Raw genomic sequence first — 56,737 nt, forward strand, 5'->3', positions numbered from 1 at the left:
GTCACCCACCACGTCGATGCGCACCACGTGTTCGTGCACGGCGTCGGCCTCCACGTGCTCGGCGTAAAACTTGACGCAGGCCGCCGGGGCCTGCAGCCGCTGCAGCGCCCGAACCATGCGTCGCGACCCCGGCGGCGAGGTGATCTCCGTGGACGCGAAGTGCCCGATGGCGGCGCCGCGCAGCGAACGGTGCAGGCCGAACAGGGACATCAGGTTCACCGCCGCCAGCGCCTCGGCGGGCACCGCGTCGAGGTAGGCCAGGTAGGTCGGGTCCAGCCCCGCCGCGCTGAGCAGGTCGGCGAACAGCTGCTGGTGCAGCCGCGACCCCTGCCCGGCGCCGTACTCGTCGAACTCGATCGCCACGAACGCGGCCTTGGCCATGCCCATCATCCGCGGGATCGCCCAGGCGTGCGGATCGCCCTCTTTGAGGTGGTAGACGGAGCGGTGCACGAAGTATTCGCACATCTGCTCCCAGGTGCCGGCGTCGCGCAGGTAATACGACGGGCCCGCGCCGTCGGCGGGTTCGATGGTGAGCGACTCCATTTCGGCGGCGGCGCTGTGGTCGGCGTCGATGGGCCCGACGTCGCGCCGCACGCCCGCCAAAAACACCCGCTCGAGCTCGCCGCGCAGCGCCAGCAACGCGGGATTCCACTCCCACGCCGGATCGACACCGGCGAAGCCGCGGTAGTGCAGCTCGTAGCACATCGACAGCGCCAGTTGCAGGTCCAGGCCGTAGGGGTCGGAGTCGCGTACGGACGCGCCGATGCGCGTGAGGTGGTCGTGCGCGGGCGGGCCCGACAGCGCGTGACGAACTGCTGTCGACAGCGGGCCATGCGCCGCGGGCAGTAAGGGTTCGGTAGTTATCGATGCGCTGGTCACGCCGATGACTACCCGGCTGGCGGGCCCGGCAAACGGCGTGGCCGTCCGCTAACCGGCCGCCGGCGGCAGGCGAAACGTGAGGTCGGCGGTGGTGCCGGTGGGCGTGCTGTCCAGCCGCATGGTGTCGCTGAGCGCCCTCATCAGCAGCAGGCCGCGCCCGCCGTTGCCCGGGTGGGAGCCGGGGGCCTGCCACGACCCGCGATCGGCGATGCGCGCGCGGACCTCGTCGCCGACCAACTCGACGTCGAGCAGCATCGTGTCGGCGGCCTGCCCGCGGTAGGCGTGCTCGACGCAGTTGGTGCACGCCTCGTTGACCACCAGCACGATGTCGCCGGCGAGCTCGTCGGGAACACCGGCGGCCTGCAGCCAGCCGGCCAGCCGATGCCTGATGGAAACCAATTGGTCTGCGGTGGCCTCGGTTTCGATGCGGATCGGCGTCTGCCGATGCCGATAGACCACCATCGCCACGTCGTCATCGTAGCCCGCGGCGGGGGCCAGCTCGCGAAGTACCACGTCGGCGACGCTGTCCACGGGAAGGTCCGTGGTCCGCGTCAAAACGGCTGCAGCGCGGGCGATTCCGTCATCGATCGACTCGCGCTTGCGCTCCACCAGCCCGTCGGTGTACAGCAGCAGGGTGGAGCCGGGCGGCAGCACCCGGGTGCCCTGCGGTCGCGGCGTGTGGTGACGCACGGCCAGGGGCACCGACGCGGCATCGTCGAGCAGGCGGGTCATCCCCGGTCGCGGGCCGACCAGCACGGCGGGCATGTGCCCGGCATTGCTGTACTGCAGCACGCCGGACTCGGTGTCCAGGATTCCCAGGAAGACGGTGGTGCAGTAGGCATTCGGAATCAGTGACGCCGCCGAATCCAGCTGTTCGAGCAGCAGCGCGGGCTCCGCCCCGTTGATCAGCAGCGCCCGCGCCGAGCTGCGCAGTTGCCCCATGACCGCCGCGGCCGGCAGGCCGCGGCCCACACAGTCGCCGACGACGATCGCGATGCGGTGATCGCCGACCGGCAACACGTCATACCAGTCGCCGCCGATCTGCAGGGGCAGCACCGCGGGCTCGTAGCGCACCGCGAATCCCGGCGGCGGCTGCACCGGCGGCAACATGGCGCGCTGCAGCGTCAGCGACGTCTCGCGGGCGCTCTCGAATTGGCGGACGTGCTGCATCGCCAGGCTCAGATGGCCGATCAGCACCGTGACCAGCAGGCGGTCCTCGGCGCTGATGTAGCGCGGCGCGGACAGCTCCAGCCACAAGGCGAGGTCCCCGGCGCCCGACAGGACCGCGACCAAACCGTGTGCCTTGCCAGAGTTTTCGGGCCGCTCGATCGGCTTGGCGGTCAGCGGCAACTGCTGGCGCGCGTCCTGGAACGTCTGGCGCAACCACGGATCGAGCTCCCGCCACGACGTCTGCACCGGCTCGCCGGCGGCCTGGACGGTCGGCACCCCCTCGCCGGTCGGCCAGGTCACGGCCACCACGCGCTTGACGTCGATGGCCGCGCTGCACTCGTCCAGCGTCATCGACAGCAGCTCGTCCACGCTGCGGGCCACCGACACCGCGGTGGCCAGCCGCAGCACGGCGCTTTCCCTTGCGGCAAACGCCCGTTCGGCGGTGACGTCGCGGATCGTGCCGACGAACATGTCCTCGTCACTGCCCGATTCCTTGACCGCGTTGATGCTCACCATCACCCACACCAGATGGCCGTCACGATGCCGGACTGGGGTCTCGTATCCGGTGCTGCCGATGCTTCGGACCAGCGCCTGCTGTTCGCGGGCGCCCTGGGTGTCGACGAGCCACGGGTGCGGCCACCGGTAGGGCAGATCCGCCGCCGGGTACCCGACGATCTCGATGAAGGCGTCGTTCATCTCGACGATCGAGCCCTCGTGGTCGGCGACGAAAAAGCCCTCCTGCAGCGAATTGACCATGGCGGTGCGGAACTTGTCCCGATCCGCCAGCCGCTCGGCGCGCGCCCGCTCCTGCGCGTAGCGCCGGGTGTGGTCGAGGAAGCCGCGAGTCGCGATGTCGAGCGGCACCAGCGTCTGCAACAGGAACTCGAGGGCGATCGGCGCCTCGATCCGCACGTCCTGCGATACCGCGAACACCAGCTCCACGTGCCGCTCGACGATCGCCAGCAGGCTGACCTCCTGCTGCAGCGCCCGTCGACCGAGCTCGTAGGCGGCGGCCAGGGTCTTGTCGTCGCGCGCCGCCAGGTAGGCCAGCAGCGCGGCGGAGTACTCGGCGTGGAAGTCGTCGGCGGCGGTCACGTCGGGGCTCCCCGACGCCGCGCGGCGGGCACCCGCGCGTCGAGAAAAATCGACGGCGAATCCGACATCTGGCCTCCCGGGTGGCACGGCCGCGCCGCATCGATGCACGGCTGTACGCGGAGACTAGCTGGGCTTGTCGCGGGGCACCCTTCAAGGGCATATTCTTCTCGCAGTTCGCGCGCGCAGGCTAGGCTTGCACCACGCTCAGTGCCCTGGACGAAGGATTGCCGTTGTCAGCTCCGGATTCGATCACCACGTTGGTTGAAGACCACGGTGGTGTCTCCGTGGTCAGTGTCAGCGGCGAAATCGATTTGGTCACCGCTCCCGCGCTGGAGCAGGCGATCGGGGCGGTGGTCGAGGAGAGTCCCACGGCGCTGGTCATCGACCTGTCCGCGGTGGAATTCCTGGGCTCGGTGGGCCTGAAGATCCTGGCGGCGACCTACGAGCGGCTGGGCAAGGCCACCGGGTTCGGAGTGGTAGCGCGCGGTCCGGCCACCCGCCGCCCGATCCACCTGACGGGGCTGGACAAGACGTTTCCGACGTACCCGACGCTGGACGACGCGTTGAGCGGCGTCCGGGACAGCTGACGCGCTTGCCGCGGCCACCTCGGGTCCGTCGACACCGCTGGAACAAGGGCGGATATGGACGTCGACCATCCGCAGGATGACCAGCGGTGGGACCGCCGGGAACGCGGCGAGACCGAAATCCAACGGCTGGACCGCAATTGGAACAGCCTGCTGCAGGAACTGCGGGTGGTGCAGACCGGTGTGCAACTGCTGACCGGGTTCCTGCTCACCCTGCCGTTCCAGCAGCGGTTCGAGGTCCTGGGTCCGGACCTGCGCGTCGTCTACCTGGCGACGGTCGGCTGTTCGGTGTGCGCGACGGTGCTGCTGATCGCCCCCGTCGGCATGCACCGGCTGCTGTTCCGGCGCCACCGCCTGCAAGCGCTGGTCTCGGCCGCGCACCGGTGCGCCTTCGCGGGTCTGGCGCTGCTGGGCCTGGCCTTGACCGGGATGACGCTCATCATCTTCGCGGCGGTCGCGGGCGGTCACGCCGGGCTGATCGCCGGCGCGTGCGCCCTTGCGCTGTTCACCTTCTTCTGGTGGGCGCTGCCGCTGCTGCTGCGCACGCGGGGGATGTGAGCCGGTCTTAGGTTCAGGGCGCCAGCGCCGCGATCCGGGTGGAGTCCAGGTGATCGAGAAGGTCCTGGGCGTCGGCGAACACCGGCGTGGCTCCGGAGTCCTGCAGTTCCTGCCGGGAAATGCCGCCGCTGAGCACGCCGATGCACGGCAGGCCCGCCCCCGCCGCGGCGTGCGCGTCCCACACCGCGTCCCCGACGAAGACGGCCTGGTCGGCGTCGACCCCCGCCCGGTCCAGCGCGACCTGCACGATTCCGGGCGCGGGCTTGGCGGTGTCGACGTCCTGCGACGACGTGGTCTCGGAGACGAGGTCGTCGCTGTCGAGGACCTTGCGCAGGATCTTCAGTTCGTCGTCGGGCGCCGACGTGGCCAGCACGACCTGCAATCCGAGGTCGGCCACGCGGCGCAGCAGGTCGCGCGCCCCCGGCAAAGGCTTCAACAGCGGCGTCGACTCGCGGTAGAACCGGCTGTGCGCGTCACTCAGCCGCTCCTGCACCTCCTCCGGCGCGTCGTTGGACAGCGTCCGCACCAGCGTCGAACCGTCCATCCCGATGCAGCGGTGCACCTGCCACGCCGACACGGCAAGCCCTTCGGCGTCGAAGGCGCGTTGCCAGGCGTGGACGTGCAAGTAGTTGGAGTCCACCAACGTTCCGTCCACGTCGAACAGGACGGCGGGGGGGCGGGCGGCCGAAGTCATGGGGGGCGGCATACCCGCGGGGGCGGCCGCTGACACCGTTTGGCCCAAGTCGTAACGGGTAACCGCCTGAGGCAGTCACCGGCGCGCTCCCCCGGCCGTGCTCGGCGAGATGTGAGTCCGCAAGAACGGCACTAGAGAACAGGTTCTACAAGGGGTGAAGTTGAATACCGAGAATCGGGACCCGGTCGACCACTCACGCACTTTCCGCCGCCACGCCGGCGAAACGTTCAAGTACGGCCCGCACGCGCCCGGCGTCTACGGCCTCATCGTCGCCGCGGCTGCGCTGGTGATGGGCCTGGCGGCGTTCGCGACTCGGCACGTCGCGGCGGGGTCGACGGCGGTGGCGGTGGCCGCGGTGGTGGCCGCGGCGAGCGCGGCGTGGCTGGCCCGCAACCACCGCAAGGTTCGCCAGGCCGAGCTGCGCTGGCACGCCGAGCATTCCGACGAGCCCGCGCCGCCGCCCGCCAGCTGACGGCGCCTGAGCTAACCGGCGCCGGCCGTGACCCAACCGCAACCGCAACGTTTACTTGCGGTAATGGCAGGGTAAAAATCTGCCATGTTGCAGCAGCCCAGCCTGACTCCCGGAGCAAACGGGAGTGACGACATTCTCTCGTTGCCCCGGGCGTTTGGTGGGCACACCGACGAGGACTTCCGGTTGCCCGGCCTCGCGGCGGCCGCAACGTGGATCGTCGGCCTGGCGACCGGCGTCTTCGCCCTGCTGGCCGCGCAGGCCGGCATGGCCATCGTGGCGCTGGTTGTCGCCGTCGTCGCGCCCTGGGTGGCCATGGCGTGGGTGTCGCGCGCGCAACGCCACGCCTACAACGGCACCCATCACGCGGCGGCGTTCAGCCCCGGCCAGTCCTAGGCTCGCTCGGCGCGGGTGCACACCGCCACCTGCGACATTTTTTATTTCGTGACGGGTGTGGTAAGCGCCCGAACGGGGTACTGCCTGCGCCACGGGTGACTACAGCAGCGTGTGTTGACCCGCCCAGCGCCAGGAAGGACCCCCCATGACGACCGCAAGCGACTACGACGCACGCCGTGTCTCCGAGCTCGACCCCCAGGACAAGACCTCGCTTCGCGAGCTGGCCCCGACCCTGCAAGGGCCCGCCACCGCGGTGGTCGACGAGGATCTCAACGACGTGCCCTTCTTCGAGCTGCCCGACGCGGACCTCTCCGGGGAAGACCTCTCCGTCACGGTGATTCCGCAGCGCTCCGACGAGTTCGTCTGCTCCAGCTGCTTCCTGGTGCAACACCGGAGCCGGCTGCACAGCGAGAGCGCCGGGCACCCCGTCTGCTCCGACTGCGCCTGACGCCGCGCCGCCACCGGGCTGTCGGTGGCGTCGGCTAGCTTCTCCCTGACGAGCCCAGCTCCGGGCCCGTCCGCCATCGGCGCGAAGGCCACGTGGGGAAGCGATGGACAAGACGCTGGGTTTGCTCCTGCCGATCGGCTTGGCGGTGCCGTGGTATCTCACCCAGAACGCCACGGGCAGTGTGCCGGCCGGCCTGTGCGCCGGTCTCGTCGGGCTCGCCGTGGCGCTGACCGCGCTGTGGTGGCTCTGCGTCCAGCGCGACCGCTATCGCGTCGACGCCGCGCGGCGCCGCGACCTCAAGTGCGCGAACTCGAGCATCCGGGCGATCGATCGGATGTCCGGTACCGAATTCGAGGAGTACGTCGCGGCGCAGCTGCGCGTCGCGGGATGGAGCGTGACCCCGACCGGCGGCACCGGAGACTACGGCGTGGACCTCGTCGCCAAACGCGATGGCGCCCGCCTCGCGGTGCAGTGCAAACGGCTCGCCAAGGCCGTCGGCGTGGCGGCGGTGCAGCAGGTGGTCTCCGGCGCCCGGCGGCACGGCTGCACACACACCGTCGTCGTCACCAATCAGGACTTCACCAAGGCGGCCCGCCAGCTGGCCGCCACCCACCGGTGCCGTCTGGTGGGCCGGGCTCAGCTGCCGCGCTGGACCCGCACCGCCCCCATCGCCCCGCGCGAGCGCGCCGAACCGGCGCCGCGGCAACGCGTTACGGAGGCGGAGCGAGCCTAGGGTGAGCGCCGCGTGGTGTCGTCGATGATGCGCCGCGCCACTTCGCGCAGTGGGGTGTTCATGCTCTGCGACAGCTCGATCAGCGTCTTGAAGGCGGTCTCCTCGTCGAGTTCGTAACGCTCCATGAGGATGCCTTTGGCCTGCCCGATGGTGTCGCGGGTGCTCAAGGCCTCCTTGAACTGTTGCGTGCGAACGACATTGCTCCACGCCAGGGCCCCCAGGGTGGCGAACGCCGCCGCCACCCGGCGTGACTCGTCGGTGAACGCGTGCGGGCGGGTGGCGTAGAAATTCAGCGCCCCCATGCTCAGCTCGTCGGCGAACATCGGCAACGACACGATGCTGCGCACCGGCGTCTGCGCCAGGGCGTCCGCCTGGTATTTCGGCCAGCGCGTGTCGGTGCTCAGGTCGTCGACGATGACCGCCTTGCGCGTCCAAGCGGCCTGCACGCAGGGCCCCTCGAGGTGGCGCTGCTGGAATTCGTCGAGCAACCGGGCGGTGTCGTCGGTGACCGACGGGCTGCTGACCTGGTTCTTGCGGCTGGTGACGGTGATGCCCGCCTGCTCGGCCCCCGGCACCCAGCGGGTCGAGGCGGTGGTCAGTTGGTCGAGCACCGCGGGGAAGTCCGCGAGGTCCGCGGAATAGATCGCCCGAAGGACGTCGGTGAGCAGATCGAAGTCGTCAAGATTGGTCACTAAAAGTTGCCCTCATGCGTCGAGACCGGTTGCAGGCTTACCCGTGCCGTAACAGCAGCCTGCGGTCTCGCGAGGCGATTCACTTGTGGCCAGGACGGCGACGAATGTCAGTGCTGTGTGCTCAGCACCACGGTGCCGATGAGTATATCGGCCCGGATCGCGCCGTCGGAATCCCACCGGCGGCCGCGAAACATTCAGCGAGCGGGCGGATATGGGGCACGGCGCACAGCACGCCACCACGTGCAGATCCCGGCGACGAGGGTGGGTACGGGGCACAACTTCTCGGCAGCACGCGCGGCGATCGCCGACGGTTAATGGGTCGGGGTGGCGGGATTCGAACCCACGGCCTCTTCGTCCCGAACGAAGCGCGCTACCAAGCTGCGCCACACCCCGCTTGAAGCTCCGACAGCCTATCGCACCGGCCCGCCGGCTGACCAAATCGCGCCCCCCACGTCACCGCCAGCGGCACGAGCGCTCGAACTCGGCCAGCGCCTCCGCCGGGCCCGCCGGGTCCAGGCCCTGCGCTCGCACCCACTCGTCGTCGAAGTAGGTGTCGCTGTAGCGGTCGCCGCTGTCGGCGAGCAGCGTGACCACCGAGCCGCTGCGGCCGTCGGCGACCATCTCCGCGAGCAGCCCGAACGCGCCCCACACGTTGGTACCCGTCGACGGCCCCACCCGACGCCCCAGCACGGCGCTGACGTGGCGCGCGGCGGCGACCGACGCCGCGTCCGGGACGGCGACCATGCGGTCGACCACGGTGGGCAGGAACGACGGCTCCACCCGCGGCCGGCCGATGCCCTCGATGCGCGACGAGCGGCCCGTCACCACGTCGCCGCGACCCTCGGCGTAGGCGGGGAAGAACGCGGAGTTCTCCGGGTCTACCACGCACAGCCGCGTCGCGTGGCGTTGATAACGGATGTAGCGGCCGATCGTCGCGCTGGTTCCACCGGTGCCCGCCCCCACCACGATCCAGTCCGGCACCGGATGCTTCTCGTCGCGCATCTGGGAGAAGATCGACTCGGCGATGTTGTTGTTGCCCCGCCAGTCGGTGGCCCGCTCGGCATTGGTGAACTGGTCGAGGTAGTGGCCGCCGGTCTCCCGCGCGACCCGCTCGGCCTCGGCGTAGACCTCGCCGGCGTTCTGCACGAAATGGCAACGGCCACCCTGGGCTTCGATGAGCGCCAGCTTGGTTGGGCTGGTCGTCGCGGGCACCACGGCGACGAACGGCAGGCCGAGCAGGGCCGCGAAGTACGCCTCCGACACCGCCGTCGACCCCGACGACGCCTCGACCACCGTGGTGCCCTCGCCGATCCAGCCGTTGCACAGCGCGTACAGGAACAGCGACCGCGCCAACCGGTGCTTGAGGCTGCCGGTGATGTGCGTCGTCTCGTCCTTGAGGTACAGCGCGACGTCGGCCCCGCTGCCGTCCGCGCCCCACGCCGACGGCAGCGGGTAACGCAGCAGGTGCGTGTCGGCGCTGCGGCGCGCGTCGGCCTGGATCAGCCGGACGGCCTCGTCGGCCCAACGTCGCGAAGCGCTGCGGCTCGCGATGCGGGTCTGATCGGTCACCGCACCGATACGGTCGGCTGCGAACGCGTCAGGTCGCTGGCCGTGTCGCGGTCGCCCATCGGGGCGGCGATCAGCGTCAGCAGCGTCGCCTCGGGCCGGCAGCAGAACCGCACCGGCGCGAACGGCGACGTCCCGATGCCGGCCGACACGTGCAGCTGCGTGTGAGCGCCCCAGCGGGACGGGCCCTTCGCCCGCGACCGGTCCAGCCCGCAGTTGGTGACCAGGGCGCCGTAGAAGGGCAGGCACAGCTGCCCGCCGTGGGTGTGGCCGGCCATCACCAGCTGATAGCCGTCCGCGGCGAAGCGGTCCAGCACCCGCGGCTCGGGGGAGTGGGTCAAACCCAGGCGCAGGTTCGCCGCCGGGCTGGCGGGCCCGGCGATGGCGTCGTAGCGGTCCCGGTCGATGTGCGGGTCGTCGACGCCGGCGGCCGCGACGTGCAGCCCGGCCACCTCGAACTCGCGGCGGGTGTGCGTGAGGTCGAGCCAGCCGCGCTCGGTGAAGGCGGCCCGCAGGTCCTGCCAGGGCAGCGGCTCGCCCCGCACCCGATGCGACGGGTTGGTGACGTAATGCAGGGGGTTCTTCAGCCGCGGCCCGAAGTAGTCGTTGCTGCCGAACACGAAAACGCCCGGGCGGGACAGCAGGTCGCCCAGCGCCTGGATGACCGCGGGCACCGCCTTGGGGTGCGCGAGGTTGTCGCCGGTGTTGACCACCAGGTCGGGCTCCCAATTCGACAGCTCACGCAGCCAGGCCTGCTTGCGGCGCTGGCCGGGCAGCATGTGCAGGTCGCTGAGGTGCAGCACCCGCAACGGGGTGGAACCCGGGGTCAACACGGGCATCGTGATCTCGCGCAGGACGAAGGCGTTGCGCTCGATGATCGCCGCATACCCGATGCCGGCGACGGCCGAGCCGAGCGCCGCCGCGCCGGTCCGGATCAGAACGGGCAAAACGTCAGCCATGCTGGCAGCCTACTGCGGCGGGGGGACGCGCAGTGTATCCCGGCGCGCGAATCTCGGTGTCGCCGAACTACGGCGGCGGCTGGCCGGGCGGCGGCGGTGGGGGCGCCAGCAGCGGGATGGTGATCGGCGGCAGGCCCGGGATCTCGACGACCTGCGAGCCGACCGGCACCGGCGCCCCGTCCGGCGGCGGTGGCGGGGCGGGCGGGATGCCGTTGCTCACCTGGATGGTGATGATCGACCCCGGGATGGTGTTGCCGGCGGGCGTGGTCCCCACCACCTCGCCCTGTTTGGCGCTGCTGTTGACGGCGTTGGGCTGGTCGGCGACCCGGAAGCCGGCGTCCTTCAGGCGTAGCCGGGCCGCGTCCACGTCCAGGCCCGCCACACTGGGCACCCGCGACCCGGGCGAACCGTCGACGTAGCGGGGGTCGGTCGGCGGCAATTGCACCGGCCCGAAGTTGGTGGCGATGGGCTTCATCGCGGTGAACCAGGTTCGCGCCGGCTCGTTACCGCCGTACAGGTCGCCCTCGGCGCAGTGACGCAGCGGCGACGAGCACAGGTCCGTCGGGTTGGTCGAGTCGTCGTAGATGTAGTTGGCGGCCGCGTAGTGGCTGGTGAACCCGACGAACCCGGACGAGCGGTGCGCCTCGGTGGTCCCCGTCTTCCCGGACACCGGCAGGTCCCAGCCCGCCGCACCGGCCGAGCCGGCCGCCGTGCCGCCGCCCACCGCGTCCTTGCTCATCGCGTTGGCGAGCGTGTTCGCCAGGCCCTCGGGCACCACCTGATCGCAGGTCTCGGTGGTGACGGCGACCTCGTTGCCGTGCCGGTCGACCAGCTTGTCGATGGGATTGGGCGGACACCAGACCCCCCCGGAGCCCAAGGTGGCCGCGACGTTGGAGAGCTCCAGCGCGTTCACCTCGATGGGCCCCAGCGTGAAGGAGCCGATGTTCTGCCGCTTGACGAAGTCGGCCAGGCTCTCGTTGCTGTCGGGGTTGTAGTCGCGGGCGGTGCCGGGATCGGCGTAGGAGCGCAGGCCCAGCTTGATGGCCATGTCGACGGTGCGGGTGACCCCGACCTGCTGAATCAGCTTGGCGAACGCGGTGTTCGGCGAGGTGGCCAGCGCGTCGGTGACGTTCATCGACCCGCGGTAGTTGCCGGCGTTGACGACGCACCAGTTGTCCTTGGGGCAGCCCTTGGCGCCACCGCTACCCATGCCCTTGGCCTGGAAGCGCCCGGGCACCTCGAGGGTGGCGTTGATGCCCATGCCCATGTCCAGCGCGGCCGCCGTGGTGAAGATCTTGAACACCGAGCCGGCCCCGTCCCCGACCAGGGAGAACGGTTGCGGGCGCATCGTCTGGCCGGCGTCCACGTCGAGGCCGTAGGTGCGGTTGCTGGCCATCGCCATCACCTTGTGCGACGTCTTGCCGGGCTGGATGACGCTCATCACGCTCGAGATGCCCGGCAGCGTCGGGCTGGCGAACTTGTCGATGGCGGACTTGACGGGGATCTGCACGTCCGGGTCCAGCGTGGTCTTGATCAGGTAGCCGCCCCGCGCCACCTGCTCCTTGCTGATCCCGGCGCGGGACAGGTACTCCTGCACGTAGTCGCAGAAGAAGGCGCGGTCGCCGGCCGCGATGCAGCCCCGCGGCAGCTCGTTGGGCTGCGGCAGGATGCCCAGCGGGGTGGCCTTGGCGGCGCGCAGGGCGTCGGCCTCCTGCGGGATGTTCTGGATCATGGTGTCGAGCACCAGGTTTCGCCGCGCCAACGCGCCGTCGGGGTTGACGTAGGGGTTCAGCGCGCTGGTCGACTGCACCATGCCGGCCAGCAGCGCCGCCTGCTGCCAGTTCAGGTCCGAGGCGTTGATGCCGAAGTAGGTCTGCGCCGCGTCCTGCACCCCGAACGAGCCGTTGCCGAAGGACACCAGGTTGAGGTAGCGGGTCAGGATCTCGGGCTTGGTGAAGGTCTTGTCCAGGGTGAGCGCCATGCGGATCTCGCGCAGCTTGCGGGCCGGGGTGGTCTCGACGGCCGCACGCTTCTCGGCGTCCGTCTTCGCCGTCACCAGCAGCTGGTAGTTCTTGATGTACTGCTGCTCGATGGTCGAACCGCCGCGGGTGTCGACGTCGCCGCGGGCGTAGCCGGCCAGCCCGGTCAGGGTGCCCTTCCAGTCGACCCCGTTGTGTTCGGCGAACCGCTTGTCCTCGATCGACACGATCGCGAGCTTCATCGTGTTGGCGATCTTGTCGCCGGGCACCTCGAAACGGCGCTGGGAATACAGCCACGCGATGGTGTTGCCCTTCGCGTCGACCATCGTCGACACCGCGGGAATCTCCCCCTCGAGCAGCTGCGCCGATCCGTTCGCCACGACCTCGGAGGCGCGGTTCGACACCAGCCCGAATCCACCGGCGAACGGGAACATGAGGGCCGTGGCGACGACGCTGGCCAATAAACAGAACCCCGCAAGCTTCAGGATCGTGAGAGCGGCCGGGGGGCGGTCTGACATGGCTACTACAGTAGCGGCCCCTAGTCACGCCGCCACGCTGCGCGTTCACCAGGTTTTTTCGCATCCATTGACCTGCGGCTTACCGCCCGGCGGACCCATAAATTTGCGCTGGCGTCACTAAAGCGCTACGAAACGTAGTGTGCAAGATCACTATGTGATCTATCGTCTGGGACGAGACGGGACGGCCGTCCCAAAAAAAGAGTTATCGGACTGTTGCGCAATTGGCACCTGACCACCTAACTTAGACACACGGTGAGATTCAGGTAACACCGAAGTTCACAGTGTGGCGTAGATCGCAGACGCGAATCTGCACCCGAGGAGGGCGGTCGCGAGCAGCGACCGGTAGGGAAAGGGAACACTTTCGTGTCAGCAATACGGCCGGCGGCGCGTAAGACCAACAATGCAGCCGCACAGGGGATACTTCGCAGCGTCGACTCCGAGGAACGGATCGCTTGGGTCTCCAAGGCGCTCTGCCGGACCACCGATCCCGACGAGCTCTTCGTGCGGGGGGCCGCGCAGCGCAAAGCCGCGGTGATCTGCCGGCACTGCCCGGTGATGCAGGAGTGCGGGGCCGACGCCCTGGACAACAAGGTCGAGTTCGGCGTGTGGGGTGGCATGACCGAGCGCCAGCGCCGGGCCCTGCTCAAGCAGCACCCCGAGGTCGTCTCCTGGGGAGACTTCTTCGACAAGAGGCGCAACCGCAGCGTCGGCTGACCGCCGACCGCCCCTTCCCTGTCACCGACGGGCCCGCGTTGTGCGGGCCCGTCGCTCACGCTCAGGGGGCGGCGACGGTGCCCGCGATCTGGTCGGCCAGGGCCCGCAACGCGTCGAGGTCCGAGACGTCGAACGGCAGCGACGGCACACCGACCACCGGCACGTGCGGGTTCGCCCCGGTGAATCGCGACAGCAGCCGCAGCTCGCGCTTGGCGGTCTGCGCCCGCTCGGCGTGGATCTTGAGCACCGCCGCGGCCAGGGCGGCCGCCTCCGATTCCGCCTCGCCCTCCAGCACTTCGCTGCCGTCGATCGCGCGTTCGGCCGGCAGCGCGCACAGCGTCGGGTGCGTGCGGTTGAGCACCAGCCCGGCCAGTGGCATCCCTTCCTGCGACAGCCGGTCGACGAAAAAGGATGCCTCGCGCAGCGCGTCGGGCTCAGCCGCCGACACCACGACGAACTGGGTGCCCCGCCGTTTGAGCAGCGCGTAGGTGCGGTCGGCCTTCTCCCGGAAGCCGCCGAAGGTGGCGTCCAGCGACTGCACGAAGGCCGCCGCGTCGCCCAACATCTGTGAACCGAGAATCGTCGACATCGCCTTCATTGCCAATCCCATTGCGCCGGTGACCAATCGGCCGATACCGCGGCCGGGCGCGAGCAGCAGGCGCCACAACCGGCTGTCCATGAAGCTGCCCAGTCGTTTGGGTGCGTCCAGGAAATCCAGGGCGTTGCGCGACGGCGGCGTGTCGACCACCACCAGGTCCCAGCGATCCTCGGCCAGCAGCTGGCCGAGCTTCTCCATCGCCATGTACTCCTGCGTGCCCGCCAGGGAACTCGCGACGGTCTGATAGAACTGGTTGTCCAGAATCGCTTGTGCGCGACCGGGTCCCGAATACTGGACCACCATCTCGTCGAACGTGCGCCGCATGTCGAGCATCATCGCGTGCAGCTCGCCGGGCACCTCGGGCGCCAGCGGCACCCGCTGCGGCGTGTTGCCGAGGTCGTTGACACCCAGCGCTTGCGCCAGCCGCTTGGCCGGGTCGATGGTCAGCACGCAGACGTTGCGGCCGAGTTCGGCCGCCCGCAAGGCCATCGCCGCGGCGGTGGTGGTCTTGCCCACCCCGCCGGCGCCGCAGCACACCACCACCCGGTTGGCCGTGTCGGCCAGGATGGCGCCCATCTCGAGTCGGCGCGCCGTCGTGCTCATCGAACTCCCTGCTGCGCAAGCGATTCGGACAATTCGTAGAGACTGCCGAGGTCCACGCCGTCGGAGATCGCCGGCAGCTCCAGGCGGGGCACCTGCAACGCGTCGAGCTGCTGCGCCGTCGCGGCGCGCGCCGCGATCACCGTTGCGTGTTCGATGGTTTCGGTCAGCAGGCCCGCGAAGTCGTTGTCGCCCAACGTGATTCCAACCTTCTGCAACTCGGTGCGCAGCGAGTCCGCGTCCACGTGCCCCTCGGCGGCCTTGGCGAGGTCCGCGGGTTGCAGGTAGGAGGCGATATTGCGGTTGACGATCACGCTGCCGATTGGCAGCTGCATCTCGGCCAACTCCTCGATGGCCTCCAGCGTCTCCTGCACCGGCAACGCCTCGAGCAGCGTGACCAGGTGGATGGCCGTCTGCTCGGAGTGCAGCAACCTGACCACGCCCTCGGCCTGCGAGTGCACGGGCCCGCCCTTGGCCAGGTCCGAGACGGCCTTGGTGACGTCGAGGAAGCGGGCGATCCGCCCCGTGGGCGGGGCGTCGACCACCACCGCGTCGTAGACCGGGGTCTTGGCCCCCTTGTTCACCCGCACCACCGACTCCTTGATCTTGCCGGTGAGCAGCACGTCGCGCAGGCCCGGCGCGATGGTCGTGGCGAACTCGATGGCGCCGATGCGGCGCATCGCCCGGCCCGCGATGCCGAGGTTGTAGAACATGTCGAGGTACTCCAGGAAGGCGGCCTCGATGTCGATCGCCAGGGCGTTGACCTGCCCGCCGCGTTCGGCGGTCGCGATCTTCACCTCTTCGTACGGCAGCGGCGGAACGTCGAACAACTGCGCAATGCCTTGGCGCCCTTCGACTTCCACGAGAAGGACTTTGCGGCCCCCGGCCGCGAGGGTCAGTGCCAGCGCGGCCGCGATCGTCGACTTGCCCGTGCCGCCCTTGCCGGTCACGAAGTGCAGGCGGGCTTTCGCCAAGCGCGCCGGCCAGCCGACGGAGCTACCGCCGCTCGATGAGGTTGCCACTATCGCATGCTAGCTCCACCATGCCGGGCCGCTTGGCCTGACCAGAGCCGATGGCAGGCGACCGATAAGCTCGCGACATGAGCCAACCGATCGCATGGGAGTACGCCACGGTTCCGTTGCTGACGCACGCGACCAAGCAGATTCTCGACCAGTGGGGCGCCGACGGGTGGGAGCTGGTGGCGGTGCTGCCCGGTCCGACCGGCGAGCAGCACGTCGCCTACCTCAAGCGCCCCAAGTAGATGAGCGTCTCCGCCCGGCTCGAGGAGCTCGGGATCACGCTGCCCGACGTGGTGGCACCGCTCGCCTCCTACGTGCCGGCCGTGCGGACCGGCAACCTCGTCTACACCGCGGGGCAGCTGCCGATGCAAGCCGGCGTGCTGGCGGCGACCGGCAAGGTCGGGGCCGAGGTGAACCCGGAGCAGGCCCGGGCGCTGGCGCGGATCTGCGCGCTCAACGCTTTGGCGGCCGTGCACTCGCTGGTGGGCATCGACGCGGTGACCCGGGTGGTCAAGGTGGTCGGGTTCGTCGCCTCCGCCCCCGGCTTCAACGGCCAGCCGGGGGTCGTCAACGGGGCCTCCGAGCTGCTCGGTGAGGTGTTCGGCGAGCGGGGCGCGCATGCGCGGTCGGCGGTCGGCGTGTCCGAGCTGCCGCTGGACGCCCCGGTCGAAGTCGAACTGATCGTGGAGGTCGGCTGACGGCCGTGACCGAGGCAGTCGAGTCGCCGACCCACCCCGCATACGGAAGGTTGCGGGCGGTCACCGAGACTGCGTCGGTCCTGCTGGCCGACAACCCCGGCCTGATGACGCTCGAGGGCACCAACACCTGGGTGCTGCGCGGGCCGGGCAGCGCCGAGCTCGTCGTCGTCGACCCGGGCCCCGACGACGACGAGCACATCACGCGGGTCGCCGCGCTGGGCCGCATCGCGCTGGTGTTGATCAGCCACCGGCACGGCGATCACACCGACGGCATCGACAAGCTCGTCGACGCGACCGGGGCGACGGTGCGGTCCGCGGGCAGCGGGTTCCTGCGGGGGCTCGGCGGTGAGCTGGTCGACGGCGAGGTGATCGACGCCGCCGGGTTGCGGATCAAGGTCATGTCGACGCCCGGCCACACCGCCGACTCGCTGTCGTTCCTGCTCGACGACGCGGTGCTGACCGCCGACACGATCCTCGGCCGCGGCACCACCGTGATCGACAAGGAGGACGGCGGCCTGGCCGACTACCTCGAGTCGCTGCGGCGGCTGCGCGGCCTGGGCGCGCGCACGGTGCTGCCCGGCCACGGCCCCGACCTGCCGGACCTGGCCGCCGTCGCGGCGGGCTACTTGGCGCACCGGCAGGAGCGCCTGGAGCAGGTGCGCTCGGCGTTGCGGGACATCGGCGACGACGCCACGGTCCGCCAGGTCGTCGAGCACGTCTATGCCGACGTCGACGAGAAGCTGTGGGACGCGGCCGAATGGTCCGTGCAGGCGCAGCTGGACTACCTGCGCCGCTAGCGCGGTCCAAGCCCCCGGCGTGTCCGCGAGCGTAAGCGCACCGCGGGATACGGGGCCAACTGCCGCAGCGTGCTTACGCTCGCGCCAACGGCCTCGCGGAGCGGGCCCTCAGCGCCCGGCGCTCACCTGGCTCGGCGGGCCAGGCGCTCGGAGTCCGAGATCAGCACGCTCTTGCCCTCCAGGCGGATCCACCCGCGGTGGGCGAAGTCGGCCAGGGCCTTGTTCACCGTCTCCCGGGACGCACCCACGAGCTGGGCGATCTCCTCCTGGGTCAGGTCGTGCGTCACGCGCATCGCCCCGCCCTCCTGGGTCCCGAACCGCTGGGCCAGCTGCAGCAGCTGCTTGGCCACGCGCCCCGGCACGTCGGTGAAGATGAGGTCGGCGAGGTTGTTGTTGGTCCGGCGCAGGCGGCGGGCCAACACCCGCAGCAACTGCTCGGCGATCTCGGGGCGGTCGGCGATCCACGCCCGCAGCGCGTCGCGGTCCATCGACACCGCCCGCACCTCGGTGATGGTGGTGGCGCTGGAGGTCCGCGGGCCCGGGTCGAAGATCGACAGCTCGCCGAACATGTCCGACGGGCCCATGATGGTCAGCAGGTTCTCCCGCCCGTCGGGCGAGCGGCGACCGATCTTGACCTTCCCCGAGACGATGATGTACAGCCGATCGCCCGGTTCCCCTTCGGCGAACACGGTGTGCCCGCGGGGGAAATCGACGGGTTGCAGCTGCTTGGTCAGTGCGGCGACCGCGCCCGGCTCAACCCCTTGGAAGATTCCTGCCCTTGCCAGGATCTCGTCCACGTTGCCTCTTCAGCTATGTCGAAAAATCAGTGTGATAGGGGCAGGTTAACCCCTTGCTCGCCTGACGAGTCTAGAGGAATGCCCGTCGTGCCCGACGAGCCAACGCTACACACGATTGACGTGTCGAGTTGCCCTAAATTGCGGATTGCCGTGCGAGTGTCCGTGAATTCGCGTCGGCAAAGTCCACTCGTCGCGGTCGGCCAATCCCACAGCAAACGCGGGCACGGCGTGCCGAGGCGCGGTCTGGCGGCCCGTCGGGACCGGCTCGGGACGACGCTCCGCGGGGTGCCGGTGCAGGCGCACCAGCGGGTCCGGGGCGCCCGGGGAGGCCAGTGCGCGCATGTTGGCGGCGTCAGGCCGCCCGGTCAGCTCCCTGGCCGGCGGCGTCGCGACCGGCTGCCGCGCGAGCTCCCTCTCCAGCCGGCCCAGCCAGAGCGCGGCGAGCATCAGCAGCCAAGGGACGCACGCCACCAGCAACCACGACACAAGGAGAGTAAACAGGGTCTTGAATCAACACCGGGTCTCGGCGAGATCACGAAATCAGTACTCTGTCGAGAGTGACAGCGGCAAAATCCTCCGGGCGCTCGAAGTCGAAGCCGGCCACGCCCGACGGGACCGTCGCGCGCCGCCAGTCCGAGGAAACGCGGGTGGGCTTGGTGCGCCGGGCGCGCCGCATGAATCGCGCATTGGCGCAGGCATTTCCGGACGCGCACTGCGAACTCGATTTCACCACTCCGCTGGAGCTCACCGTCGCCACAATTCTTTCCGCGCAGAGCACCGACAAGCGGGTGAATTTGACGACGCCCGCATTGTTCAAGCGGTACCGGACGGCGCTTGATTACGCGCAGGCCGACCGCGCCGAACTCGAGGAACTGATTCGGCCCACCGGGTTCTTCCGCGCCAAGACGACGTCGTTGATCGGGCTGGGCCAGGCGCTCGTCGAGAGGTTCGGCGGCGAGGTGCCGGCCACCATCGAGGAGCTGGTGACGCTGCCCGGTGTGGGCCGCAAAACGGCCAACGTGGTGCTGGGCAACGCTTTTGACATTCCCGGCATCACCGTCGACACCCACTTCTCCCGGCTGGTGTCGCGGTGGCACTGGACCGCCGAGACGGACCCGGTGAAGATCGAGCACGCGGTGGGCGAGCTCATCGAGCGCAGCGAGTGGACGCTGCTGAGCCACCGCGTGATCTTCCACGGCCGCCGCGTGTGCCACTCGCGCAAGCCCGCGTGCGGAGTCTGCCTGATCAAGAAGGACTGCCCGTCCTTCGGCCTCGGCCCCACCGATCCGCTGCTGGCCGCGCCGCTGGTCCGGGGGCCGGAGACCGAGCATCTGCTCGCCCTGGCCGGGCTCTGAGCCGGTCCGGCGAGCACGAGAGCGCACGGGGATCGCGATGCCGACGCTGACGCGCCGGGCGCGCTGGCACATCGCGGTCGTCGCCGTGGTGGTGGCGCTGATCGCGGCGCTGACGGCGCAACTGCGCGACGACGCACCCGGCACGGCCGGCAGCGGCGGCCCGGCGATGTCGGACCGGGAGCACCGCGACGCCGACACGCCCGCCGCCCTCGCCGGCCCGCGAGCGCGGGCCCAGCTGCCGCCCTGCCCGCTCGGCCAGGGCCCCGGGCCGGGCGCGCTGCGCGGCGTGACGGCCGAGTGCGCCGCCGACGGCGCGGACTTAGACATCGCCCGGGCGCTGGCGGGGCGCACGGTGCTGCTCAACTTCTGGGTCTACTGGTGCGCGCCGTGCGCCGCCGAATTGCCCGCGATGGCCGAGTATCAACGGCGGGCGGGCCCGGACGTGCTGGTGGTGACTGTGCACCAGGACGAGAACGAGACGGCCGCGCTGCTGCGGCTGGCCGAGCTCGGCGTCCGGCTGCCCACTGTGCAGGACGGCCGGCGCCGCATCGCGGCCGCGCTGCGGGTGGTCAACGTGATGCCCGCGACGGTGGTTCTGCGGTCGGACGGTAGCGTTGCGCAGACGCTGCCGCGGGCTTTCGACAGCGCCGACGAGATCGCGGCCGCGGTCGGAAACGACAGGGGATAAGCGGAGAAGTTGAACCGACTGGAGCGGCCGGTGAGTGCTGGGGGTTCGTCCCTGCGGAACGGTGACCCCGCGAGCGGGACCGTTCCGCTGACGCCTGACGCCAGCCCCGCGTGGCTGCGCCCGCTCGTCGACAACGTCGCCGCCATCCCCGACGCGTACCGCCGGCGGCTGCCTGCGGATGTCCTGGCCATGATCACCTCGACGGCCACGGCGGCGCTCTCCGCGGTCCGCGGAACCCGCCAGGCGGCCGTGTTGGTGCTGTTTTCGGGCCGGGAGTCCGGCCCTGCCGACGGCGGGCTTCCCGACGACGCCGACCTGCTGGTCACGGTGCGGGCGGCCACGTTGCGCCACCACGCCGGGCAGGCGGCGTTTCCCGGCGGCGCCGCCGACCCCACCGACGACGGCCCGGTGGCGACGGCGCTGCGCGAGGCCCGGGAGGAGACCGGGATCGACGTCGGCCGGCTGCATCCCCTGGCGGTGCTGGACCCGATGTTCATCGCGCCGTCGCAGTTTCACGTCGTCCCGGTGCTGGCGTATTCGCCGGATCCCGGCCCGGTGGCCGTCGTCAACACCGCCGAGACGGCGCTCGTCGCACGGGTTCCGGTGCGGGCGTTCGTCAATCCGGCCAACCGGCTGATGGTGTACCGCGGCGACCTGGGCCGCCGCTGGGCCGGTCCCGCGTTCCTGCTGAACGAGATGCTGGTGTGGGGGTTCACCGGGCAGGTGATCTCCGCGCTCCTCGACGTCGCCGGGTGGGCGCAGCCGTGGGACACCTCCGACATGCGCGAGTTGGACACGGCCATGGCGCTTCTCGACCCGCCGGGGGACTCGCGATGAACTCGATGACCCCGTCGCAGTGGCTGGACATCGCCGTCCTGTCGGTCGCCTTCATCGCGGCGGTCTCGGGGTGGCGATCGGGCGCGCTGGGTTCGCTGTTCTCGTTCATCGGCGTGCTGCTGGGCGCCATCGCGGGCGTGCTGCTGGCGCCCCACATCGTCAGCCACATCGCCGCGCCGCGCGCGAAGCTGTTCGCGGCGCTGTTCTTGATCCTGGCGCTGGTCGTCATCGGGGAGGTCGCCGGCGTGGTGCTGGGCCGCGCCGTGCGCGGCGCGATCCACAGCCGCGCCATCCGCTCGGTCGACTCGGTGATCGGGGTGGGGGTGCAGCTCGTCGTGGTGTTGACGGCCGCGTGGCTGCTGGCGACGCCGCTGACCCAGTCGAAGGACCAACCCGAGCTGGCGGCGGCGGTCCGCGGCTCGCGCGTGCTGGCCCGCGTCAACGAGGCGGCGCCGCCCTGGCTGAAGACAGTGCCCAAGCGGCTGTCCGCGCTGCTCAACACCTCGGGTCTGCCGGCGGTGCTGGAGCCGTTCAGCCGCACCCCGGTGATCCCGGTGGCGTCCCCGGATCCCGCGCTGGCCAACAATCCCGTGGTGGTGTCCACCGCGCCCAGCGTCGTCAAGGTGCGCAGCCTGGCGCCCAGCTGCCAGAAAGTGTTGGAAGGCACCGGATTCGTGATCGCGCCGGACCGGGTGATGACCAACGCGCACGTGGTCGCGGGCTCCAACAGCGTCCAGATCTACGCCAGCGGCAACCCGCTGGACGCCACCGTGGTGTCCTACGACCCGGCGGTCGACATCGCCATCCTGGCGGTGCCCAACCTGCCGCCGCCGCCGTTGGCGTTCGCGCAGGCCGAGGCGAAAACCGGCGCCAGCGTAGTGGTGCTCGGCTATCCCGGTGGCGGCAACTTCACCGCGACGCCCGCGCGGATCCGCGAGCTGATCAAGCTCAGCGGGCCGGACATCTACCGGGACCCGGCGCCGGTCACCCGCGACGTCTACACGATCAGAGCCAATGTGGAGCAAGGCAATTCGGGGGGACCGCTGATCGACCTGAATGGCCACGTGCTGGGCGTGGTGTTCGGCGCGGCGGTCGACGACCCCGACACCGGGTTCGTGCTGACCGCCGACGAAGTGGCCAGTCAGATGGCCAAGATCGGCGACACGCAGCAGGTGGGCACCGGATCCTGCGTCGGCTGAGGCCGCCTCACGTGCCGTGCACGTGCCGCAGGAACCTCGTCAGCTGCCGGTTGATCTCATCGGGAGCCTCTTCGTGGCTGTAATGCCCTGCGCCGGCGACGGATACGTAACGCCCGTGGGGTGCGAACCGCTGGGTGCGGTCGACCGGGTCGGCCAGCACGTACGGGTCGGTGTCGCCGCGCAGGTGTAGCAGGGGCACGCTGAGCTGCTGCTGCATCGACCGGATGAAGCGGTGGCCTTCGCCGCGCAGCTGGCTGCGCACGGCCCAGCGCTGGTATTCCAGCGCGCAGTGCGCCGCGCCGGGGATCTGGATCGCCGTCCGCAAGTGACCGATGGTCTCGGAAAAGTCCTCGGAGGCAACCCATTTGGCGCAGCTGCGGCTGCGGACGAGGCGCTCGATCTCGGCGGCGTCGTCGCGGGTCAGCGCGCGTTCGGGCCACAACGGCACCTGGTAGCGCAGCAAGGTGGGCAGCAGCGCGTAGCCCTGGTCGCGCCGGGTCAGCGTGGAGCGCCGCAACGCCGCCGGGTGCGGGGAGCTGATCAGCGCGATGGCCGACACCAGCCGGGCGTGCAGCAGGGCGGTCGCCCAGCAGGCCAGCCCGCCGTCGGCGTGGCCCACCAGGGTCGCCGAGGAATGGCCGAGCGCGCGGATGAGCCCGGCGGCGTCACCGGCCAGCGTCCAGCCGTCGTAGCCCCGGGGCGGTTTGTCGCTGCCGCCGTACCCGCGCAGGTCGACCGCGACCACCCGCGCGCCGGTGAGGCCGCGCAGCTGGTGGCGCCACGACCACCAGAACGACCCGAAGCCGTGCAGCAGCATCACCAGCGGTCGCGCGGTCGGCGGCGCCGCGGCGTCACCGACGCTGGGCAACCCCTCCACGACGTGGAAGCGGATGCCGTTGGCGTGCACGTCCAGATGCCGCCACGGCCCGTCGATGCGGGTGACCGACGGATCCGGCGGCGCCATCTACCACCCCGACGGGTCGCCGGCGGGCTGGTCCTGCCCCGGCCGGTGCTCGGTGAGCTGGCGGCCGGGGGCCTTGTCGTGCCCCGGCGTCAGGGCGCTACGGGTCTCCTTCACCGACTCGATGGTCTCGCGGGGCCCCCGGATGCGGCGCACCTTGAGGAAGCCCAACAGGCCCAGCAGCGCGCCGACGACCACCATGATCCCGAACACGATGAGGTACGACGCCCACCGCCACAGCCAGGTGTCGAGCAGCTCGGCGAGGAAGAAGAAGAAAAAGAAGGTGGAGTAGAACAGCACCACCAGAGCCGCGATGAAGAAGACGCTGCCCGTGAGGCCTTTTTTGACGTCGCGGGTGATTTCGGCGCGGGCCAGCTCCACCTCGGCGCGCACCAGGGTCGACACCTGGGCCGACGCGTCCTTGATCAGGGCACCGATCGACGGTTCGGCGGCCGTGGCGTGCGGATCGGTCAACGGAATGGTGGTCAGGGTGTTGGGCACACCGTTCTTGCCATCACCTTTGCTCACAGACGGTCCTCTTTCGTCATTCCCCCGGCGCGCTGCCGTCGCGGTTCATGTTGCCATGTGCCGCGACGGCAGACGAGGCCAGCCGACGAAGCCCGGCGGGTGCGCGCGGCCGTCGTTTTCGACCCGGCGAGCGCGACACTCGCGCGGACTAGACTGGCCGGGCCGGTCAGATGTCCGGCCTACCTAAGGGGAGGTGCTGTGCGGGCTGCGCACCGGTGTTTTGCGGCTGCAATGGTGGCCGCGCTGGTGGCGCTCGCGGGATCGCATCCCCGCGCCGCCGCCGCCGACGTCCGCGTTCCGATGGGCGGCGGTGCCGGCATCGTCATCAACGGTGACACCATGTGCACCCTCACCACCATCGGCCACGACACCGCCGGCGACCTCATCGGCTTCACGTCCGCGCACTGCGGCGCGCCGGGGGCTCAGGTCGCCGCCGAGGGGGCCGAGAACGCCGGGACCCTGGGCACCATGGTGGCCGGCAACGACAATCTCGACTACGCCGTCATCAAGTTCGACCCGGCCAAGGTCACGCCGGTCTCCAACTACAACGGCTTCCTGATCGCCGGCGTCGGCCCCGATCCGGCCTTCGGCCAGATCGCCTGCAAGCAGGGCCGCACCACCGGCAACTCCTGCGGCGTCACCTGGGGGCCCGGCCAGGACCCGGGGACCATCGTGATGCAGGTCTGCGGCCAGCCGGGTGACTCGGGCGCGCCCGTCACGGTCAACAACCTGCTGGTGGGCATGATTCACGGCGCGTTCAGCGACAACCTGCCGACATGCGTCATCAAATACATTCCGCTGCACACGCCGGCCGTGGTGATGTCGTTCAGCGCCGCCGTGGCCGACATCAACGCCAAACACCGTCCTGGCACCGGCTTTTCGCCGCTGCCGGTCTGACCTACTTCGCGGACCGGATCGCGTCGAACACGCCGGGGTCCAGCAGCGTCGACGTGTCGCCCAGCTCCCGGTTCTCGGCGATGTCGCGCAGCAGCCGGCGCATGATCTTGCCGCTGCGGGTCTTCGGCAGCTCGGGCACCACGTGCACCTCGCGGGGCCGGGCGATCGGTGAGATCTCCCGCGCCACCTCGACGCGCAGCTCGTCGACGATGCCGTCGTGCACCTGGTACTCGGCGCGCAGCACCACGAACGCGCAGATCGCCTGCCCGGTCGTTTCGTCGGTCGCGCCCACCACGGCGGCCTCGGCCACGGCGGCGTGCCCCACCAGGGCGGACTCCACCTCCGCGGTGGAGAGCCGGTGGCCCGACACGTTCATCACGTCGTCGATGCGGCCGACCACCCAGATGGCACCGTCGGCGTCGTAATAGGCGCTGTCCCCGGCGAAATACCAGCCTTGCTCGGCGAACCGCGACCAGTAGGTCTCGACGTAGCGGTCCGGGTCGCCCCAGATGCCGCGCAGCATCGACGGCCACGGCTGGTCGAGCACCAGGTAGCCGGTGGCGTGCTCACCCTTGCTGTTGCCCGGGGGTAGCTGCTCGCCGTGGTCGTCGACGATCTTGGCCGAGACACCCGGCAGGGGCGTCATCGCCGAACCCGGTTTGGCCGCGGCGACTCCCGGCAGCGGCGAGATCATGGTGCCGCCCGTCTCGGTCTGCCACCAGGTGTCGACGATCGGCAGCGTGTCCGCGCCGATCACCCTGCGGTACCAGCGCCACGCCTCGGGGTTGATCGGTTCGCCGACGGAGCCCAGCAGCCGCAGGCTGGACAGGTCGTGGGCGTCGGGTATCTCCCGTCCCCACTTCATGAACGTGCGGATCAGCGTCGGCGCGGTGTAATAGATTGTGACGCCGTACTTTTCGATGATCTCGAAGTGGCGGTGCTGGCTCGGGGAGTCGGGCGTGCCCTCGTAGAGCACCTCGGTGACGCCGTTGGACAGCGGGCCGTAGACGCCGTAGGTGTGACCGGTGACCCAGCCGATGTCGGCGGTGCACCAGAAGACGTCGGTCTCGGCCTTGATGTCGAAGACGTAGTAGTGCGTGTAGGAGGCGTGGGTCAGGTAGCCGCCGCTGGTGTGCACGATGCCCTTGGGCTTGCCGGTGGTGCCCGAGGTGTAAAGCAGGAACAGCGGCTGCTCGGCGTCGAACGGCTCGGGCGTGTGGTCGGGGGAGGCGTTGCCTACCACGTCGTGCCACCACAGGTCGCGGTCGTCGTTCCACGACACGTCGGTTCCGGTGCGGCGCACCACAAGCACGTGCTCGACGGGGCTGTCACCGTCCGGGCCGGGCTGGACGGCCTCGTCGGCCGCGTTCTTCAACGGTGCCGGCTTGCCGCGGCGGAACTGGCCGTCGCTGGTGATCAGCAATTTGGCCTGGGCGTCGGCGATGCGGGCCTGCAGCGCCTTGGCGGTGAAGCCGGCGAACACCACGCTGTGCATGACGCCCAGCCGCGCGCAGGCCAGCATCGCGATTACCGCTTCGGGGATCAACGGCAGGTAGATGGCGACCCGGTCGCCGGCGACCAGGCCGAGCCCGGCCAGCGCGTTGGCCGCCTTCGACACCTCGGCCTGCAGCTCGGCGTAGGTGAGGTTGCGGCTGTCGCCCGCGGGTTCACCCTCCCAATGGATGGCCACGCGGTCGCCGAGCCCCGCCTCTACGTGGCGGTCCACGCAGTTGTAGGCGACGTTGAGCTTGCCGTCGGCGAACCACTTGGCAAAGGGCGCCTGCGACCAATCGAGCACCTCGGTGAACGGCGTCGCCCACGACAGTCGGTTGGCCTGCTCGGCCCAGAAGGCGAGCCGGTCCTTCTCGGCCGCGCGGTAGAGATCCTCCGTGGCGTTGGCCTGTGCGACGAACTCCGGGGCGGGGGGATACGACGACGAACCTGCGTGGTCGGTGGCGGTCACGGGCTTCTCTCCTGGGTCGAGACTGGGCCGGTCGGGGGCCGACGGGGGGACCGCCTAGAGAGCCTAGTCCCGTGACGATGCGGCAGGAATCGGACGGTTGGGCTAGGCCGATAAGCCTCCTACAAACGGACGTGACAGCCGCCCGGATGGCGCATAATCACCGGTGTGGCGGGACCTTGCGGGCGCCGCGCCCGCCGATGCACCCTCAGCTTCGCCGCGGCCGCAACGGTTTCGGCGGCCGGCTGCGCGTGGGCGTCGCCCGCCTGGGCCCTGCCGTTCGAGAGCGGCGACCAGGCCGTGCCGTGCCGCTCGGAGCAGATCGCGGTGGCCGCCTCACCCACCCAGGCCGCGGTCGGCCACCGCTCGCTGACTCTGTTGTTCACCCTGGCCGGCGGCGCCGAACCGTGCACGCTCACCGGCTACCCGTCGGTGGAGTCCGGCGCCGGCGGCCCGCTGATCGAGGCCAAGCCCACGCCGCGCGGCTACCTCGGTGGCTTGCCGAACGGCGTCGACGTGCCCCCCACCGTCCTGCTGTCCCTCTCCACGCAGGGGCAGGCCGTCGTGGAGGGGATGGCGGTGGACGCGGCCGGCAACCCGTGCCCGAGCTACACGAGCCTGCAGGTGAATCCGCCCGACACCATGGTCGTGCTGACCGTGGCCGCCACCATCGACGCGTGCGAATTGCAGGTGCACCCGCTCACTGTCGGCTGATAAGGCGCCGTCAGGAGTCCGAACGCGCCAGGCAGTAGACGCGCGGGGGCACCGGGTAGGCGATGTCGTGGGTTTCCGGCGGGCATTGCGTGGTGTCCGTGCTGCCGTCGACGCGGCGTTCGACGGTGAACTTTCGGTACTGGGCTTGGCCGCAATCGGCCGGTGTCCACGTCGTCGTCTTGCTTGCCTCGGTCTGCAGGTAGCACCGGCCCTGGATGAAGTTCGCCGCGAAACACAGTGTGGCGGAATCGTTGCGCAGGCGCGCATAGACCGAGCCGTCCCGCTTGCCGTCAGGGCAGCTCGCCGACGGCCCGACCTTGGCGGCCAGCTCGTAGGTGGCCACGGGATCCGCGCAACTGGTGGGCGAGTCGAGCTTGCCCGCGCCGACCTCGAATTCGCTGAAGCACTGACCGATCTGGGGGCCGGCGGTCGTCGCTGCCGCGCCGGTCGCGGGCGCGGTCCGGTGCTTGGACAGGGCGGTGGCCGCGCGGCTGAGGATATCCAAACCGCCCAGCCCCAGCAGGACGATGCCGACGGTGATCAGCGCGCCGGCCGTCTTGCTCGCCGGTGGCCGCGGCGGCGGATAACCGGGATAGGAATATGCGCCCGGATATCCGGGGGGCGGCGCCGGCGGGTACGGGTAACCGGCCTGGTACGGCGGCGGCAGCGCAGCGGAACGTCGACGGCTACGGGAACGCTCCACCAAGCCGATGATCAGGCACACCAGGCCGATGGCGGGCAGGCCGATCGTGAACATCAACCGGCCGGCGAGTTCGGCGGTGGAATCGGTCGAGGCCAGGTATGCGACGTGCACGGCCGGATCCTAAAACGACGAAGGCGCGCCGGGCACTTCACCGCGCACGATGTCGCAGGCCCTAGGGTCGGGTGTCATGCGTCGGATGCGGGCCCCGCTGGTCGCCGGGCTGATGGTGCTCGCGACGCTGACCGGCTGCGGGGGCGGCACGCTGAGCCCGGACCTGGTGGTGGTCAACGGTGGCGAACCGCCGAACCCGTTGGTGCCGACCGGCACCAACGACGCCAACGGCGGCCGCATCCTCGATCGACTCTTCGCGGGCCTGATGTCCTACGACGCCGCGGGCCACCCGGCGCCGGAAGTGGCCCAGTCCGTCGAAAGCTCCGACAACATCCACTACCGCGTCGTGCTCAAGCCCGGCTGGACGTTCACCGACGGCACGCCGGTGACGGCGCACTCGTTCGTCGACGCCTGGAACTACGGGGCGCTGAGCGCCAACGCCCAACTGCAACAGAGCTTTTTCAGTCCTATCGACGGTTACGACACCGTCGCCGCCGCGGGGACGCCGTCGGCCACCACGATGTCCGGGCTGCACGTGGTCAACGACCGGGAGTTCACCATCCGGCTCAAGGCACCCACCGTCGATTTCCTGCTTCGGCTGGGTCACAGCGCGTTCTATCCCTTGCCGGACAGCGCCTTTCGGGACATGGCGGGGTTCGGGCGGCACCCGGTCGGCGACGGTCCCTACCAGCTCGCCGACACCGCGGACGGTCCGGCGTGGGAACACAACGTCCGCATCGACCTGCGGCCCAACCCCGGCTATCACGGCAATCGCAAGCCCCGCAACAAGGGCTTGCGGTTCGAGTTCTACGCCAACCTCGACACCGCCTACGCCGACCTGCTCTCGGGCAACCTCGACGTGCTGGACACGATGCCGTCCAGCGCGCTGCCCGTCTACCGCCGCGACCTCGGCGACAAGGTCACCGCCGGGCCCGCGGCGATGAACCAGAGCCTCGACACCCCGCTGCGGCTGCCGCATTTCGGCGGCGAGGAGGGGCGGTTGCGTCGACTCGCGCTGTCGTCCGCCGTCAACCGACCGCAGATCTGCCATCAAATCTTCGCCGACACCCGAAATGCCGCAGGCGATTTCACCGCTCAGTCACTGCCGGGGTACGACCCGGACATTCCGGGCAGCGACGCGCTGCGCTTCGATCCCGAGCGCGCGCGCCGGCTGTGGGCGCAGGCCGACGCCATCGCGCCGTGGAGCGGCCGGTACGCGATCGCCTACAACGCCGACGCCGGCCACCAGGAGTGGGTGGACGCCGTGGCCAACAGCATCAAGAACGTCCTGGGCATCGACGCGGCCGGCGCGCCGCAGCCCACCTTCGCGGGCTTTCGGACCCAGATCACCAACCGCTCCATCGACACCGCGTTCCGCGCCGGCTGGCAGGGCGACTACCCGTCCATGATCGAGTTCCTGGCGCCGCTGTTCGCCAGCGGCGCGGGATCCAACGACATCGGCTACTCCAGCGCGGCGTTCGACGCGGCGCTCGCCAGGGCCGAAGCCGCCCCCGACCTGCGCCAGGGCGCCGTGCTGGCCAACGACGCGCAGCGAATCCTGTTCCACGACATGCCCGTCGTCCCCCTCTGGAACTACATCAGCGTGGTCGGATGGTCCGGTGGTGTCAGCGCGGTGCGGGTCGCCTGGAACGGGCTGCCCGACTACGAGAACATCGTCAAGGCCTAGCCGACATGGGGTGGTACGTCGCGCGCCGGATCGCCGCCATGGTGCCCGTCTTCCTTGGCGCCACCCTGCTGATCTACGGCATGGTGTTCCTGCTGCCCGGGGATCCGTTGGCCGCCATCGCCGGTGACCGCCCGCTCACGCCATCCGTCGCCGCGGCGCTGCGTGCCCGCTACCACCTCGACGACCCCTTTCTCGTGCAGTATCTGCGCTACCTCGGCGGGGTGGTGCACGGGGACCTGGGCCGCGCCTACTCCGGCCTGCCGGTCAGTGACGTTCTCGCGCATGCCTTTCCGGTCACCCTGCGGCTCTCGGTGATCGCGCTGACCGTCGAGGCGGTCCTGGGCATCGGTTTCGGGGTGATCGCCGGGCTGCGCCAGGGCGGGCTGTTCGACGCGACCGTGTTGATCACCGGGCTGATCGTGATCGCGATCCCCATCTTCGTGCTGGGGTTCCTGGCGCAGTTCGTGTTCGGGGTGCGGTTGGGCGTCGCGCCGGTGACCGTGGGGGAGCGGTCGACGTTCGGGCGGTTGCTGCTGCCCGGAATCGTCCTGGGTTCGGTGTCGTTCGCCTACGTGGTGCGGTTGACGCGGTCGGCCGTCGCCGCGAATGCGCACGCCGACTACGTCCGCACCGCCACCGCCAAGGGACTGTCCCGCCCCCGCGTGGTGACGGTGCACATCCTGCGCAATTCGCTGATCCCCGTCGTCACCTTCCTGGGCGCCGACCTCGGGGCGCTGATGGGTGGGGCCATCGTGACCGAGGGCATTTTCAACATCCACGGCGTCGGCGGCGTGCTGTACCAGGCCGTGACCCGCCAGGAGGCGCCGACGGTGGTGTCGATCGTGACGGTGCTGGTGCTGATTTACCTGATCACCAACCTCGCGGTGGACGTGCTCTACGCCGCGCTGGACCCCAGGATCCGGTATGGCTGAGCCGCGGGCCGGTTTTTGGCGCGACACCTGGCGGCGCCTGCGGGGGCGCCCCAAATTCGTCGGCGCCGCCGTGCTCATCGTCGCGATCGTCGCCGTCGCCGCGGTGCCGTCGCTGTTCACCGGGGCGGACCCGGCGTACGCCGATCCGGGCCAGAGCCTGCTGCCCGCGTCGCGCGCGCACTGGTTCGGCACCGACCTGCAGGGCCACGACGTGTACGCGCGCACCATCTACGGTGCGCGCGCGTCGGTCACCGTGGGGCTGGGGGCGGCGCTCATCGTCTTCGTCGTCGGCGGGGCGCTGGGCGCGCTGGCCGGGTTCTACGGCGGCTGGCTCGACGCGGTCATCTCCCGCGTCACCGACGTGTTCTTCGCGTTGCCGCTGCTGTTGGCGGCCATCGTCTTGATGCAGGTCCTGCACCACCGCACGGTGTGGACCGTGATCGCCATCCTGGCGCTGTTCGGCTGGCCGCAGGTGGCTCGCATCGCGCGCGGCGAGGTGCTCGCCGTCCGCGCGAGCGATTACGTGCTTGCCGCAAAGGCGTTGGGGATGAGCCGATTTCAGATCCTGCTGCGCCACGCGGTGCCCAACGCGCTGGGGCCGGTGATCGCCATGGCCACCATCGCGCTGGGCAGCTTCATCGTCACCGAGGCCACACTGTCCTACCTCGGCGTGGGGCTGCCGACGTCGGTGGTGTCCTGGGGCGGCGACATCAACCTGGCCCAGACGCGGCTGCGGGCGGGATCCCCGATCCTGTTCTATCCGGCGGGCGCGCTGGCCGTCACCGTGCTGGCCTTCATGATGCTGGGTGACGCGCTGCGCGATGCGCTGGACCCGGCGTCGAGGGCGTGGCGGCCGTGAGCGACGAGCCGCTGCTGCGGGTCGAGGGCCTGCGTGTCAGCTTCGGCGACCACGCCGCGGTCCAGGGCGTGGACCTCGAGGTCGCGGCGGGGCGGACCGTCGCGGTCGTCGGCGAGTCCGGATCGGGCAAGTCGACCACCGCCGCCGCGGTTCTCGGCCTGCTGCCCCCCGGGGGGCGAATCACGGCCGGGCGCATCGTGTTCGACGGCGCCGACCTCGCCGCCGCCGATCGGCGCGCGCTGCGCGCGATCCGGGGCCGCCACATCGGTTACATCCCGCAGGACCCGATGACCAACCTGAACCCGGTGTGGACGGTCGGCTTCCAAGTCGCGGAGGCGTTGCGGGTCAACGCCGCCGGCCGTCGGGCGCGCAGCCGCGCGGTGCAGTCGCTGGCCGAGGCGGGGCTGCCCGACCCCGCGCGCCAGGCCCACCGCTACCCGCACCAGCTCTCCGGCGGCATGTGCCAGCGGGCGCTGATCGCCATCGGCTTGGCGGGCCGGCCGCGGCTGCTGATCGCCGACGAACCGACCTCCGCGCTCGACGTCACCGTGCAGCGGCAAGTGCTCGACCACCTGCAGCGCCTCACCGAGGAGCTCGGCACCGCGTTGCTGTTGATCACCCACGACCTGGCCCTGGCCGCCGAGCGGGCCGAGGACGTCGTCGTCATGCGTCGCGGTGTGGTCGTCGAAACCGGTGCGGCAGCAACGATTCTGAGCGACCCGCGCCACGAATACACGCGGCGGCTGGTGGCGGCGGCACCGGCGCTCACCCTCGTCGCCGCGGCCCGCCCCACCCCGCCGGCCGCGGACGACATCCTCGTCGCCGCCGGCCTGACCAAGGTTTTCCGCGAAACCCACGGGGCGCCGTGGCGGCGCGGGCAACACCGAGCGGTCGACGACGTCTCGTTCGGGCTGCGCCGCGCCAGCACGCTGGCGGTGGCGGGTGAGTCGGGTTCGGGGAAATCGACGCTGGCCCGCATGGTCCTCGGCCTCCTCCAACCCACCTGTGGCACGGTCACTTTCGACGGGCAGCCCGTCACCGCGGCCCTGCCCCGGGAGCGGGAGCTGGCGCTACGCCGTCGGGTGCAGCCGGTGTTCCAGAATCCTTACAGCAGCCTGGATCCCCGCTACTCGGTGTTCCGCGCGGTCGAGGAGCCGTTGCGGATTCACCGGGTCGGCGATCGCCGGCACCGGGAGAAAGCGGTCCACGAACTCATCGACCAGGTGGCCCTGCCGGCGACGGTGCTGGGCCGGCTGCCCCGCGAGCTCTCGGGCGGGCAACGACAGCGGGTCGCGATCGCCCGCGCCCTGGCACTGCGGCCCGAGGTGCTGGTGCTCGACGAGGCGGTCTCGGCGCTCGACGTGCTCGTGCAGGCGCAAGTCCTGGAGCTGCTGGCCGACCTGCAACGGGACCTGGGCCTGGCGTACCTGTTCATCAGCCACGACCTGGCGGTGATCCGGCAGATCGCCGACGACGTCATGGTGCTGTGCGCCGGGCGGGTGGTGGAGCGCGCGCCGACCCGGGAGCTGTTCGCCGCTCCCCGCCACGAATACACCCGGCGGTTGCTGGCGGCCATCCCGCGCCCCCCGACGATGCCGGGACGATAGGTTGGCAAGCTGTGATGGCTGACCCGCTGGCCCCGTTGATGAACCTGCCCGGTGTCGCCGAGGCCAGCGACCGCGCCCGCGAAGCGCTCGGTCGGGCCCACCGCCACCGCGCCAACCTGCGGGGCTGGCCGGTGACGGCCGCAGAGGCGGCGCTGCGGGCGGCGCGGGCGTCGTCGGTGCTCGACGGCGGACCCGTGCGCCTGGAGGATCTCGCCGAGGCCGCCCAGGTCAGCGACCCCGTCTTCGGCGGGGCGCTGCGGGTGGCGCAGGCGCTGGAGGGTGGCGAGGGCCCCGTGGTCGGCATCTGGCGCCGCGCACCGCTGCAGGCGCTGGCCCGCCTGCACATGCTGGCCGCCGCCGATCAGGTCGACGAGGACCGGTTGGGACGGCCGCGCGCCGACGCGGGAGTGGGCCCCCGGCTCGAGCTGTTGGCCGAGCTCGTGAACGGCCGCACTCAGGCACCCGCGCCCGTGCTGGCCGCCGTCGCGCACGGCGAACTGCTGACCCTCAGACCGTTCGGCAGCGCGGACGGCGTGGTGGCGCGTGCGGTCTCGCGGCTGGTGACCATCGCCACCGGGCTGGATCCGCACGGTCTGGGCGTCCCGGAGGTGAGCTGGATGCGCCAGCCCGCCGACTATCGGGACGCCGCCCAAGGCTTCGCCGAGGGCACCGCCGAGGGCGTGGGGGCTTGGCTGGTGCTGTGCTGCCGGGCCACGCAAGCCGGCGCGCAGGAGGCGGTGGCCATCGCCGACTCGCTGCCCCGGCGATAGCTGGACACCCGCGTCGGGGTCGAGCGAACACAGCGCCGCGCATGCGAAGCGGGCGGCGTCCCGAGCAATTCGGTTCGCCGCCCGCTAGCACGGAACTCGGTTACCAAGCGTGCATCTCTAGGCTGCGTGGGTGGCCTCGGCGATCTTGCGACATCTCCGGCTGACTGCCCCACCCAAAGGGCTGCCGACACCGTCCATATTTCGCAATTACGCAGGCCCGCAACACTTCTGCCATTATCGCGGCTATGACTCCGCGTGGGTACCGAGTACCGTGCTGGGCGCCCGGGTCGGGAGACCGAACCTTCTCTTCCGGATCGACCTTGGCCTCGCCGGGCTTCCGTGGTTCCTTTGTACTACTAGACCCCAAGCGCAGCAAGGGCCTGTGTGTGAAAGTTCCGTTATTGCACACTCATTGCGCGCCCCGCAGCGTTTGCCGGTGGCGAGGGTGGTGCGGCCGGCAGGCCTAGAAAGCGAAGCGCCGCAACAACGAATACGTCACGGCACCCGCGGCGAGGGCGCTGATGCCCACCGCGGCCGTGGTGGCGATCGCGGCGCCGGACGGCGCCGGGATGCGGTCGCGCAGCGACACCGGCCGGGAGAACGACAGCACCGGCCAGTCCCGCTCGACCGCCTCGCGCCGCAAGCCACGGTCGGGATTGACGACGCTGGGATGCCCGACGGCCTCGAGCATCGGCAGGTCGGTGATCGAGTCGGAGTAGGCGTAGCAGTGCTCCAGCGGGTAGCCCTCGCGGGCGGCCAGCTCGCGGATCGCCTGCACTTTGCCCTCGCCGTAGCAGTAGAACGCGATCTCGCCGGTGTATCGGCCGTCCTCGACGACCATCCGGGTGGCCATCGCGTGCGTGGCCCCGAGCGCGCGGGCGATCGGCGCGACGATCTCCTCCCCGGACGCCGACACCACCACGACGTCGCGGCCACACAGCTTGTGGGCGGCGATCAGGTCGGCCGCCTCGGCGAACACCAGTGGGGTGACGATGTCGTGCAGGGTCTCGGCGACGATCGACTTCACCTGCTCGACGTCCCAGCCCGTGCACATGTTGGTCATGTGCGCGCGCATCCGATCCATTTGGTCATGATCGGCACCGGAGAGCAGGTAGATGAACTGGGCGTAGCTGGACTTGAGCACGGCGCGGCGATTCAACAGTCCCTGATGGAAAAAAGGTTTGCTGAACGCAAGGGTGCTGGACTTGGCGATGATCGTCTTGTCCAGGTCGAAGAACGCCGCGGTGCGGGCGCCGGCGGCCGCGTCGTCCGCCAATTGCCGGGCGGTCGGCGGCTGCGCGGCGGGGTCGGAGACGGTCACCGAGCCAGCATAGGTCGGCGGTGGTGTTCAGCTGCGACTTGTGCTGCCGAATCGCCGCCGACGTCTTCGTGATCGGCCGGGTCAGCGGAGTTTTGGCGGCTCAAGGTCTTTTTTCAGTAAAAGATCTATTGCGTTACTGCCGACTGTCGTGTGTATAGTAAGCATTACTCGGCCTGGCCGAGGGTGCATCAGCCCGACCCCCCGGGGCTGATGCACGACGACCCTCGCCTCCTCCCCCCCTGGCGGGGGTCGTCCCCTTTCTAGGGTCGGATTCGCCTCGCTCCGAGGCCCGTGTCCTTCGTTTTCGCCGCCGGATCCGTCGGTCCGCGCGTTGCGGGCCGTCCGCCACGCCCGGGCCGGTCGCGTCGCTTTTATCCACAGTCGCGTCCTCATCCCCAATTTCGCGTTTGGGACTGGTGTGCCAACCCGGCGGCGCCGCACAGTGGCCGGGTGACTGGGACTTCGGGCGGCGGCGGCGGGGCTTCGGCGGGCGTCTTGGCGGTGTTGGCGGACCCCGAGTTGCGCGACGAGGTGGACCGGGTGGCCGCGGCCGTCGGGGCGCGAGCGGTGCACGCCGCCGACGCGGCGGCGGTCAACCGGCGGACGTGGGCGGCGGCCCCGGCGGTGGTGTTGGACGAGCGGGCCGCCAGCCGCTGCGGTGAGCTGGCCCTGTCGCGCCGCCCGCACGTCACCGTCTTGACCGCCGCCGAACCGACGGCCACGACGTGGGCGGCCGCCGTCGCGGTCGGCGCCGAGCGGGTGCTGCGGGTGCCCGAGCAGGCGACCGACTTGGTCGCGGCGTTCGCGGGCGCCGTCGAAGCCACCCGCGACGACGGGTCCCGCGGCCAGGCGATCGCCGTCCTCGGCGGCTGCGGCGGGGCGGGCGCTTCGACCCTCGCGGTCGCGTTGGCGCGGGTCGCCCCGGACGCGCTGCTGGTCGACATGGACCCGTGGGGTGGCGGCATCGAATTGCTGGTTGGCGCGGAGGCGGTCCCGGGCCTGCGCTGGCCCGACCTGGCCTTGCAAGGCGGCCGGCTGGACTGGTCGGCCGTACGCGAGGCCCTGCCCCGGCACCGGAATGTGAGCCTTTTGTCCGGCACCCGGCGCGGCTACGAGCTGGACGCCGACCCGGTGCACGCCGTCATCGACGCCGGCCGGCGCGGCGCTGTCACCGTGGTCTGTGACCTGCCCCGGCGCCTCACCGACGCCACTCGCACGGCTCTGCACGGCGCCGACCTGGTGGTCGTGGTCAGCCGCTGCGACGTGCGGGCGTGCGCGGCGACCGGGGCGTTGGCGCCCACGGTGGCGACCATCAACCCCAACCTGGGCCTGGTGGTCCGCGGGCCGTCACCCGGCGGACTTCGGGCGTCCGAGCTCGCCGAGATCACCGGGTTGCCGCTGCTCGCGGCGATCCGGGCGCAGCCGCAGCTGCCGGAACAGGCCGAACGGGGCTCGCTGGCCCTGGGGCGGCGGTCCGCGCTGGCGACAGCCGCGCGCCAGGTGCTCGCGGTGCTGCCGGGCGGCGGCGCACGGCCGGCGGCACGCCGAAACGGTGCGGCGGCGTGAGCGGGTCGCTGATCGAACGGGTCCGCGAGCGGCTGGCGGCCGAATACGCCGCGCCGGGCTCGGCGCTGCGGCCCCACGCGGTCGCCGCGGCGATCCGCGCCGAGTCCGGCGGTGTCCTCGGCGACACCGAGGTCCTGGCCAACCTGCGCGTCCTGCAGACGGAGCTGACGGGCGCCGGTGCGCTGGAACCCCTGCTGTGCGCGCACGGCGCCACGGATGTCCTGGTCACCGCGCCGGACGCGGTCTGGGTGGACGACGGGAACGGCCTGCGGCGCAGCGGCGTTCGGTTTCCGGACGAGGCGGCGGTGCGGCGGCTGGCGCAGCGGCTCGCGCTGGCCGCCGGGCGCCGCCTGGACGACGCGCAGCCGTGGGTCGACGGCGAGCTGACCGGTGTCGGGCCCGCGGGTGTGGCGGTGCGGCTGCACGCCGTGCTGCCGCCGGTCGCGGCCGCGGGCACCTGCTTGTCGCTGCGGGTGCTGCGGCCGGCGAGCCAAGACCTGGCCGCCCTCGCCGCCGCCGGGGCCCTCGCGCCCGCCGCGGCCGCGTGGGTGGCCGACATCGTCGCGTCCCGGGCGGCGTTCCTGGTGTGCGGCGGAACCGGGGCGGGCAAGACGACGCTGCTGGCCGCAATGCTGGGCGCGGTGTCACCCGCCGAGCGGATCGTCTGCGTGGAGGAGGCCGCCGAGCTGGCGCCGCGGCATCCACACCTGGTGAAGCTGGTGGCGCGGTGCGCCAACGTCGAGGGCGTCGGTGAGGTCACCGTGCGCCAACTCGTCCGGCAGGCGTTGCGGATGCGCCCGGATCGCATCGTGGTCGGCGAGGTGAGGGGCGCCGAGGTGGTCGACCTGCTGGCGGCGCTCAACACGGGCCACGACGGGGGCGCGGGCACCGTGCACGCCAACAGCCCGGCTGAGGTCCCGGCGCGGCTGGAGGCGCTGGGCGCGGTGGGCGGTCTGGATCGGGCGGCGCTGCACAGCCAGCTCGCCGCGGCCGTCCAGGTGTTGCTGCACGTGTCGCGCGACCGCTCTGGCCGGCGCCGGCTCACCGAAATCGCCGCCCTGCAGCGGGGCCGCGGCGTGGTCGAGGCGGTCACGGTGTGGCGGCACGACATCGGCACGACGGACGCCGCGGAGCCGTTGCGACACGCGCTGCGCGCCAGGATGCCTGCGTGAGCGCCGGCGCGCTGATCCTGGCGCTGGCGCTCGTCGTGCTGCGGCCGTCGCCGCGGCGCCGGCTGCAACCGGGAACGCCGCCGCGGCCCCGGTGGTCACCGGCGGGCACCCGGGCGGCGGGCTGGCTCGCCGCGGCCGGCGCGTGCGCCGCCCTGGTCGTGCTGCCCGCGCCGATGGTGTGGTGCCTGGCGGTGCTGGGCGGCACCGCCGGCGCGCGGTTTCGCCGCCGCCGCCGCGCCGCCCGCGCCGTCGCGGAGGGCCGCACCATGGAATCCGCGCTCGACGTGCTCGTCGGTGAGCTGCGGGCCGGATCGCACCCCGTGCGCGCGTTCGACATCGCCGCCGACGAGAGCGGCGGACCGGTCGGCGCGTCGCTGCGGTCGGTGGCGGCGCGGGCCAGGCTCGGCGCCGACGTCGCGGCGGGCCTGCGCGCCGTCGCCCGGCGCTCGGCCCTGCCGATGCACTGGGACCGGCTCGCGCTGTGCTGGCGGCTGGCCAGCGAGCACGGCTTGGCCATCGCCACGCTGATGCGGGCCGCCCAGCGCGATATCGCCGAGAGACAACGGTTTTCGGCACGCGTGTCCGCCAGCCTCGCCGGGGCGCGCGCGACCGCGGCGATCCTCGCGGGCCTGCCGCTGCTGGGGGTGCTCCTGGGCCAGCTCGTCGGCGCCCGGCCCCTGGCGTTCCTTCTCGGCGGCCGGGCGGGCGGCTGCCTGCTGGCCGTCGGGGCGACGCTGGCGTGCGCCGGGCTGTTGTGGTCGGACCGCATCATCGACCGGGTGGTGGCGTGAACGCGGCGGCGGCGCTGCTGGCCGCGGCGCTGTGTCTGGCACCCGGCCCGACCCGCTGGCGGTCGCCTCGTGCCTCGACGTGCTGGCCGTGTGCCTGGCGTCGGGCATGGCGGTGTCGAGCGCCGCGGCGGCCGCGGCACCGTCGGCGCCGCCCCCGCTGGCCCGTGTCCTGCGCCGCGCCGCCGACCTGCTCGCGCTCGGCGCAGACCCGGCCGTCGCGTGGTCGGTTCCGCCGGAGCTGCCGGCGGCCGACGCGCAGATCGACGCGTTGCTGCGGCTGGCCCGCCGTTCGGCGGCGTCGGGCGCCGCGCTGGCGGGCGGCGTCGCCGACCTGGCCGACCAGTGCCGCCACGACTCGGCGCACGCCGCCGCCGCGGCCGCCGAACGGGCCGGGGTGCTCATCGCCGGACCGCTCGGGTTGTGCTTTCTGCCGGCGTTCGTGTGCCTGGGCATCGTGCCGGTGGTGGCCGGGCTGGCCCGAAACGTCCTGCAGTCGGGCCTACTGTGAAACGAAAGGAACTCCTTGATGCGCAACAGGTTTCGTGGATTGGCCACACGGCTGGCCGTGCTGGCGGTCGACGAGTCGGGGATGTCGACGGTCGAATACGCTATCGGCACCGTGGCCGCGGCGGCATTCGGCGCCATCCTCTACACCGTGGTCACCGGCGACTCGATCGTGTCGGCCCTGACCAAGATCATCGGCCGCGCGCTGAGCACCAAGGTCTGACGGGCAGTGCCGGTGCCAGCACCGTCGAGGCGGCCCTGGGCATCGCCGCCCTGGTCGTGGTGTTGGTGCTGTGCCTGGCGGGCGTCGCCGCCGTGTCGGCGCAGGTGCGCTGCGTCGACGCCGCGCGGGAGGCGGCCCGGCTGGCCGGGCGCGGCGACCGAGAGTCCGCGGTGCTCACCGCCCGTCGCCTCGCGCCCGCCGGCGCCCGCGTCGACGTGCGTCGGGAGGGAGAGTTCGTGGTGGCCACGGTGGTGGCGCGCTCGACGATCCTGCCGGCCTTGGACATTCGGGCCCAGGCCGTGTCGGCGATCGAACCCGCGGCCGCGAGCGGCCGGTCCCCGCCGCGGTGAGCGCGGCTCGGCCACGCTGGTGGCGGCGTGGCTGGTGGTGGCGCTGTTCGCGGTCGGCGGCGCCGGCGTGTACCTGGGCACGGCGGTCGTGGCGCGGCACCGGGCCCAGGCGGTCGCCGACCTGGCCGCGGTGGCGGGCGCGGCCCGGCTGCCCGCGGGCGCGCAGGCGGCCTGCGCCCGGGCGGGCGCGGTGGCGCGCCGGATGCGGGTCGACGATTGCCGCTGCGAGGTGGACGGGCTGGACGTGATCGTCACGGTGCGGGTGGCCGCCGGCCCGGCCGGCACCGCGCAAGCGGCGGCGCGCGCCGGACCGGTGGCGCCGGCCGAGTGGAGAAGCGGCCGATGAGGTCCGCCGCCGGGGGTTTGCCGGTACTCTTGCCGCGTGATCCCGCAGTGGCGGATCGGCCCGCTGGTGTTGCCAGTGCACGGCGTCTTCGTGGGGTTGGGGGTGCTGGTCGCCGCGGTCGTGTTCGCCGCCGAGGCCCGCCGGCGCGGCGCGGTCAACGAACAGTCCCTGGTGGCGGTCACCGGCGCGCTCGTCGGCGGCGCGATCGGCATGCGCCTGTCCGGCTGGGCCGAGCACCTCGACGTCCGCGGGAACCCAACGCTGTTGCAGGCGTGGCAGTTCGGGTCGCGCAGCATCCTGGGGGGCCTGCTGGGCGCCTACGTCGGGGTGTTGACCGCCAAGCGGATCGGCGGCTACACCGGCAAGACCGGCGACCTGTTCGCCCCGGCGGTCGCGCTGGGCATGGCCGTCGGCCGCATCGGGTGCCACCTCACCGAGGCGCCGGGCCGCCCGACGAGCCTGCCGTGGGGTGTGCACGCCGCCGTGACGACGCCCAAGTGCCCCGGCTGCCTGACCGGCGCGGCCATGCACCCGTCGTTCCTCTACGAGATCGCGTTCCAGCTGGCCGCCTTCGCGGCGCTGCTGTGGCTGCGCGGGCGGGTGACCCAACCCGGCGAGCTTTTCGTCCTCTACATCGCCGGCTACGCGGTGTTCCGGTTCTTCGTCGAGTTCGTGCGGGCCAACGACACGGTGTGGCTGGGCCTGACCCGCCCGCAATGGTTCCTCCTGCCGTCCCTGGCGCTCATCGCGATCCGGCTGCGCCACGGCTACCGGCGCGGCCACTACGACGCCGTGCTGAACCGGCGGGCGGTCGCCGCGTGAGCACCCCACCGCCGGGACCGCCGCCGGGCTGGCGGCCCGAGGATTGGCCGCCGCCCGGTTATCCCTACCACGGGCAGCCCTATCCCGGGTGGCAGCCACCGCCGCCGCCCAAGCCCAGCGGCGGCGAAGTGTTCGGGGCCGCCTTCGCCGGGGTGGTGCTCTTCGGCGGGCTCAACGCGGTCGTCGGCCCCATGGTGCTGTTCGGGCTGGCCAACCTGATCCCGCCGAAGTTCGCGTTCGCGGCCGGGGCGGCGCTGCTCGCGTTGATCGCCTTCGTCGGTGGGGGCGCGCTGGTGTTCGCCAACAAGAGTGTCTGGACGAGAGGGATCGGGATGGGACTGATGATCGGCTGGGCGCTCACCTCGATCCTCACCGTCGGCTTCTGCACCGGGCTCAACCCGACGCTGTATCACCTGACGCGATGACGGGCATGGAGCTGCGCGGCGACCGGATCCACCGCTACGTCAACGCCTTCTGCCCGCGCTGCCACGACGAGCGGCCGGACCGCCCGCTGGCGCAGGTGGCAAGGCTCAGCGGCTGGCTGAGCGTGCGCGACGACGGCCAGGTGTGGCTCGAACGCGGCTGCCCGACACACGGTTTGGTGCGAACGCTCTACGACGAGGACGCGCAGATCCTGTCCTACCTCGAGGAGTGGACCGCGCCGACCAAGCAGCACGTCCCGGACACGGCGGGCAACTTCGACCCGGTTCCCGCGGCGTACCTGCGTGGCCTGCCGCAGATGCAGACGCAGCACACCTGCATCCTGCTCGAGGACATCGCCGAGACCTGCAACCTGCGTTGCCCCACCTGCTTCACCGATTCCTCGCCGAACCTGCGCAACGTCGTCGCGGTCGCCGACGTGCTCGCCAACGTCGATCAGCGGCTCGCCCGCGAGAACGGCCGGCTCGACGTGGTGATGCTCAGCGGCGGCGAACCCACGCTGCACCCGCACCTTGCGGAGCTGCTGGCCGAGCTCAGCGCGCGTCCCATCACGCGAATCCTGATCAATAGCAACGGGATCCGCATCGCGCAGGACGACGAGCTGCTGGACCTGTTGACCCAGCATCGGGAGCGCGCCGAGGTCTACCTCCAGTACGACGGCCTGTCGCTGGGCGCCCACGAATACCACCGCGGTGGCGATCTGCGCCGCCTCAAGCAGGCCGCGCTGCGCCGGCTCTCCGAGCGGGAGATCTTCACCACGCTCGTGATGACCGCGGCGTTGGGCGTCAACGACCACGAGATCGGCGACGTCGTCAAGCTCGGCCTGGCGACGCCTTACGTCGGCGGGGTATGCATCCAGCCCCAATTCGGTTCCGGCCGAAGCGGTTTCATCGACCCGCGGCGCCGGCTCACCCACACGGGCGTGCTGAAAAGGCTGGGCCCGCAGACCGATGGCCTGCTCACCTGGCGGGACCTGACCGCGCTGCCGTGTTCGCACCCGCACTGCTGCTCGGTCGGCTACGCGCTCCGCGACGACGCCGGCCGGTGGCGCTCGCTGGTCGCCCTGATGGGCCACGACAACCTGAAAGCCAAGCTGGGCCTGATCGCCAACCGGATCGCCGACCAGGACGTGCCGCGCGAACTGCGGCTGGCCGTCCGGGAATCGCTGCTCGGCCTGTTCTCGGAGCAGTCCTCGCTGTCCCACCCGCAGATGTCCGACGTGTGGCGGCTCATCTGTGAGAACTGCGACCTCGGAATGGCCACCCTGCTGACCGTCGCCTCCACGGCGCTGCCCGGGCGGCGCGGCCAGCTCAGGCGGTTGCTGGGCGAGCGCGTCGTTCGCCTCACGGTCAAACCGTTCATGGACATGTCGACGATGATCGAAGAGCGGCTCGCGCAGTGCTGCGTGCACGTCGGCACCCGGTCGGCGCAGGACCAGTGCGCCCCGTTCTGCGCGGTGCAGGCGTGGCCGCAGCTCGCCGGGCAACGGTTGTCGGTGGCCGCGCAGCGGATGTTGCCGGTGCTCGACTAGCCCGCCGGTTCCGGGCTGTGCGAAAACTCGGCGTCGGCGATCTCCTCGTCGCTCGGTAGCCGCAGCGAGACCAGCCCGGCGTACGCGTCCGGTTCGAGCTCGACCCGGTTGATGGTCACGTGTACGGGCACCCAGTTCCCGTCCTGGCCGGGCATGCGCAGCACCCTGCTGATCGGGCCGTCGACGAATTGCGTTGTCATCTCGGCCACCGACTGCTCGTCGTCGGGGTGTACCCGGGGCTTGCCCGTCTTGTTGCCACGCCAGTCGTAGAACGTGCAGGGCTCGTCGAGCCACTTCAGCAGCGACCAGTTCTTGGGGTTCACCAGCGCCCGGTGCACGCCGGCCTGCGCCAGGCCGCTCAAAATTCGTTGCGCCAGATCGTCGGTCGACTCGACCGGGCCCTTCAGCTCCGACTGCCAGTTCATGGCCCGCGCCACCAGGTGGTCGCGCCCGTCGGGGCCGGCCTCCAGCCCGGTGCGCGCGACGAACCCGACCCGCAAGGGCCGCCCCTGCCAGTCGGCCACGTCCCAGGTGCTGCACAGGGTTTGGTCGGGCTCGGCCTTGACGGCCATCGCCAGCACCTTGGTCTCGTTCGGGTTGAGCTTGCGCGACGGGAGGTCTTCGGCGAACGCCCGGCCGTAGGTGACATCGACCTCGGGGTTCTTGCCGCTGTTGAGCAGCGACTCGCGGGTGTCGGTGGCCACGCCCATGGTCAGGTCCCACTTCAGCGGCCCGGGAATCGGGCGTTCGGGGGGTTCGGCGTCGGCGGGTCCCATCCACACGTGCACGCCGTGGACGAAGCCGTCGGACATCACGACCGGCTCGGTGCGGATGACGCGGTCGCGCTTCGGGGTGATGCTGGTCATGGTCTGGCCCGTCTGGACCGTCTCGGCGATCGCGGTCCGGACGGCGGAGAGGTAGGGGCTGCGGCGCAGGAAGGTCTTGATCGGCACCAGGTTCTTCAGCTGACGCCCCTGCGCCACGACGGTGGGATCACCACCCAATGTCTCCACGAGCAACCAGTCGTGGGCGGCCATGGGCGCGATTTTACGGTGCCGCGGCCGATCCGTGGCAATGACGGCCCGGTCGGTCTCAACGCAGTTCGGCAAGCACCAGCTGCAGCACCTGAACCGCACCCGCCTTGTCGAGCGGGTCGTTGCCGTTGCCGCACTTGGGCGATTGCACGCAGGACGGGCAGCCGCGCGGGCATTCGCAGGCCTCGATGGCCGCCGCCGTCGCGGCCAGCCAGGTGCGGGCGCGGCGAAAGCCCCGCTCGGCGAAGCCCGCCCCGCCCGGGTGGCCGTCGTAGACGAAGACGCTGGGCAGCCCGCCGTCGGGCCCGATCGCGGTGGACAGGCCGCTGATGTCGCCGCGGTCGCAACTGGCGACCAGCGGCAGCAGCCCGATGGCAGCGTGCTCGGCGGCGTGCAGCGAGCCCGGGATCCGCGGGGCGTCAATGCCCTTGTGCAGCAACGCCTCCTCGGTGATGGTGTACATCACCGCGGTGGTGGTCAGCGTGTGCTCTGGCATGTCGAGCTCGACGAAGTCGATCACCTCGCCCGACAGCCGCCGGCGCAGGTAACCCACCACCCGGTGGGTGACCCGCACGGGCACCAGCCCCAAGGTGACGGGCCCGTATTCGGTGCGCTCGCCGGCGCCCAGGACGCTGATGTCGGTGATCTCCCGCGCGAACGTCGCGTAACCCGGGTCGTCGGCGCGCACGAACGCGATGCCCTCGTCGAGGTCCAGGGAGTCGACGACGTAACTCTCGCCCTGGTGCAGGTAGACCGCGCCGGGGTGCACCGACAGCTGCGCCTGCCCGGCGCCGGCGCTGCCCAGCAGCCGCCCGGTGTCCGCCTCCACGATGACGACCTGCCCGCCCGCCGAGCCCCGGATGTCCACGGCCGCATGCGGTTTTAGGCCGGGCGCGGGAAAGTACCTGCCGCCGCGGCGCCGCAGCAGGCCGTCCTCGACGAGCTCGGCCACCACGCCCGCGGCGCCGAAATCGCACACCTCGGCCTCCTCCAGCGGCAATTCGGTTGCGGCGCACAGCAAATGAGGCCCCAGGATGTAGGGGTTGGTGGGGTCGATCACCACCCGCTCCACCGGCTTGTCCAGCAGCGCGGCGGGGTGGTGAACCAGGTAGGTGTCCAGGGGGTCGTCGCGGGCGATCAGCACCACCAGGGCGCCCTGCCCGCGGCGCCCCGAGCGGCCGGCCTGTTGCCAGAACGATGCGACGGTGCCGGGGAAGCCGGCCAGCACCACGGCGTCCAGCCCGGCGATGTCCACCCCCAACTCCAGCGCGTTGGTGGTGGCCAACCCGCGCAGCCGGCCCTCGGCGAGGCCGCGTTCCAGCGCGGTGCGGTCCTCGGCGAGGTAGCCGGCCCGGTACGAGGCGACCTGCTGTGCCAGCTGCGGGGCGGTGTCGCCCAGGCGGGCCTGCGCCCCGAGGGCCGTCAGCTCCGCGGCCCGGCGCGATCGGACGAACGTCAGCGTCTGCGCGCCCTCGGCCACCAGGTCCGCCATCACCCGCGCGGCCTCGGCGCCCGCGGAGCGGCGCACCGGCGCCCCGTTCTCACCCGTCAGGTCCGCCAGCAACGCGGGTTCCCACAACGCCACGGTCCGCGCCCCCTGCGGCGAACCGTCCGCGGACACCTCCTCGACGGGCGAGCCGATCAGCTCGGCGGCCGTCGCGCCCGGCGAATCGGTTGTGGCGCTGGCGAAGACGACCGTCGGGGCGCTGGAGTAGCGGGCGCACAACCGCAACAGCCGGCGCAGCACCATCGCCACGTTAGATCCGAAAACCCCACGGTAGTAATGGCATTCGTCGACCACGATGAAGCGGAGGCTGCGCAGCAGGACGGCCCAGCGGGTGTGGTTGCGCAGGATCGACAGGTGGATCATGTCGGGATTGGAGAACAGCCAGCGGGAGCGTTCCCGCGCGAACCGGCGCACCTCGGGCGCGCTGTCACCGTCGTAGGCGGTGGGCGCCACCGCGAAACCGGGGTCACGCAGCCGCGGGATGGCGGTGGTCAGCGCGTGCGCCGCGCGTAACTGGTCGTGACCCAGCGCCTTCGTCGGCGACAAATACAGCACGCGGGCGCGCGGATCCGTGGTCAGCGCGTTCAGCACGGGCAGTTGGTAGGCCAGGGATTTGCCCGACGCGGTACCGGTGCTCACCACGACGTGCCTGCCGGCCCAGGCCAGCTCGGCCGCCTCGGCCTGATGCGACCACGGCGCGGCGATGCCGCGCTGCGCCAAGGCGCCGATCACCTCGGGATCCAGCCACTGCGGCCAACCGTGCGGTTGGCCGCCCCGCGGGGGCAGCTCAGCGACATGACGCAGGGGCTGCTCGCCCGACGCGGTTCCCGCGAGCGCGACGGCGAGCAGCTCGCTGCCGAAACCCGCCACCTCACACCCTTTCGAATCCATACGCGGCGCAAGTCTGTCGCCGACGCCGCGAACGTGGTTGGATGATTGCGGTCGCAGCTTCTGTGTTCGTGTCAAACTTTCGCAGGATCTTGTGTTGCGGCCGCGGTTCCTGCGAGGTTAATCGGTCGGGTGAAGTTCCGGCGACTCAGCGAGGTATGGCGGTCGTACCAGGCCCGGGGCATCGAAAAGCGATGCCCCGCACCCAGAAGAGAAGGAAAGATCGAGAGATGCCACAGGGAACTGTGAAGTGGTTCAACGCGGAGAAGGGCTTCGGGTTCATTGCCCCCGAAGACGGTTCCGCGGATGTTTTTGTCCACTACACGGAGATCCAGGGTTCGGGTTTCCGCACCCTTGAGGAAAACCAAAAGGTCGAGTTCGAGATCGGCCACAGCCCTAAGGGCCCCCAGGCCACCGGAGTCCGCTCCGTCTGAGACGACGAAGCTAGAACTCCACGAGCAACCCCCCGAGCTGTCCCGCACGAGCGGGACCCGGGGGGTTTTCGTTTGGCACCCCGATCGCCCCCGCCGCCGCGCCGGTCGCCTCGAGACGGGGGCCGGGCCGAGGGCCTACTGTCGGGGGCGTGAGCCAGCTGTCCTTCTTTACGGCGGAGTCGGTGCCCCCCGCGGTCGCCGACCTCTCCGGGGTACTGGCGGCCTCCGGGCAGATCGTGACGGCGGGCGCCGCCGGCGCCCGGCTCTCCGTCGTGGTGGAGGCCTCCTGGCGGGCCGCGGCGCTGGCCGAGATGATCCGGGAGGCGGGACTGGTGGCCGAGCTCGGGCGCACCGACGAGGACACGCCGTTGGTGCGGACCGCGGTGGACCGGTCCCTGGTGACCCTCGCCGCGGAGTGGACCCGCGGCGCGGTCAAAACGGTGCCGCCGCGCTGGCTGCCGGGCCCGCGGGAGCTGCGGGCGTGGACGCTGGCCGCCGGCAACCCGGAGGGCGAGCATTACCTGCTGGCCCTGGACCCGCACGCGCCGGACACGCACTCTCCGCTGGCGTCGGCTCTCATGCGCGTCGGAATCGCACCCACCCTCATCGGCACCCGCGGCGGCCGGCCCGCGCTGCGGATCAGCGGCCGTCGCAGGCTATCGCGGCTGGTAGAGAACGTGGGCGAGCCGCCGGCGGACCCCGATGCATCGTCGCGCTGGCCGCGGGTATGACCGCCTGGTAGGGCTGGACGTCGCGTCCGTCGGTTTGCGCGGGCCCGCCCGAGGGTGCGAAATTGTCAGGTGCCCGAGCGCGAAGGAACGGTAACGTCGGGGAATTTCCGCGGAATTTTCGACGCGAGCCTGTCATTCTTCCTGCAGGGCGGCCTTCAAGGGGCCGGGAATAAGAGATGGAGCGTAACCGTAGTTGGCTGACCCGAAGCTGACGGACCGCGAGAGCGGCCGAAATGGGAGCCGTAGGCGACTCGTCATTGTCGAGTCGCCGACCAAGGCGCGGAAGTTGGCCACCTATCTCGGCCCCACCTACATCGTCGAATCCTCGCGCGGCCACATTCGCGACCTGCCCCGCGCCGCCGCCGACGTCCCCGCGAAATACAAGTCGGAGCCCTGGGCGCGGCTCGGCGTGAACGTCGACCACGACTTCGAACCGCTCTACATCATCAGCCCGGAGAAGAAGAGCACCGTCACCGAACTCAAGGGCCTGCTCAAGGGCGTCGACGAGCTCTACCTGGCCACGGACGGTGACCGCGAGGGCGAGGCCATCGCCTGGCACCTGCTGGAGACCCTCAAGCCGAACGTCCCGGTCAAACGGATGGTGTTCCACGAGATCACCGAGCCGGCCATCCTGGAGGCCGCGGAGAACCCCCGCGACCTCGACATCGACCTGGTCGACGCGCAGGAGACCCGCCGCATCCTGGACCGCCTGTACGGCTACGAGGTCAGCCCCGTGCTGTGGAAGAAGGTGGCGCCCAAGCTGTCCGCGGGCCGGGTCCAGTCGGTGGCCACCCGGATCATCGTGCAGCGCGAGCGCGACCGGATGGCGTTCCGCAGCGCGTCGTACTGGGACATCGTCGCGCAGCTCGACGCCAGCGTCTCCGACCCGCAGGCCTCCCCGCCCACCTTCGCCGCCCGGCTGACCTCCGTCGACGGACTGCGGGTGGCGACGGGCCGCGACTTCGACTCGCTGGGGCACCTGCGCAAGGCCAACGAGGTCATCATCCTCGACGAGGCGAGCGCGACGGAGCTGGCCGGCGGCCTGCGCGGCGCCCAGCTCTCGGTCGCCTCCGTGGAAGAGAAGCCCTACACCCGGCGGCCCTACGCCCCGTTCATGACGTCGACGTTGCAGCAGGAGGCGGGGCGCAAGCTGCGGTTCTCCTCCGAGCGCACCATGAGCATCGCGCAGCGGCTCTACGAGAACGGCTACATCACTTATATGCGTACCGACTCCACGACGCTGTCGGAGTCGGCGATCAACGCCGCGCGCACGCAGGCCCGCCAGCTTTACGGCGCCGAGTACGTCGCCGCCGCGCCGCGCCAGTACACCCGCAAGGTGAAGAACGCGCAGGAGGCGCACGAGGCGATCCGCCCCGCCGGCGAGGCGTTCGCGACGCCGGACGCGGTGCGCCGCGAGCTCGACGGCGACGAATTCCGGCTCTACGAGCTCATCTGGCAACGCACCGTGGCCTCCCAGATGGCCGACGCGCGCGGCACCACGCTGAGCCTGCGGATCAGCGGCCAGTCAACGGCGGCCGGGACCCGAAGAGAAGTCGTGTTCTCGGCCAGCGGGCGCACCATCACCTTCCCGGGCTTCCTCAAGGCCTACGTCGAGACCGTCGACGAGCTCGCCGGCGGTGAGGCCGACGACGCCGAGAGCCGGCTGCCGCAGCTGACCCAGGGCCAGCGGCTTGACGCCCTGGAACTCACCCCCGACGGCCACGCCACCAATCCGCCGGCACGGTACACCGAGGCGTCGCTGGTCAAGGCGCTCGAGGAGCTGGGCATCGGTCGGCCGTCGACCTACTCGTCGATCATCAAGACCATCCAGGACCGCGGCTACGTGCACAAGAAGGGCAGCGCGCTGGTGCCCTCGTGGGTCGCGTTCGCCGTCACCGGGCTGCTCGAGCAGCACTTCGGCCGGCTCGTCGACTACGACTTCACCGCCGCGATGGAGGACGAGCTGGACGCGATCGCGTCCGGCCAGGAGCGCCGCACCGACTGGCTCAACCGCTTCTACTTCGGCGGCGACCACGGGGTGGCCGACTCGGTGGCCCGTTCCGGGGGTCTCAAGAAGCTCGTCGGCGTCAACCTCGAAGGCATCGACGCCCGGGAAGTCAACTCCATCAGGCTTTTCGACGACGAGCAGGGCCGGCCGGTGTACGTGCGCGTCGGCAAGAACGGTCCGTACCTGGAGCGGATGGTGACCGGCGACCCCGATGATCCCAGCGGCGAACTGAAACCGCAGCGGGCCAACCTCAACGACTCGCTGACCCCCGACGAGCTCACCCTGGAGGTGGCCGAGCAGCTGTTCGCGACGCCGCAGGAGGGCCGCGTGCTGGGGGTGGACCCGGCGACGGGCCACGAGATCGTCGCCAAGGACGGCCGCTACGGCCCGTACGTGAGCGAGGTCCTGCCGGAGCCGCCCGACGACGACAGCGGGGCGCCGGCAAAGAAGGGCAAGAAGCCCACCGGCCCCAAGCCGCGCACCGGTTCGCTGCTGCGCAGCATGGACCTGCAGACCATCACGCTCGAGGACGCGCTGCGGCTGCTGTCGTTGCCGCGGGTCGTCGGGGTGGACCCGGCCACCGGCGAGGAGATCACCGCGCAGAACGGCCGGTATGGCCCATACCTGAAGCGCGGCACCGATTCTCGCTCCCTGGCGACCGAGGAGCAAATGTTCGACATCACCCTCGACGAGGCGCTGAAGATCTACGCCGAACCCAAACGCCGCGGCAGGCAGGCGGCCGCCGCGCCGCCGCTGCGCGAGCTGGGCGCCGACCCGGTGTCGGGCAAGCCGATGGTGATCAAGGACGGCCGCTTCGGCCCCTACGTCACCGACGGCGAGACGAACGCCAGCCTGCGCAAGGGCGACGACGTGGCTTCGGTGACCGCCGAGCTGGCCGCCGAGCTGCTGGCCGACCGGCGGGCCCGCGGGCCGGTCAAGCGGCCCGCCAAGAAGGCCACCCGCAAGGCCCCGGCCAAGAAGGCCGCCGCCAAGAAGGCCGCCAAGCGCGGCTGACGACGGCTAGAAACCGGGGCCGATCGCCTCGCTGGGCAGCTCCCGCAGGGCCGCCTGGGTGCGGGCGGACGCCGCGTCGGGGGAGTCGGCCAGCTTCACCGGCCGGGCCAACTGGGTGGGCGCCGTGCGGCCGCGCAGGTTGACCACCTCGCCGACGTCCCAGCACAGCGCCTCGGCGTCCAGAGCGCCGCTGACCGCGATCGCCGAGGCCAACACGTGGCCGGGCTCCAATTTGGCCAGCTCGGTCAGGCGGGCGGCCTCGTTCACCGGGTCGCCGATGACGGTGTACTCGAAGCGGGCCTGCGCGCCGATGTGGCCGGCGATGGCACGCCCGGACGACACCCCGATGCCGAACTCCGCCGAGCCGATCACCGGCAGCAGCTCGTCGTGCAGTTCGCGGGCCGCGGCCAGCGCCCCGCCCGAGGAGTCGGGGTGCTCGATCGGCGCGCCGAAGATGGCCAGCGCGGCGTCACCCTGGAACTTGTTGACGAACCCGCCGTGCCGGCCGACCGTGTCCACCACGACGCGGAAGAACTCGTTGAGCAGGTGCACCACCTCGGCCGGCGGGCGGGTGGACGCCAGCTTGGTGGAGCCCACCAGGTCCACGAACAGCACCGCGACGTCGCGCTCCTGGCCGCCCAGCTCGGTGCCGCGTTCCAGGGCCCGGCGGGCCACGTCCTCGCCCACGTAGCGGCCGAACAGGTCCCGCAACCGCTGCCGCTCGGAAAGGTCGCGCACCATGTCGTTGAACCCGGCCTGCAGCAGGCCCAACTCGCTGGCGTCGTAGATCTGCATGTGCGCGTTGTAGTTTCCGCGCTGCACCTCCGAGAGCGCCCAGCGCAGCTGCCGCAGCGGGTCGGCGATCGACATGGCCACCAGCAGGGTGCTGACCAGCCCGATGCCCAGCGCCGCCACCGCCAGCAGCAGGATGGGGGTGAACAGCTTCTCGGGCGTGGCGTGCAGCAGCGACGCCTTGTCGGCGACCACGGCCAGCACGATCGCCAGCACCGGCACCGCGGTGGACAGCATCCACGTCAGGATCTGCCGCAGGATGACCCCGGGCGCCTGGACGTTCTCCGGCACGCCGCTGCGTAGGGCCGCCACGGCGACGGGGCGCAGCACCCGCTCGGACTGCAGGTAGCCGATGATCGCGGTCGCGGCGGCGCCCAGCCCGGTGGCGACGGCCACGATCGGCGCGGCGAACCGGGCGACGGACCAACTGGCGATGATGAACACCACGCCGCCGATGCACCAGGCCGCCATGCTGATCAGCGTGCGGTAGAAGGGCATCCGCAGGGCCCGGCTGCGGGCCAGCTCGGTGGCGGCGGGATCGGCCTCGGCAAGCAGGTTGTCGCGGCGCTGCCAGCGGAAGACCGGCATCAGCAGCTTCAGGTTCACCATCCAGCCGGCCAGGAACAACACCACCAGCGCCGTGCCGAAGACGGCCAGGTTCAGGACCGGCAGGTCCTGCAGCTGAATGCGATCCTCCGGGGGCAACGCGTAGCGCAGGAAGCCCAGGACGAACAGGGCGCCGATGATGTCGGCCTGCAGCATGCTCAGGGAAAACAGCGGCCACGGGGTGCGCACCACCCACCGGACGAATCCGCTGATTCGTCCGGGCAATGTCGCCGCTGTTGTCACCAACCCACCGTATCGGTCGGGGGCGACCTGTTGGAAACTTACAAGCGTCTCGGCACGTCGACCGCAGGGCCCTGACGCGGGCAAATGTAACGGAATGGTCGCGGTATGGTGGCCGATCGGTATCCGTCGGCATCGCTGTCTAGTGTTACCGGTGATGTCCGGGGTGTTTACGCGGCTGGTAGGCCAGGATGCGGTGACGCGGGAGTTGCTGACCGCCGCCCGGGCCGCGCGCAGTGACCCCGCGCACAACGGCGCGGCCGACGGGACTATGACACATGCCTGGCTGATCACCGGGCCGCCCGGTTCCGGGCGGTCGGTCGCCGCGGTATGCTTCGCCGCCGCCCTGCAGTGCACCTCCGACGGGGAACCCGGCTGCGGCCGCTGCCGCGCGTGCACGACCACCATGGCGGGCACCCACGCCGACGTGCGCCGCGTGATCCCCGAGGGGCTGTCCATCGGGGTGAGCGAGATGCGGGCCATCGTGCAGATCGCGTCGCGGCGCCCGTCGAGCGGGCACTGGCAGATCGTGCTGATCGAGGACGCCGACCGGCTGACCGAGGGCGCCGCCAACGCCCTGCTCAAGGTCGTCGAGGAGCCGCCGCCGTCGACGGTGTTCCTGCTGTGCGCGCCGTCGGTGGACCCCGAGGACATCGCCATCACGCTGCGGTCCCGGTGCCGCCACGTCGCGCTGGTGACGCCGTCGGCCGAGGCGATCGCGGGTGTGCTCGTGGACAGCGACGGCATGGCGGCCGCGCTCGCGAACTGGGCGGCGTCGGTCAGCGGGGGACACGTCGGCCGGGCGCGGCGGCTGGCCACCGACCCCGAGGCGCGCCAGCGCCGGGAGCGGGCGCTGACGCTGGTGCGCGACGCCGCCACACCGGCGCGCGCCTACGCCGCCGCCGAGGAGCTGGTGGCCGCGGCCGAGGCCGAGGCGGTCGTGCTGACCGCCGACCGCGCCGAGGCCGAAACCGAGGAGCTGCGCACCGCGCTCGGCGCGGGCGGCACCGGAAAGGGCACCGCGGGCGCGTTGCGCGGCGCCGCCGGGGCCATGAAAGACCTTGAGCGACGCCAGAAGTCGCGCCAGACCCGGGCGTCCCGCGACGCGCTGGACCGGGCGTTGATCGACCTGGCGACCTACTTCCGCGACGCGTTGGTGGCCGCGGCCCTGCCCGCCGGGGCCGGCGCGGTGCGCGCCAACCACCCCGACATGGCCGAGCGGGTGGCGGCCCTGGCGGCGCACGCGTCGCCCGCGGGGCTGCTGCGCTGCATCGAGGCGGTGCTGGAGTGCCGCGAGGCGCTGGCGACCAACGTCAAACCGAAGTTCGCCGTCGACGCGATGGTCGCCACGATCGGCCAACAGCTCGGCGAGTGATTCCCGGACTTGGGAGGGCCGCCGCCTCTGCCGTAGACTCGGGCCGCCCGGCATCCGGGTGTGCCGCCTTAGCTCAGTCGGTAGAGCGATTCACTCGTAATGAATAGGTCGGGGGTTCGATTCCCCCAGGCGGCTCCACGTTTGTCCTGATCACGCCGTTTCCCGCGGCGCGGATCCGGGTAGTGCACCCTCAAACACCTTGCCTGGACGGAGAACTGCGTGACCACCGCCGAACAGCCGCCGCCAGAAGGCGACGAACAGCCCCCGCAAGCGACAGAGGGCGACGACGAGCAACCCGAGCAGGAGGGCGGCGCCGCCGGCTAGACGGGCGCGACGAAGCCCACCGGGCCCGACGCGAGGCACAGCGCCAACGCGGTGGTGTTGGCGCGCACCGTGATCGCGTCCCCGGCGCCCGGCAGGCGGGCGAACACCCGGTTGAGCCCGGGGTGCACCGGCACCTTGACGGCGGGTCCCTGCGTCAAAGACAGCAGCATCGACCCGTCGCTGTTGGCCAGATAGTTGAGCTCGACGGTCCAGTCGGCGGGCAGCAGCGGCCCGTCGAGGGCCAGGCGCGCCGGGTGGTCGGGCTGGGCGAAGTAGCCGCAACGGGGCATCGGCCCCGCGACGATGGTGCGCACCCAGGTGACGCGCGCCGCCACCAACCGTCCCGACGGGTCGAACATGCGCAACTGCGTTGTCGCGGGCGCGAATTCGGGACGGTCGCGCACCAACGCGAACAGGTGGCTGGCCAGGTTCTCCGGGGCCGCGACCCGCTGCAGCACCAGCGGGTCGACCTCCTGGTCGAGCAGCGGCGCGTCGGAGGCCGCCTTCGCGGCGGCCAACGCCGCCAGGGCGTTATGCAGGTAGGGCCGCGCCGGGTCGTCGCGCCAGCTGGCCAGGAAGGTCGACGTCGAGTACAGGCTGCTGGCCACGAACAGCGCCGCCAGCCCCGCGGTCACCGCGGTGCGCCGCGCCGAGGCGTCCAGCCAGCGCGGGCCGGCCGGGCGGTTGGGAGCGCTCAGCGCGACGGCGGCCAGCAGCGTCAGCACCACCACCAGGTCCGGCAGGTAGCGCAGCGTCTGCGCCAGCTCCAGCGCCGTCTGCTTGGAGGAACGCATCAGATAGATCGGCACCTGGCAGGCGACGGCGTAGCCGACGGCGGTCAGCCACACCGGCCCGATGCGCTGCTTGCGCGCCACGGACACCGCCACGACGGCGGCCAGCACCAGCCAGCCCAGCGCCATCACCGCCGGCGGCGGGGTCGCCCACGGCGAGGCCGGCGCCCAGCGGTCCCAATGCCACGGCCCGCCGGCCAGCCCCGGCACGATGCCGTGCGTGAACGAGCGCGCCAACAACTCGCCCGTCATCACCAGGTCCGAACTCCACCGCCGCTGGTTGACCACGCCCAGGTACAGCGCGATCCAGGCGGCGGTGAGCGTCAGCGACGCGACCCACAGCCGCCGACCGGCGCGCCACGTCTCCCGAAGCGCCGCCCCCAGGTCCCGGTCGCCGCTCACGTACTCCAGCAGCGCGGTCACCGCGAACGCGACGAAGGGCACGACGGCGGCCTTTTCGAAGAACAGCAACCCACCCAGGTAGGCGAGCGCGCCGCTCAGCGCGTACCGCCGGTCACCGGTGCGGGCCAGCAGCAGCGCGTCCGCGCACACCCAGGACAGGGCGGCCAGCATCGGCAGCGAGTTCAGCGCGGCCGCCCACCACGCGAACCCGGGCACGGCCAGCGGGCTGAACAGCGCGAACGTCAACGGGACCAGCAGCACCGGGCGCCAGCCGAGGATGACGTGCAGCGCGCGTAACAGCGCCAGCGACGCCAGCAGTTGTAGCACCACCAGGCTCACCGCCGGCCAGGTCCAGTCCAGCGGCGCCGCCCGGATGATGGCCCCCGCCACCAGGAACGCCCCCGGCATGACGTGGCCGTCGTGGTCGTCGAACAGGTAAGACGGCGACAGCAGGTTGTGGGTGCCGGCCTTGCCGATCAGGATCAGGTCGTCCCAGTAGAAGTAACCGCGGAACGCCAGCGCCGCCCGCACGCCCAGCTGCACCACGATCAACACCGCGGCCACCGCCGCTATGTATGGTGGGCCGGTGCGCGCACTGGTAACTGGGGCAGCCGGATTCATCGGCTCGACGCTAGTCGACCGCCTGCTGGCCGATGGCCACTCGGTGGTGGGGCTGGACAACTTCGCCAGCGGGCGCGCGCGCAATCTGGAGCACGTCGCCGACAACCCCGCGCACGTATTCGTCGAGGCCGACATCGTGACCGACGACCTGGACGCCATCCTCGACGAGCATCGCCCCGAGGTGGTGTTCCACCTGGCGGCCCAGATCGACGTGCGGCATTCGGTGGCCGACCCGCAGTTCGACGCGTCGGTCAACGTGATCGGCACCGTGCGCCTGGCGGAGGCGGCCCGGCGCGCGCAGGTCCGCAAGGTGGTGCACACCTCGTCGGGCGGGTCCATCTACGGCACCCCGCCGCGCTATCCCACCCCGGAGACCGTGCCGACGGACCCGGCGTCGCCGTACGCGGCGGGCAAGGTGGCCGGCGAGATCTACCTGAACACCTTCCGGCACCTCTACGGCCTGGACTGCTCGCACATCGCGCCGGCCAACGTCTACGGCCCGCGCCAGGACCCGCACGGCGAGGCCGGCGTGGTCGCGATCTTCGCCCAGGCGCTGCTGTCGGGCAAACCCACCAAGGTGTTCGGTGACGGATCCAACACCCGCGACTACGTCTACGTCGACGACGTCGTCGACGCGTTCGTCAAGGCCGCCGGGCACGCCGGCGCCGGGCAGCGCTTCAACGTCGGGACCGGGATCGAAACGTCGGACCGCCAACTGCATTCCGCGGTGGCCGCCGCCGTCGGCGGGCCCGACGACCCCGAGTTCGCGCCGCCGCGCCTGGGCGACCTCAAGCGGTCCTGCCTCGACATCGGTTTGGCCGCAGAGGTATTGGGCTGGCGACCGCAGGTGGCGCTGGACGAGGGCGTGCGGCGCACCGTGGAGTACTTCCGGCAGGCCGGCTAGTTCGAAGGCTGCTCGGGCGCCTGTGCGCCCTCGAGCGACGGGGCCTAATGCTGGCGCTGCTCGGGCGCCTGTGCGCCCTCGAGCGGCGGGGCCTAATGCTGGCGCTGCTCGGGCGCCTGTGCGCCCTCGAGCGCCAGGGCCCGGGCCAGCCGCGCGTAGCGCAGCTCCAAATCCTTGAACCGCATGTAGGTGCTCAGCGTGGTGAAGCAGAACGCCATGATCAGCGCG

56 protein-coding genes, 2 tRNA genes and 1 pseudogene (2 of these 59 running past the window's edge) are annotated in these 56,737 nt (G+C 71.3%); 37 read left to right on the forward strand and 22 right to left on the reverse strand.

What is annotated here, in order from left to right:
* On the reverse strand, nt 1–879 hold the 5' portion of the coding sequence (locus A5700_RS16900; RefSeq protein WP_068074393.1) for an iron-containing redox enzyme family protein. 141 nt of this gene lie to the left of the window's left edge; only the first 879 of its 1,020 coding nucleotides appear in the window; its start codon is at nt 877–879; the stop codon falls past the left edge of the window.
* 48 nt (nt 880–927) lie between these two features.
* A complete protein-coding gene (locus A5700_RS16905) occupies nt 928–3,144 on the reverse strand; it encodes a SpoIIE family protein phosphatase (protein ID WP_068074391.1) in 2,217 nt (738 codons plus the stop codon).
* 230 nt (nt 3,145–3,374) lie between these two features.
* On the opposite strand from A5700_RS16905, the gene A5700_RS16910 reads away from it, so the two are divergent.
* Nucleotides 3,375–3,731 carry an STAS domain-containing protein gene (locus A5700_RS16910; RefSeq protein WP_231973924.1) on the forward strand — a complete coding sequence of 119 codons (357 nt, stop codon included), beginning with the start codon at nt 3,375–3,377 and terminating at the stop codon, nt 3,729–3,731.
* A gap of 54 nt (nt 3,732–3,785) precedes the next feature.
* On the forward strand, nt 3,786–4,286 hold the full coding sequence (locus tag A5700_RS16915) for a DUF6328 family protein (RefSeq protein WP_068074387.1): 501 nt from the start codon (nt 3,786–3,788) through the stop codon (nt 4,284–4,286).
* Between the two features lie 13 nt (nt 4,287–4,299).
* Here the strand turns inward: A5700_RS16915 and A5700_RS16920 are convergent, their stop codons facing one another.
* Entirely contained in the window at nt 4,300–4,980 is a 681-nt protein-coding gene (locus A5700_RS16920) for an HAD family hydrolase (RefSeq protein WP_068074385.1), read from the reverse strand.
* Between the two features lie 154 nt (nt 4,981–5,134).
* Here A5700_RS16920 and A5700_RS16925 point away from each other — a divergent pair, with 154 nt between their 5' ends.
* The 4 genes from A5700_RS16925 (at nt 5,135) to A5700_RS16940 (ending at nt 7,026) form a co-directional block, all read left to right on the forward strand.
* The gene (locus A5700_RS16925) at nt 5,135–5,452 is read left to right on the forward strand and encodes a hypothetical protein (protein WP_068074383.1); all 318 of its coding nucleotides are present in this window, start codon (nt 5,135–5,137) and stop codon (nt 5,450–5,452) included.
* An 84-nt stretch (nt 5,453–5,536) separates the two neighbouring features.
* Nucleotides 5,537–5,845 (forward strand): hypothetical protein, encoded by a 309-nt coding sequence (locus A5700_RS16930; protein WP_082960661.1) that lies wholly within the window; start codon nt 5,537–5,539, stop codon nt 5,843–5,845.
* A gap of 145 nt (nt 5,846–5,990) precedes the next feature.
* A complete protein-coding gene (locus tag A5700_RS16935; RefSeq protein WP_068074381.1) occupies nt 5,991–6,293 on the forward strand; it encodes a DUF4193 domain-containing protein in 303 nt (100 codons plus the stop codon).
* Nucleotides 6,294–6,396: 103 nt separating this feature from the next.
* Nucleotides 6,397–7,026 carry a restriction endonuclease gene (locus A5700_RS16940; protein ID WP_082960660.1) on the forward strand — a complete coding sequence of 210 codons (630 nt, stop codon included), beginning with the start codon at nt 6,397–6,399 and terminating at the stop codon, nt 7,024–7,026.
* Here the strand turns inward: A5700_RS16940 and A5700_RS16945 are convergent.
* From A5700_RS16945 to ponA2, 5 genes are all read right to left on the reverse strand, one after another.
* Nucleotides 7,023–7,718 carry a GAF and ANTAR domain-containing protein gene (locus A5700_RS16945; protein ID WP_068074379.1) on the reverse strand — a complete coding sequence of 232 codons (696 nt, stop codon included), beginning with the start codon at nt 7,716–7,718 and terminating at the stop codon, nt 7,023–7,025. The genes A5700_RS16940 and A5700_RS16945 overlap by 4 nt on opposite strands.
* 319 nt (nt 7,719–8,037) lie before the next feature.
* Nucleotides 8,038–8,111: transfer RNA gene (locus A5700_RS16950), tRNA-Pro, on the reverse strand.
* Nucleotides 8,112–8,171: 60 nt separating this feature from the next.
* Complete coding sequence (locus A5700_RS16955; protein WP_068074377.1) at nt 8,172–9,287, reverse strand: PLP-dependent cysteine synthase family protein; 1,116 nt, start codon at nt 9,285–9,287, stop codon at nt 8,172–8,174.
* The gene (locus A5700_RS16960; RefSeq protein ID WP_068074376.1) at nt 9,284–10,243 is read right to left on the reverse strand and encodes a metallophosphoesterase; all 960 of its coding nucleotides are present in this window, start codon (nt 10,241–10,243) and stop codon (nt 9,284–9,286) included. The genes A5700_RS16955 and A5700_RS16960 overlap by 4 nt, the downstream gene beginning before the upstream one ends.
* A 67-nt stretch (nt 10,244–10,310) precedes the next feature.
* Nucleotides 10,311–12,740 (reverse strand): transglycosylase/D,D-transpeptidase PonA2, encoded by a 2,430-nt coding sequence (gene ponA2 / locus A5700_RS16965; protein WP_068074375.1) that lies wholly within the window; start codon nt 12,738–12,740, stop codon nt 10,311–10,313.
* Nucleotides 12,741–13,103: 363 nt separating this feature from the next.
* Here ponA2 and A5700_RS16970 point away from each other — a divergent pair, with 363 nt between their 5' ends.
* The gene (locus A5700_RS16970) at nt 13,104–13,454 is read left to right on the forward strand and encodes a WhiB family transcriptional regulator (RefSeq protein WP_068074374.1); all 351 of its coding nucleotides are present in this window, start codon (nt 13,104–13,106) and stop codon (nt 13,452–13,454) included.
* Between the two features lie 61 nt (nt 13,455–13,515).
* Here A5700_RS16970 and A5700_RS16975 read toward each other — a convergent pair whose 3' ends face one another.
* Complete coding sequence (locus A5700_RS16975) at nt 13,516–14,655, reverse strand: ArsA family ATPase (RefSeq protein WP_068074373.1); 1,140 nt, start codon at nt 14,653–14,655, stop codon at nt 13,516–13,518.
* On the reverse strand, nt 14,652–15,677 hold the full coding sequence (locus A5700_RS16980) for an ArsA family ATPase (RefSeq protein ID WP_068074371.1): 1,026 nt from the start codon (nt 15,675–15,677) through the stop codon (nt 14,652–14,654). The genes A5700_RS16975 and A5700_RS16980 overlap by 4 nt, the downstream gene beginning before the upstream one ends.
* Nucleotides 15,678–15,751: 74 nt before the next feature.
* Here A5700_RS16980 and A5700_RS26150 point away from each other — a divergent pair, with 74 nt between their 5' ends.
* Genes A5700_RS26150 through A5700_RS16990 form a run of 3 tightly spaced genes read left to right on the forward strand, consistent with a single transcriptional unit; the run spans nt 15,752 to nt 17,166 of the window.
* Nucleotides 15,752–15,913, forward strand: a complete 162-nt coding sequence (locus A5700_RS26150) for a DUF4177 domain-containing protein (protein WP_156671256.1) — start codon at nt 15,752–15,754, stop codon at nt 15,911–15,913.
* On the forward strand, nt 15,914–16,369 hold the full coding sequence (locus tag A5700_RS16985; protein ID WP_068074368.1) for a RidA family protein: 456 nt from the start codon (nt 15,914–15,916) through the stop codon (nt 16,367–16,369).
* Between the two features lie 5 nt (nt 16,370–16,374).
* Nucleotides 16,375–17,166, forward strand: a complete 792-nt coding sequence (locus A5700_RS16990; protein WP_068074366.1) for an MBL fold metallo-hydrolase — start codon at nt 16,375–16,377, stop codon at nt 17,164–17,166.
* Nucleotides 17,167–17,288: 122 nt separating this feature from the next.
* On the opposite strand, the gene crp is transcribed toward A5700_RS16990, so the two are convergent.
* Nucleotides 17,289–17,963: a cAMP-activated global transcriptional regulator CRP gene (gene crp, locus A5700_RS16995; protein WP_044508824.1), complete on the reverse strand. Its 675-nt coding sequence runs from the start codon at nt 17,961–17,963 to the stop codon at nt 17,289–17,291.
* A gap of 105 nt (nt 17,964–18,068) precedes the next feature.
* Nucleotides 18,069–18,449 (reverse strand): hypothetical protein, encoded by a 381-nt coding sequence (locus A5700_RS17000; RefSeq protein ID WP_068074365.1) that lies wholly within the window; start codon nt 18,447–18,449, stop codon nt 18,069–18,071.
* A gap of 188 nt (nt 18,450–18,637) precedes the next feature.
* Here A5700_RS17000 and nth point away from each other — a divergent pair, with 188 nt between their 5' ends.
* From nth to marP, 4 genes are read left to right on the forward strand one after another with little or no spacing between them, the layout of a single operon-like run.
* Nucleotides 18,638–19,318, forward strand: a complete 681-nt coding sequence (nth, locus tag A5700_RS17005) for an endonuclease III (RefSeq protein ID WP_156671267.1) — start codon at nt 18,638–18,640, stop codon at nt 19,316–19,318.
* A gap of 37 nt (nt 19,319–19,355) precedes the next feature.
* A complete protein-coding gene (locus A5700_RS17010) occupies nt 19,356–20,006 on the forward strand; it encodes a TlpA disulfide reductase family protein (RefSeq protein WP_068074364.1) in 651 nt (216 codons plus the stop codon).
* A gap of 30 nt (nt 20,007–20,036) precedes the next feature.
* Nucleotides 20,037–20,843 carry a CoA pyrophosphatase gene (locus A5700_RS17015; RefSeq protein WP_068074406.1) on the forward strand — a complete coding sequence of 269 codons (807 nt, stop codon included), beginning with the start codon at nt 20,037–20,039 and terminating at the stop codon, nt 20,841–20,843.
* Nucleotides 20,844–20,848: 5 nt separating this feature from the next.
* Nucleotides 20,849–22,042, forward strand: a complete 1,194-nt coding sequence (marP, locus tag A5700_RS17020) for an acid resistance serine protease MarP (RefSeq protein ID WP_156671268.1) — start codon at nt 20,849–20,851, stop codon at nt 22,040–22,042.
* A 7-nt stretch (nt 22,043–22,049) separates the two neighbouring features.
* Here the strand turns inward: marP and A5700_RS17025 are convergent, their stop codons facing one another.
* Both A5700_RS17025 and A5700_RS17030 read right to left on the reverse strand, forming a co-directional pair.
* Nucleotides 22,050–23,006, reverse strand: a complete 957-nt coding sequence (locus tag A5700_RS17025) for an alpha/beta fold hydrolase (protein WP_068074362.1) — start codon at nt 23,004–23,006, stop codon at nt 22,050–22,052.
* On the reverse strand, nt 23,007–23,531 hold the full coding sequence (locus A5700_RS17030; protein ID WP_068074360.1) for a phage holin family protein: 525 nt from the start codon (nt 23,529–23,531) through the stop codon (nt 23,007–23,009). It lies immediately after the preceding gene.
* 198 nt (nt 23,532–23,729) lie between these two features.
* Between A5700_RS17030 and A5700_RS17035 the strand changes: the two genes are divergently transcribed.
* Nucleotides 23,730–24,428: a S1 family peptidase gene (locus tag A5700_RS17035; RefSeq protein ID WP_156671257.1), complete on the forward strand. Its 699-nt coding sequence runs from the start codon at nt 23,730–23,732 to the stop codon at nt 24,426–24,428.
* Nucleotide 24,429: 1 nt separating this feature from the next.
* Here the strand turns inward: A5700_RS17035 and acs are convergent, their stop codons facing one another.
* On the reverse strand, nt 24,430–26,391 hold the full coding sequence (acs, locus tag A5700_RS17040; RefSeq protein ID WP_068070447.1) for an acetate--CoA ligase: 1,962 nt from the start codon (nt 26,389–26,391) through the stop codon (nt 24,430–24,432).
* 165 nt (nt 26,392–26,556) lie between these two features.
* Between acs and A5700_RS17045 the strand changes: the two genes are divergently transcribed.
* On the forward strand, nt 26,557–27,102 hold the full coding sequence (locus A5700_RS17045) for a DUF4232 domain-containing protein (RefSeq protein WP_231973806.1): 546 nt from the start codon (nt 26,557–26,559) through the stop codon (nt 27,100–27,102).
* A gap of 10 nt (nt 27,103–27,112) precedes the next feature.
* Here A5700_RS17045 and A5700_RS17050 read toward each other — a convergent pair whose 3' ends face one another.
* Nucleotides 27,113–27,916 carry a hypothetical protein gene (locus A5700_RS17050; RefSeq protein WP_068070449.1) on the reverse strand — a complete coding sequence of 268 codons (804 nt, stop codon included), beginning with the start codon at nt 27,914–27,916 and terminating at the stop codon, nt 27,113–27,115.
* A gap of 49 nt (nt 27,917–27,965) precedes the next feature.
* Between A5700_RS17050 and A5700_RS17055 the strand changes: the two genes are divergently transcribed.
* Genes A5700_RS17055 through A5700_RS17075 form a run of 5 tightly spaced genes read left to right on the forward strand, consistent with a single transcriptional unit; the run spans nt 27,966 to nt 33,771 of the window.
* Complete coding sequence (locus tag A5700_RS17055) at nt 27,966–29,603, forward strand: ABC transporter substrate-binding protein (protein WP_197502848.1); 1,638 nt, start codon at nt 27,966–27,968, stop codon at nt 29,601–29,603.
* A 5-nt stretch (nt 29,604–29,608) separates the two neighbouring features.
* Nucleotides 29,609–30,535: an ABC transporter permease gene (locus A5700_RS17060; protein WP_068070453.1), complete on the forward strand. Its 927-nt coding sequence runs from the start codon at nt 29,609–29,611 to the stop codon at nt 30,533–30,535.
* Complete coding sequence (locus A5700_RS17065; RefSeq protein WP_068070454.1) at nt 30,528–31,394, forward strand: ABC transporter permease; 867 nt, start codon at nt 30,528–30,530, stop codon at nt 31,392–31,394. The genes A5700_RS17060 and A5700_RS17065 overlap by 8 nt, the downstream gene beginning before the upstream one ends.
* A complete protein-coding gene (locus tag A5700_RS17070) occupies nt 31,382–33,001 on the forward strand; it encodes an ABC transporter ATP-binding protein (RefSeq protein WP_082960506.1) in 1,620 nt (539 codons plus the stop codon). Before A5700_RS17065 ends, A5700_RS17070 begins: the two co-directional genes overlap by 13 nt.
* Nucleotides 33,002–33,015: 14 nt before the next feature.
* Entirely contained in the window at nt 33,016–33,771 is a 756-nt protein-coding gene (locus tag A5700_RS17075; protein ID WP_369828280.1) for an oxidoreductase, read from the forward strand.
* Between the two features lie 463 nt (nt 33,772–34,234).
* Here A5700_RS17075 and A5700_RS17080 read toward each other — a convergent pair whose 3' ends face one another.
* Entirely contained in the window at nt 34,235–35,092 is an 858-nt protein-coding gene (locus A5700_RS17080; protein WP_068070457.1) for an HAD-IB family hydrolase, read from the reverse strand.
* A 501-nt stretch (nt 35,093–35,593) separates the two neighbouring features.
* Here A5700_RS17080 and ssd point away from each other — a divergent pair.
* The 10 genes and pseudogenes from ssd to A5700_RS17130 all read left to right on the forward strand — a co-directional run bounded on the left by ssd (nt 35,594) and on the right by A5700_RS17130 (nt 42,838).
* Nucleotides 35,594–36,658, forward strand: a complete 1,065-nt coding sequence (gene ssd, locus A5700_RS17085) for a septum site-determining protein Ssd (protein ID WP_068070569.1) — start codon at nt 35,594–35,596, stop codon at nt 36,656–36,658.
* Nucleotides 36,655–37,830: a TadA family conjugal transfer-associated ATPase gene (locus A5700_RS17090; RefSeq protein ID WP_068070459.1), complete on the forward strand. Its 1,176-nt coding sequence runs from the start codon at nt 36,655–36,657 to the stop codon at nt 37,828–37,830. Before ssd ends, A5700_RS17090 begins: the two co-directional genes overlap by 4 nt.
* Nucleotides 37,827–38,621 carry a type II secretion system F family protein gene (locus A5700_RS17095; protein WP_068070461.1) on the forward strand — a complete coding sequence of 265 codons (795 nt, stop codon included), beginning with the start codon at nt 37,827–37,829 and terminating at the stop codon, nt 38,619–38,621. Before A5700_RS17090 ends, A5700_RS17095 begins: the two co-directional genes overlap by 4 nt.
* A 31-nt stretch (nt 38,622–38,652) precedes the next feature.
* Nucleotides 38,653–39,129: a type II secretion system F family protein gene (locus tag A5700_RS17100; RefSeq protein WP_082960507.1), complete on the forward strand. Its 477-nt coding sequence runs from the start codon at nt 38,653–38,655 to the stop codon at nt 39,127–39,129.
* Nucleotides 39,130–39,147: 18 nt separating this feature from the next.
* Nucleotides 39,148–39,348, forward strand: a complete 201-nt coding sequence (locus A5700_RS17105; RefSeq protein ID WP_068070464.1) for a DUF4244 domain-containing protein — start codon at nt 39,148–39,150, stop codon at nt 39,346–39,348.
* Nucleotides 39,345–39,698 carry a TadE family type IV pilus minor pilin gene (locus A5700_RS26155; RefSeq protein WP_156671270.1) on the forward strand — a complete coding sequence of 118 codons (354 nt, stop codon included), beginning with the start codon at nt 39,345–39,347 and terminating at the stop codon, nt 39,696–39,698. Before A5700_RS17105 ends, A5700_RS26155 begins: the two co-directional genes overlap by 4 nt.
* Before the next feature lie 10 nt (nt 39,699–39,708).
* Nucleotides 39,709–40,044: pseudogene (locus tag A5700_RS26160) on the forward strand (Rv3654c family TadE-like protein); the annotation flags it as partial.
* A gap of 36 nt (nt 40,045–40,080) precedes the next feature.
* Entirely contained in the window at nt 40,081–40,866 is a 786-nt protein-coding gene (locus A5700_RS17120) for a prolipoprotein diacylglyceryl transferase (RefSeq protein ID WP_068070466.1), read from the forward strand.
* Entirely contained in the window at nt 40,863–41,291 is a 429-nt protein-coding gene (locus A5700_RS17125) for a hypothetical protein (protein ID WP_082960508.1), read from the forward strand. Before A5700_RS17120 ends, A5700_RS17125 begins: the two co-directional genes overlap by 4 nt.
* A 5-nt stretch (nt 41,292–41,296) precedes the next feature.
* Nucleotides 41,297–42,838 (forward strand): radical SAM protein, encoded by a 1,542-nt coding sequence (locus A5700_RS17130; protein ID WP_068070469.1) that lies wholly within the window; start codon nt 41,297–41,299, stop codon nt 42,836–42,838.
* On the opposite strand, the gene A5700_RS17135 is transcribed toward A5700_RS17130, so the two are convergent.
* Both A5700_RS17135 and A5700_RS17140 read right to left on the reverse strand, forming a co-directional pair.
* Nucleotides 42,835–43,875, reverse strand: coding sequence for a PAS domain-containing protein (locus A5700_RS17135; RefSeq protein WP_068070471.1), 1,041 nt, complete (start codon nt 43,873–43,875; stop codon nt 42,835–42,837). The two genes, A5700_RS17130 and A5700_RS17135, sit on opposite strands and share 4 nt — an antisense overlap.
* A 55-nt stretch (nt 43,876–43,930) precedes the next feature.
* Nucleotides 43,931–46,249, reverse strand: coding sequence for a DEAD/DEAH box helicase (locus A5700_RS17140; protein WP_068070473.1), 2,319 nt, complete (start codon nt 46,247–46,249; stop codon nt 43,931–43,933).
* 248 nt (nt 46,250–46,497) lie between these two features.
* Between A5700_RS17140 and cspA the strand changes: the two genes are divergently transcribed.
* The 3 genes from cspA to topA all read left to right on the forward strand — a co-directional run bounded on the left by cspA (nt 46,498) and on the right by topA (nt 50,454).
* On the forward strand, nt 46,498–46,701 hold the full coding sequence (gene cspA, locus A5700_RS17145; protein WP_007166602.1) for a cold shock protein CspA: 204 nt from the start codon (nt 46,498–46,500) through the stop codon (nt 46,699–46,701).
* A gap of 149 nt (nt 46,702–46,850) precedes the next feature.
* Nucleotides 46,851–47,432: a hypothetical protein gene (locus A5700_RS17150; protein ID WP_068070475.1), complete on the forward strand. Its 582-nt coding sequence runs from the start codon at nt 46,851–46,853 to the stop codon at nt 47,430–47,432.
* Nucleotides 47,433–47,625: 193 nt separating this feature from the next.
* The gene (topA, locus tag A5700_RS17155; protein ID WP_068204874.1) at nt 47,626–50,454 is read left to right on the forward strand and encodes a type I DNA topoisomerase; all 2,829 of its coding nucleotides are present in this window, start codon (nt 47,626–47,628) and stop codon (nt 50,452–50,454) included.
* Nucleotides 50,455–50,460: 6 nt separating this feature from the next.
* On the opposite strand, the gene A5700_RS17160 is transcribed toward topA, so the two are convergent.
* On the reverse strand, nt 50,461–52,179 hold the full coding sequence (locus A5700_RS17160) for an adenylate/guanylate cyclase domain-containing protein (protein WP_156671258.1): 1,719 nt from the start codon (nt 52,177–52,179) through the stop codon (nt 50,461–50,463).
* 70 nt (nt 52,180–52,249) lie between these two features.
* Between A5700_RS17160 and A5700_RS17165 the strand changes: the two genes are divergently transcribed.
* Both A5700_RS17165 and A5700_RS17170 read left to right on the forward strand, forming a co-directional pair.
* A complete protein-coding gene (locus A5700_RS17165; protein WP_068070479.1) occupies nt 52,250–53,467 on the forward strand; it encodes a DNA polymerase III subunit delta' in 1,218 nt (405 codons plus the stop codon).
* 62 nt (nt 53,468–53,529) lie between these two features.
* Nucleotides 53,530–53,605, forward strand: a tRNA-Thr gene (locus A5700_RS17170).
* Nucleotides 53,606–53,787: 182 nt separating this feature from the next.
* Here A5700_RS17170 and A5700_RS17175 read toward each other — a convergent pair.
* Nucleotides 53,788–55,605, reverse strand: coding sequence for a hypothetical protein (locus tag A5700_RS17175; protein ID WP_156671259.1), 1,818 nt, complete (start codon nt 55,603–55,605; stop codon nt 53,788–53,790).
* Between A5700_RS17175 and A5700_RS17180 the strand changes: the two genes are divergently transcribed.
* Entirely contained in the window at nt 55,571–56,509 is a 939-nt protein-coding gene (locus A5700_RS17180; protein ID WP_197502849.1) for an NAD-dependent epimerase/dehydratase family protein, read from the forward strand. The genes A5700_RS17175 and A5700_RS17180 overlap by 35 nt on opposite strands.
* Before the next feature lie 92 nt (nt 56,510–56,601).
* Here A5700_RS17180 and A5700_RS17185 read toward each other — a convergent pair whose 3' ends face one another.
* Nucleotides 56,602–56,737, reverse strand: partial view of a DUF2304 domain-containing protein gene (locus A5700_RS17185; protein WP_068070483.1) — the 3' portion only. It continues 212 nt past the right edge of the window; 136 of the gene's 348 nt are visible here — the last part of the coding sequence; its start codon lies beyond the right edge, outside the window; its stop codon occupies nt 56,602–56,604.

It is taken from the genome of Mycobacterium sp. E1214, from assembly GCF_001666755.1.
In the GTDB taxonomy this organism is placed as follows: domain Bacteria; phylum Actinomycetota; class Actinomycetes; order Mycobacteriales; family Mycobacteriaceae; genus Mycobacterium.

What these genes read in the sequence shown, in the direction of transcription:
- ponA2 (WP_068074375.1), bottom strand. Translation starts at nt 12,740, where the DNA reads ATGTCAGACCGCCCCCCGGCCGCTCTCACGATCCTGAAGCTTGCGGGG.
- A5700_RS16940 (WP_082960660.1), top strand. Translation starts at nt 6,397, where the DNA reads ATGGACAAGACGCTGGGTTTGCTCCTGCCGATCGGCTTGGCGGTGCCG.
- A5700_RS16975 (WP_068074373.1), bottom strand. Translation starts at nt 14,655, where the DNA reads ATGAGCACGACGGCGCGCCGACTCGAGATGGGCGCCATCCTGGCCGAC.
- A5700_RS26150 (WP_156671256.1), top strand. Translation starts at nt 15,752, where the DNA reads ATGAGCCAACCGATCGCATGGGAGTACGCCACGGTTCCGTTGCTGACG.
- A5700_RS17135 (WP_068070471.1), bottom strand. Translation starts at nt 43,875, where the DNA reads ATGGCCGCCCACGACTGGTTGCTCGTGGAGACATTGGGTGGTGATCCC.
- A5700_RS16960 (WP_068074376.1), bottom strand. Translation starts at nt 10,243, where the DNA reads ATGGCTGACGTTTTGCCCGTTCTGATCCGGACCGGCGCGGCGGCGCTC.
- marP (WP_156671268.1), top strand. Translation starts at nt 20,849, where the DNA reads ATGACCCCGTCGCAGTGGCTGGACATCGCCGTCCTGTCGGTCGCCTTC.
- A5700_RS17130 (WP_068070469.1), top strand. Translation starts at nt 41,297, where the DNA reads ATGGAGCTGCGCGGCGACCGGATCCACCGCTACGTCAACGCCTTCTGC.
- A5700_RS16935 (WP_068074381.1), top strand. Translation starts at nt 5,991, where the DNA reads ATGACGACCGCAAGCGACTACGACGCACGCCGTGTCTCCGAGCTCGAC.
- A5700_RS17075 (WP_369828280.1), top strand. Translation starts at nt 33,016, where the DNA reads ATGGCTGACCCGCTGGCCCCGTTGATGAACCTGCCCGGTGTCGCCGAG.
- A5700_RS16915 (WP_068074387.1), top strand. Translation starts at nt 3,786, where the DNA reads ATGGACGTCGACCATCCGCAGGATGACCAGCGGTGGGACCGCCGGGAA.
- A5700_RS17165 (WP_068070479.1), top strand. Translation starts at nt 52,250, where the DNA reads ATGTCCGGGGTGTTTACGCGGCTGGTAGGCCAGGATGCGGTGACGCGG.
- A5700_RS17065 (WP_068070454.1), top strand. Translation starts at nt 30,528, where the DNA reads ATGGCTGAGCCGCGGGCCGGTTTTTGGCGCGACACCTGGCGGCGCCTG.
- A5700_RS17055 (WP_197502848.1), top strand. Translation starts at nt 27,966, where the DNA reads ATGTCGCAGGCCCTAGGGTCGGGTGTCATGCGTCGGATGCGGGCCCCG.
- A5700_RS17105 (WP_068070464.1), top strand. Translation starts at nt 39,148, where the DNA reads ATGCGCAACAGGTTTCGTGGATTGGCCACACGGCTGGCCGTGCTGGCG.
- A5700_RS16985 (WP_068074368.1), top strand. Translation starts at nt 15,914, where the DNA reads ATGAGCGTCTCCGCCCGGCTCGAGGAGCTCGGGATCACGCTGCCCGAC.
- A5700_RS17175 (WP_156671259.1), bottom strand. Translation starts at nt 55,605, where the DNA reads ATGAATCCGGCTGCCCCAGTTACCAGTGCGCGCACCGGCCCACCATAC.
- A5700_RS16930 (WP_082960661.1), top strand. Translation starts at nt 5,537, where the DNA reads ATGTTGCAGCAGCCCAGCCTGACTCCCGGAGCAAACGGGAGTGACGAC.
- A5700_RS17010 (WP_068074364.1), top strand. Translation starts at nt 19,356, where the DNA reads ATGCCGACGCTGACGCGCCGGGCGCGCTGGCACATCGCGGTCGTCGCC.
- A5700_RS17060 (WP_068070453.1), top strand. Translation starts at nt 29,609, where the DNA reads ATGGGGTGGTACGTCGCGCGCCGGATCGCCGCCATGGTGCCCGTCTTC.
- cspA (WP_007166602.1), top strand. Translation starts at nt 46,498, where the DNA reads ATGCCACAGGGAACTGTGAAGTGGTTCAACGCGGAGAAGGGCTTCGGG.
- A5700_RS16920 (WP_068074385.1), bottom strand. Translation starts at nt 4,980, where the DNA reads ATGACTTCGGCCGCCCGCCCCCCCGCCGTCCTGTTCGACGTGGACGGA.
- A5700_RS17025 (WP_068074362.1), bottom strand. Translation starts at nt 23,006, where the DNA reads ATGGCGCCGCCGGATCCGTCGGTCACCCGCATCGACGGGCCGTGGCGG.
- nth (WP_156671267.1), top strand. Translation starts at nt 18,638, where the DNA reads ATGAATCGCGCATTGGCGCAGGCATTTCCGGACGCGCACTGCGAACTC.